Consider the following 57,671-nt stretch of genomic DNA (forward strand, 5'->3'; position numbering starts at 1 on the left):
ACTGGCAACACTGTATATAATTTATTGCTGGCTTCTCACCTACTTACGAAAGTCCTCGCGGACTTTCTTGGTCGGTAATTATTTACTAAATTAGGTGCTTAAAACACGCAACAAACCATATACAACAACGTTGGCAGTAATTAGAAAAAAAAGATGACAAGACAAAAATTATTATTTATAAGCTTATTAGTATCAAGTTTAGTTTTTGCTCAAAAGGAGTTATCATCTTTTGACGTTGAGAAATTTACAACTCATTTCAGAATTGAAAACGATACTCTTACCGGAAATGGAGCCAATATATTAAAGAAAAGGATTTCAGAAAGTCAGTTTGTTCTATTGGGAGAAGAACATTTTGCTTCTGAAATTTCCATTCTGACAAATAGTTTATTACCTATTCTTGCTGATAATGATTTCAAATATTTTGTAGTAGAAATTGGACCAAATAGTGCGAATACACTAGTAAATGAAATTCATAAAAAAGAACAATTATATGATTTTAATACAGAATACTTCAAATTAACAGGTGAAATTCCTATTCCATTTTTTCAAGGAAAAGAAGATGAAATATTTTTAAAAACTGCTCTAAATCGAAAGTTCCGAATTTGGGGAGTTGACCAAGAGTATTTAACTGCTCAATTCTTTTTATTTAAAAAAATAATGGAGCTTTCTATCAACAAAAAAGAGGTGAAAAAACATTATAAACCTGCTTATGAATATATGTTGACTGAATTTAAAAAGTATTGGGATGATGAAGACTACAAGATGTTTGATAACTATTTAAAATCAGATAAAATAGAAACGTTTTTTAAATCAACAAACCCAAATAATTTTGAAGTTCAAAAAATAATAATTGATTTAAAAAAGTCTTGGTCTATTTACCAATTTAATGAAGATGGATTATTTCGTAACAATTGGAAAAGTAGAATTAGATATTTAAAGACAAATTTTAGTAAGCATTACAAAGAAGCAAATAGAAATGACACTTTACCTAAAGTGTTTGTAAAAATGGGAGCCGTTCATTTGTCTAATGGGTTAAATAATTATGGATATTATGATGTTGGAAACTTGATTAAAGAACTATCTAACTTTAATCAAACTAAAACGACTTCGTTCAAATGTAATCCTCGTTTTTACAGAGGAGAAAACAATGAAATTATAGACGATTTAAAAAGTGACGATCCATTAAAACTAATTTTAGAAAAAGCTAAACAAAACGAATGGACTTTGTTTAGCAATAGTGAACTTCTCGATTATTGTTATAGAGAAAAAATAAAACTCAATTCAAAATTAAAAACGGAATTAAAAAGATTTGATTATATTTTAATTCCACCAATAGTTAACGAAATGAAAATGAATTTTAAAGAGAAATAACTACTGCCAACACCGTGTATAATTCATTGCTAGTACTCGCTTACTTACGAAAACCCTCGCGGATTTTCTAGTTGGTTTTGTATTTACTAAATTAGGTGCTTGAACACGCAAAAAATCTTATACAAACACGTTAGCAACAAGCCTGACTAGAATCACGAAAAAGAAAAACCTATTAAAAAATGACAAAAAATCATGTATGTAACGGAGCGAAAATAAACACAAAATATGGTTTGAGTAAGCCTATTTATATTCTTGTAAATTGGTGAATGATGAAAAAAAACGTATTAAAATACCTATTAGTATTATTTGCTAGTATTCTTACAGCACTCTCAATAAGCATATTAATAGGTGGTTTATTAATTGCTATTAAAAAACGAAGTTTTGATCAAACCAATGATATAATTATGCTGTGTTTAATTGCTGGTCTTTGCTTATTTTTTTCCTTTTTAGCTAATAGAAATGGTAACAAATATTCCATTTATATAATTATTGTTCACTTAATTTCTGCTTTAATTTCTTTAGGAATTGAAAGTTTTGATTCTTCTTTCACAAACGATTTAGCAATAACTAATGAATGGTTAAAATTATTTGGATGGGATGAATATGATTCTGGTTTAGAATCTATGGCACATAGAGTTTTAGGATTTACTGTAATTATTTACCCAACTATATTAATGATTTGTAGTTTGATTATTTATAAGTTATATTTTAAAAGAAATATTCTGAATTATTTTAAAAACTAACCAAAAATAATAGTATTTCAATACAATTATTTCACTGTAATAAACTTGAATAAAAAATAGTCTGTGTTTAAACGAAAAGTTGGTGCGATAAAATCCGCTCCTATAATTATACGAGCACGTTGGCAATAATATGAAAAGACGAAGACGAATAATAATTGGAATTGCAATAATTGGAATATCACTATTGAGTGTATTCTACTTTTTACCTAAAGAATCTTTATTGTATTTAAAAAGCGATATGACTGATTTTAAGAAATCAATTATGCCACTTTCAATTGTTTTATCGATAGCAATTACTTTATTAATAATATTCGACCGAACTGAATATAACGGAAAGAAATGGTCAAAAATAATGTACATACTATATCTCGGAATGACGTGCTATATTATTTATCCAATGATTTCTGATACAGTTTTAACGCTCGGACTTAAAATAAATAGATTGTCGAGTAGCAAATCGATTACTAAAAAATTTATCGTAACTTTTAAAGACAGTAATGGAGATTTAAGCAATACAGTTTGGGGTAGAATTCCGAACAAAATGTATGACGGAGAAATTGACAAGCTGAAATTAAACCAAAAAGAATATAATTCGGTAAGTGAAAAACAAGAAATCATATTAGAATTGGAAAAAGGACTATTTGGAATTCCATTTAATCCGATTATGAAGGAATAAATACTATGGCAAACACCGCATAAAATTTATTGCTAATTCTAGCCTACTTACGCAAAGTCCTCTCGGACTTTTCTTGGTTGGTGTGAACTTCCAAAGTTAAGTGCCAACTAATGAAATTTCTCATTGCAAAGACCTAAGATAAAATTTAAACTCAACCGTGAAAAAAGAGAAAGTACTACAAAAATTAGAAAAGCATTGTTCCGAAAAACGCTATACTCGTTTGACAAGAAAAAAAGGAACTTTTGAAGGAATAACTACTGGTTTTATTCTTGACAAGTCTTCCGATTTTATATTACTACAAGAAACAGATGAATTCAGGATTTTAGGTTATCAAATCATTCCTATTCGAACAATTAAGCACGTCAGATATAACAAAAATGACAAAACAATCGAGCGAATTTTAAAAGAAGAAGGATTATTAAGTGAGGTTAAAGCTAAATACAAAGTTGATTTAACTGATTGGAATTCTATCATGAAAGATATTAAAGCAACGGAACTTACAATTATATCGGAATGCGAACACCCGAAACTGAATTATTTTTGCATTGGACTATTAACTCGAATAAATAAAAAATCTATTTCTATACGATACTTTAATGCTCAAGGGATTTTAGACAAAAAAAATACTAAAAACAACTTTGAAGATATTACCAAGTTGAGTTTTGACGACAGATATGCAAATATATTTTCAAAATATATAACCGAAAAATAACTCTAGCTATAAAGGTTTCTAACCAACATTTGAAAAAAACAAGGACATTTTAATATTCATTTTTGCATTAATCGTGGTTTCTGCAATCGGATACGGGATCTTTTTATATTTCTTCTTACAGAAAAGATATGCGGAAAGTCCGGTGACTAAAACCGAGTTAGTTTCAAAGTCTCAACCTAGAAAGGGGTTAAACTCAAATTTAGTTGCGTTTCTTGATAATCCAATTGACTTATTGGATTTTGTGTTAACCATGTTCTAGTCATTTTAATACCTCAAGAATGTCCAAATCATATTTTTATCTTAAAAAAAATAGTGTACTAAAATTAATGTGTAATTTTGTTGACTAATCAACAGTTTTGAAAATGTCAAAAAAATATATATTTACAGATTCGGTTGGATATTTAACTACTACCATATCACGAATATTAAAACAAAAATTGCAAAGTCGTTTTAATACTTTAGATTTAAATACCACTCCAGAACAATGGCGATTATTGGTTTTAATTTCTAACGAAGGTGAAATGAACCAAAGCCAAATTGCCAAATTGCAACATAAAGATAGAGCTGCTACAAAACGCATGCTGGATAATTTAGAAAACAAACAATTGGTGATTAGAAAATCTGGTATCGATGCAAGATCTAATACCATTGCATTAACTAAAGCGGGTCAACATGTCGTAAATATTTTTAAAGATGCTTCCAAAAACACTGTTACGGAAGCATTAAGTTGTTTTACAGAAACGGAAGCCAAAACGCTAAACCAATTATTAAATAAATTATTAACTCACATAGAATAAAAAAAATTATAATAATTGTTGATTAATCAACACTTTGTAATATGTAAAATGACACAAATTAAACCCATAGAAAAAATTGCATTCTGCCATCTATTTTTAAATTATAAAACCAAAAAACATTGAAAAAATCAAACAAAAATTCAGCAAAATTACGCGTCATTCTTGACCTGTTATTTTTTATCCTTATGGTTTTAGTATTGATACCACAAAGTACAGGTATTCCAATACACGAATGGTTAAGTTTGGTTATTCTGTTACCATTTTTTTTACATTTATTAGTTAACTGGAATTGGATAGCAAACCAGTCTAAAAAACTAATTAAAAATAAAATTCAGAAAACTAAATTTGATTACGTTTTTAATTGGCTTTTATATCTTTTAATGCTAGTAGTAACGGTTTCCGGAATTGTAATTTCAGAAGCTGCTTTACCTGTTTTTGGTATTCATTTTAAAACCAATGCCTTTTGGACAGCAACACACAATCTATCAGCTACTTTATTTATTGCCTTTTTAGGTATTCATTTAGCATTACATTGGAAGTGGATTGTCCAATCCATAAAAAAACTAAAGTTACTAGCAGATTTACACTACTTAAAACAAACCGCAACTGTGGTTAAAAAACAGCGTAAAGCATTATTGCTTTTATTAGCATTAAGTATAATCCTGTCTTTAGGGATTTGGTTAATTGAATACTCTAATTGGGCACAGCAAATCACTTTAAATTCTGCAAAAAACACCAGTAAAAACACTCAAAAACCAACACAATCCTGGTTACTTTATGTATTACCATTGGTAAAAGTTACTGTATTCTTAACTATTCCTGCGCTATTAACAGGACTGGTAATTAAAATCAAAAAGAAATTAAAAAAATAAAATTATGGCACTATTAGAAAGCATCATGAAAAAAATAATGGATAAAGGCCAGATTACATCCAAAATAAGGCTAACAGATAGCGTTTATAAAATAAACATTACAAGTGACGCTGTAAAAGCTATGGATTTTATTCCTGGATATTTTATACGATTAGGTATTGGTATTGGCACAAACACCAATTCAAAAAAAGATATGGTAAGAAGTTATTCCATTTGGGATATTAATAAAGACACCAATACAATTAGTCTAGCTATAGCTACGGATAGCAATGGTATTGGAGCACAATGGGTAAAAGATTGTAATGTTGGTGATACGGTTTATTACAAAACAAAAAAAGGTGCTTTTACATTAGATACTTCTGCTGATAGTTATTTAATGATTGGAGATTTATCTGCTTTATCACATTTATATAGTATAAACAAAGGTTTAAAAAACAAGCAAGTAGAAAGTATTATTTATAATAATACACTAACTGATTTATTTGAAGATGTAGATGATAGTAAACCTTTTAATTTTTATGAATTAGAAGAAAATGCTATCGATAGTATTTTACTAAAAGTAAAGGAGCAACTTCCAAATCTCAAAGGAAAAAAAATGGTATATATTGCAGGAGATAGCAGAGTTTGTATTGCTTTAAATCATTATTTCAGAAAAGAATTACATTGGGACAGCAAACTTATAAAAACTAAACCGTTTTGGAATCCTGAGAAAAAAGGTTTAGAATAACAGACATAAAAAATAGCTTAGTAACTTTGTAATCTCAAATTAACAACAAAATGGCAATAGAAAACATTCCAGAAATCTACTTTGACAATCCTTCCAAAAGTAAGGACATTTTTGTGTACGATTTTAAAATGACCAGCGATGTTGTTAAAAGCAAAGTAAATTTAAGCATGAATATGTTTAGTTTTCTACAAGTTGGTAAAAAGCAAGTCCATTTTGCAAACACCTCTAAAGCAGTTAATAGCGAGCAATCATTATTGTTGAAAAAAGGAAACTGGCTTTGGACAGAGTTATTAGACACACAAGCGATTTATTATTGTAAACTCTTCTTTTTTTCAGAAAAAAAACTAACCGATTTTTTAAGTAAGTACACCAAAGACGTTAAGCCTTACCAAGAAAAGGTGCCATATTTTGTAATAGAAAATGATGATTATATAGCGTCTTTTATAAGTTCGTTATCTTCCATTACTTTTGAAGATTCTCCGTATTGTGATGCAATATTAGCGCTTAAATTTGACGAAATATTATTGTATTTACTAGACAAATATGGCAGCGAATTTGAGCATTATCTACACGCCTTAATCTCTAAAGAAGTGTCTCCTTTTAAAAACATTATAGAAGATCACGTGAACTCTAACTTAAAATTAGAAGAAATTGCCTTTTTATGCAATATGAGTTTATCGACTTTTAAAAGACATTTTACTGCTGAATATAAAGAAGCTCCAGGAAAATGGTTAAAAGATAAGCGTTTGCAAAAAGCAAAAGAATTACTACAAGGAGGCGATTTAAAAGCATCTGATATCTATCTAGAAGTCGGTTACAACAACTTATCTAACTTTAGTGTGGCGTTTAAAAACAAATTCGGAATTAGTCCAACCGAAATTTAAATATTTCAATTTTATTTTAAATTACTAATAATCAATGGCTTAATAGTTGATTAAGATTTAATTAACACCAAATTTCACTATTTGGACTGTTTTCATAAGTTATTGAACCGTATCAATAAACACAAAGCCTCTCCTCCATTCTATCTTTGTACCATAATTAAAATGCTTGATATTTCAGGCTAATCATAAAAATTAAATACATACATAATTATGGCAAATGTAACAAAACCCGAATTTAAAGAAAAGTATGGAAACTTTATCGGAGGAAAATTTGTAGACCCAGTAAAAGGGCAATATTTTGAAAACAGATCTCCTGTAGATGGAAAAGTATTTACACAAGCAGCACGATCAACACAAGAAGATATTGATCTTGCTTTAGATGCAGCACACGAAGCGTTTCCAGCTTGGAGCAACTCGTCTGCAACAGAACGTAGTAATATGTTACTAAAAATTGCTCAGGTTATGGAAGATAACTTAGAGTATTTAGCAACTTTAGAAACCATTGATAACGGGAAACCAATCCGTGAGTCTCTTGCAGCAGATATCCCTTATTGTATTGATCATTTTCGTTATTTTGCAGGAGTTATTCGTGCAGATGAAGGTAGTATTTCAGAACACGATAAAGATACAGTAAGTATCGTATTACACGAAGCTGTTGGTGTAGTTGGAGAGATTATCCCATGGAACTTCCCTATGTTAATGTTAGCCTGGAAAATTGCTCCAGCTTTAGCAGCAGGTTGTACAGCAGTTGTAAAACCAGCAGAACAAACACCTACAAGTGTAATAATGTTAATGGAACTTATTGGTGATATTTTACCAGCAGGTGTGTTAAACATTGTTACTGGTTTTGGTAAAGAAGCTGGTACAGCATTAGCAACCTCTAAACGTATTGCAAAATTATCATTTACAGGATCTACAGAAACTGGACGCACTGTATTACATAATGCAGCCGAAAATATTATTCCTGTAACTATGGAATTAGGGGGTAAATCGCCAAACATTTTCTTCCCATCTGTAGCAGCACAAGACGATGAGTTTTTTAGCAAAGCTATTGAAGGTGCATTAATGTTTGCTTTAAATCAAGGTGAAATTTGCACCTCTCCTTCTCGTATTTTAGTACACGAAGCTATTGCAGATCGTTTTGTTGAAAAAATGCAAGAACGTTTAAAATTAGTTAAACCAGGAAACCCATTAGATCCAGAAACAATGATTGGTTCTCAGGTATCTAAAGCGCAATACGAAAAAATATTAAACTATATTAAAATTGGTATTGAAGAAGGTGCAGCTGTTTTAGCTGGTGGTGAAGCTGGTAACTATGAAGGTGATTTATCTGAAGGTTACTACGTACAACCAACCGTTTTAAAAGGAGATAACAAAATGAGAGTCTTCCAAGAAGAAATTTTTGGGCCTGTTGTAGCCTTAACAACTTTTAAAACAACTGAAGAAGCAATCGCTATTGCAAACGACACGCCTTACGGTTTAGGCGCTGGTGTTTGGTCAAGAGATGCTCACGAATTATATCAAGTACCACGTGCTATACAAGCAGGTAGAGTTTGGGTAAACCAATACAATACCTATCCAGCACACGCACCATTTGGTGGAGTTAAAGAATCTGGCTTTGGTCGTGAAAACCATAAAATGGCTTTAGATCATTACCGTGTTGTAAAAAACATGTTAATCTCTTATGACAAAAAACCAATGGGCTTCTTTTAATTAAGAAACAACTATAGCTTTTTATTTAAAACCTCAGACTTGTCTGGGGTTTTATTGTTTTACAAACTAGACACAAGCCTCACAAACTCCTGTTACAATACAATTAACCGCTTCAACTTTATCCCCCTTTGGTGCTGTAAAATTTAATATTACCTTTATAACAACACACTAACATACCACAAGATATAAACTGCGAAATGATAGAACTTGACTATATTAAAGTGAACGAGATGCAAAAAAACGATAACACCAGGAATATATGCTTGTGCTGACAATACTAACAGATTTAGGTCTGTTGCCAATGCAGTATCCTACGGAAATATTGCTAGATCTGCTTTAAACATGGAATTATCTCATGAAGCATTTTAAAATAATGATATTTTTAAATAAAATAACCTCAGAATATTCTGAGGCTATTTGTTTAAAACTTTGTTATTAATTTCTGTACTATTGATTTCAAAAAAGCATTATAGTGTTCTAACTCTAATGGGACATCTGCATTTTTTTCCATGTCATGAAAATGATGGGTTGCTAAACAAGTCATTCCTGTAAAGGCATTCATTTTATGAAAACCAAACATAGCACCTTGGTCAACACTTTTCTGATCAAAAAATTCGTTTTCTAATGTAAAAGCAGCTTTTGGAGCGTTCCAACTTGTGGTTAAAACATACTGTTTACCATGCATTAATCCACCTGTCCCATAATTAATCTCTGGATTAGACCGACTTCTTCCATCACTACTGTAAATCCCGTTTTGATGACCTTCAGTAAATACTTCATCAATATATTTTTTAAAACCAAACGGAATTTGAAACCACCAAATTGGTGTGTGATAGATAATAATATCTGCCCATTTAAATTTTTCTACTTCTACTGCTACATCATAGTCATCTCCAACTTGTGTGTGCTTCACTTCAAAACCATCCAAAGCTTGAAAATGAGATATGGTATTTCTATATAAGGTTTCGTTAAATTTTCCTCCAGAATGTGCAAAAGGATGACCACCATTAATAATAAATATATGTTTCATGTGTTTTTATTTTCGACAAAATTAAAACACTATATGTCATTATAAAAATAATATAAATCATACATTTGTATTAATATTTTAATACTATGGTGAATTTAGAATGGTACAGAACCTTTAAGGAAATCTATGAAAATGGGACACTTACTAAAGCCTCTGTTGCTTTGTACGCATCGCAACCAGGTGTTAGTGTACATTTAAATGCGTTAGAAGCCTATGTTGGTAAAAAACTTTTTGAACGTACTTCTAGAAAAATGATTCCTACCGAAGAAGGTAAATTTTTGTATGAATATATTATTGAATCTATTAAAACCCTAGAAACTGCAGAACAGCATTTTAAAAAAACAACGCAAGACAAAAATCCATCCTTAAATATTGGAATGTGCTCAGAAATGTTTCAGCTTATTGTTGAACCTGAAATTGCTAAATTAGAATTTGATTTAGTAGCTAGGTTTGGCGATCACACTAATTTAATTAAAGATTTAAATAATGGTATTTTAGATTTGGTTATCACTCCTAAGGTGAAGAATGAAAAAAAATCGTTGGTAGAATATACAGCCTTTTCCAAAGAACGCATTGTGCTTATTGCTGGAAATAAAACAGACACTACAAATATTGAATTGCTTATAAACACTAAAGAATTTAAAGCATTAGAAGCAGAGTTACTAAAACACATGTGGTACAGCTCATCTAACGAAATGGAACATTTTAGACGCTTTTGGTTTGAGAATTTCAATAAAAAACCGGCCTTTAAACCCAATTACATATTACCTAACATTACTTCTATTATTAGATGTTTAGCCAATGAAAGTGGATTAGCTTTAGTTCCTGATTTCCTGTGTAACGAAGCTGTAAAAACGAAATCTATTAAACGTATTTGGGATGGAAAAGTAAACACCGAAAACACTTTATACTTTGCTTCTAGAACAGATTTAAAACATAAAAAAGAATTAAAAACACTTCAAGATATTTTTAAATCGAAAATGTAATAACAAGCTGTTTCTTTATTTTCGGTGCTTTTTATATTTTTCTAATTACTTAAAAGCGTAGCAATTTCAGTAAACTTCTTATCCACCGCATACTCCAAAGCAGTCTTACCCTCTTTATCTTTAATGGTTGCATCTGCGTTATGATCCAAAAGTAGCTTTACTATGTCTACCTTATTGTATTGTGTGGCAAAGGTCAAAGCAGTTGTTCCGTTGGCATTTATTGCATTTAAATCGGCACCATTTTCAATTAAATACTTCGCAAAAGCGACGTTTCCTTTAAAACTAACACCAATCAAAGCTGTATTTCCTGAGGCGTCTTTAGCGTTAATAGGCGCGTTATGTTCTACTAAAATTTTAGTAGCAGCTTCGTTATCAAAATAAGTGGCTAATATTAAGGGTGTAAACCCACGCTGATCTTTAGAGTCTGCTAATTTAGGATTAGCACTTAACAATGCTTTTAAAGTGGCATTATCGTTATTTTTTATACTTTCAAAAAGGGTATTTATAGTTTCCATTTTGGATATTTTTTATAAAAAAAAGGAATGCGTTGTTAGACCCATTCCTTTTATAATTACTGTATTGTTTATTATTTTAAATCAAAACGATCTAAGTTCATCACTTTAGTCCAAGCTGCTACAAAGTCTTTTACAAAACGTTCTTGACCATCGTTAGCACCATAGACTTCCGCAATAGCTCTTAACTCTGTGTTAGAACCAAAGATTAAATCGGCACGTGTCCCAGTAAATTTAACGTCGTTAGTTTTACGGTTACGTCCTTCAAAAACAGTTTGATCATCATCAGTAGCTTTCCAAGTATAAGTAAAGTCTAATATGTTTTTAAAGAAATCGTTAGTTAAATGCCCTCTGTTTTCTGTAAAAACACCATGATTTGAACCATCATAATTAGCCCCTAACACACGTAAACCACCAACAAGAACGGTCATTTCTGGTACTGATAAGGTTAATAAGTTAGCACGATCTATTAATAAATCTTCTGCTGCAATCTTAATGCCTGGTTTGATATAGTTTCTAAAGCCATCTGCTAAAGGTTCTAAATAACCAAACTGTTCGATATCTGTTTGTGCTTGTGTTGCATCTCCTCTACCTTGAGTAAATCCTGGCGTTAACGTATACCCTGCATTTTTAACTGCTTGCTCTACTCCAACATTACCGGCTAATACAATTAAATCTGCTAAAGAGACTTCGCCTTTAAAGTCAGCTTTAATGCCTTCTAATATTATTAAAACCGCATCCAATTCCGCTGGATTATTTACTGCCCAACTGCGTTGTGGTTCTAATCTAATTCTAGAACCATTAGCACCACCTCTTTTATCCGATCCTCTAAACGTTGACGCAGATGCCCAAGCGGTAGTTACCATTTGAGAAATAGTTAATCCTGAGTCTAAAATAGCGTCTTTTAAAGTCGTAATATCTGCATTACTTAATGTATATGTTACTGCTGGTACTGGATCTTGCCATAATAATTCTTCTTTAGGGACTTCTGGTCCTAAATAACGTGACACAGGACCTAAGTCACGGTGTGTTAATTTGTACCAAGCACGTGCAAATGCATCTTCAAATGCTTTATGATCTGCATGAAAACGTTTAGAAATCTCTAAATACGCAGGATCTACTTTTAAAGCAATATCTGCGGTAGTCATCATTAAATCTTGTCTACCATTAGCATCTCCTGCTTTTGGTGCACGTTTAGCGTTAGAAGCTGCTGTTGGCTTCCATTGGTGTGCACCTGCTGGACTTTTTGTAAGCTCCCAGTCATAGTTTAATAACACGTCAAAATAGTCCGCATCCCATTGTGTTGGGTTCGGTGTCCATGCCCCTTCAATCCCACTAGTAATAGTGTCATCCAAAACACCTGTACCAAAGCTATTTTTCCAACCGGTACTCATTTCTTCAATTGCTGCGCCATGCGGCTCTTTACCAACATATTTATTTGGATCTGCTGCACCGTGTGCTTTACCAAAGGTATGTCCACCTGCAACTAGTGCTACGGTTTCTTCATCATCCATTGCCATTCTACCAAAAGTTTCTCTAACATCATGTGCTGACCCTAATGGATCTGGCACTCCGTTTGGTCCTTCTGGGTTTACATAAATCCATCCCATCATTACTGCTGCTAACGGATCTTCTAAATCGCCATTTTCGTAACGGTCTTCATTTGCACCCCATTCTGTTTCGCTTCCCCAGTATACATCTTGTTCTGGTTCCCAAACATCTTCACGTCCCGCAGCAAAACCAAACGTTGGAAAGCCCATAGACTCTAACGCACAGTTACCAGCAAGAATCATTAAATCTGCCCAAGATATTTTGTTACCATATTTTTGTTTGATTGGCCATAATAATAAACGTGCCTTATCTAAGTTACCATTATCTGGCCAACTATTAATAGGTGCAAAACGTTGGTTTCCTGCTCCTGCACCACCACGTCCATCACCAACTCTATAGGTTCCGGCACTATGCCAAGCCATACGTATCATTAATCCACCGTAATGTCCATAATCTGCAGGCCACCAGTCTTGAGAGTCTGTCATTAAATCTGTAACATCTTTTTTAAGCGCCACAAAATCTAAACTGGCAAATGCCTCTGCATAATCAAAATCGTCTCCCATTGGATTTGATTTTGAAGCATTTTGACGTAAAATGTTTAGTTTTAATTCGTTTGGCCACCAATCTCTATTTTCAACACCTCCTCCCGAAGTATGTTTAACAGTTCCACTTAAAAAAGGGCACTTACTTGCGTCTCCACTATTACTATGATCCATATGATATGTTTTTTTACGGTTTAATTTTTGATAAAACTAATCTATTACTTAATCGATAATCGATAAATAAAATTGATTGTATTTATTTTAGCATAACTTTTACTTATACAGCTTATCACCTATCAGGTCTTTAAAGTTAATCAAACCTAACTAATCAAACAAAAAAAAGGCTACTTCTATTACAAAGTAGCCTTTAATTAAGCTTAATAAATCCCTAGTAAATTAAGACTTTGGTAATACCACTGTGTCAATAACATGAATCACACCGTTAGATTGATTAACATCTGCGATAGTTACTTTTGCTGAGTTTCCGTTTTGATCCGTGATGTACACGTCCTTATCTTTTAACCAAGCAGTAAGCGTCCCACCACTAACTGTTGTGATTGTCGCTTTTCCGTTTCCTTTTTTAATTAACTTTAAAAGGTCTTTTGCATTTATTTTTCCTGCTACCACGTGGTTTTTTAATACCGTTTGTAATGTTTCTAAATTTTCAGGTTTTAATAATGTCTCTACTGTACCTTTTGGTAATTTTGCAAAAGCAGCGTTAGTTGGTGCAAATACAGTAAATGGTCCTTCGCTAGATAAAGTCTCTACTAATCCTGCTGCTTTTACTGCTGCTACTAATGTGGTATGATCTTTAGAGTTTACCGCGTTTGCAACAATAGTTTTACTTGGATACATCTCTGCGCCACCAACCATAACTGTTTTTTCGGTTTTCATTTTGTCTTTTTTCATCATCTTATCTTGAGAAAAACCGCTGATTGATGTAAATAATGCGACTGTAAATACTGCTGATTTAATTAATGTTGTAGTGTTCATAATTTTAGTGTTTTATTAAAATGGTTATTTATTTGTTACAGCCATATAAACGAGAACACAAGCAAGGCGGTTTTTAAAAAATAGACGTTTAACACTTTATTAACTAAACCAGAGTAGCAATCCATTGATTTTCAGATTCAATTTTAAAAATGAATAAAAAAAGAAAACAAATAGTTTAAACATCTATTTATTGTTAATTTTATACTTTAACCAAAACAATTCAAAATGGCAAAAATAACATTAGGCGGTACTCCTGTCGAAACAATAGGAAATCTTCCAGAAGTTGGATCTCAAGCTCCAGACTTTACTTTAACTGCAAGTGATTTATCAATACAAAAATTATCAGATTTTAAAGGACACAAAGTGGTTTTAAATATCTTTCCAAGTGTTGACACTGGTACTTGTGCAACCTCTGTACGTTCTTTTAATAAAGAAGCTGCAGAAATGAAAAACACTAAAGTATTATGTATTTCTAGAGATTTACCATTTGCACAAGCTCGTTTTTGTGGTGCAGAAGGGCTTGATAATGTAGTGATGTTATCAGATTTTAAAACAGGACAGTTTGGTAAAGACTATGGTTTAGAGTTTGCTACTGGTCCTTTTGAAGGATTAGATTCTAGATGCGTTGTTGTTTTAGATGAAAATGGCGTTGTAAAATATACAGAACAAGTACAAGAAGTTGCTGACGAACCTAATTACAAAGCGTCACTTGAGGCGTTATTAAATGAGTAAAAAAGAACCTTTTGTAATCAATCGTTTAAAAAGTGTAGGGTATGCCTTTAAAGGCATGCTCTTACTTTTAAAGACAGAAGCTAGTATAAAAATTCAGTTTTGTATTGCTGTTATTATGACCATAGGTGGTTTTTATTACAACATATCTTCTACAGAATGGATCATGCAATGCTTTGCCATAGGATTAGTAATGAGTATAGAAGGTGTTAATACCGCTATTGAGGCTATTGCCGATTTTATCCATCCTGAACATCACGAAAAAATTGGTTTTATTAAAGATATTGCTGCTGGTGCTGTTTTTATAGCGTCTATAGCTGCATCGATCATTGGTTTGATTATTTATATTCCAAAGGTATTTTAAACAATTATCCATTAGGATAAACGTTAACTATTTGTATTTTTACCCAAACTAAAACCCAATAATGGCTAAAGCAAAAAAAACAGTTAAACCTAAAAAGAAAATCAGCATTAAAACCCCTGATTTTAAACTAAGTAGTCAACAAAAATTAGTTCTTGGGAGCTTCTTGATTATCTTAGGTGTTTTGTTTTTTATCGCATTTTTATCCTACTTATTCACCGGAAAAGTTGATCAAAGCGCGTTAAGTGAGTTTGCATCAAGAGATATTGAAACAAAAAACTGGCTAAGTAAGCTTGGTGCTTGGATCAGTGATCTGTTTATTCAACGTGGTTTTGGTATTGCTGCCTTTATTATTTCTGGACTTACCTTTTTATCTGGAGTATACGTACTAACGGACTTAAGTAAAGACAAATTACGTAAGCATTGGTTTTGGGGGATTTTAGTAATGATTTGGTTTTCTGTTCTTTTTGGATTTTTTACTTACAAAAATGATAGCCTTAGCGGAACAATAGGTTTTGAAATTAATAGCTTTTTTCAAGATTATATTGGTAAGATTGGAACCATCCTACTATTGGCATTCGCATTTATTAGCTACCTAGCTATTAGATTTAAATTTACGCCACAACGTATTGCTGCTATATTTAAGAAAGCAAAAAACAATATTAAAGACGATTTTAATGAAGACTTTGTGCCTGTTGATAATGCACATTCTGATGAAGCCGAAGACATAAAATCTGCTTTTGATGTCGATAAAAAAGTAGAACCTACAATTTCTAATCATTCAAAAATTGAAGCTAACAAACCTATCGAGCTAACGCAAGAACCTGTTAAACCTGTTGTCAAAGCAGCTGTAACATCGCCTCCAATTGAAATTGAAATCCCGAAAGTTGAAGAAGAGGAAGAATTACCAATGGAAATTGAAGTTGAAGCGGTAAAAGAAGAACTGTCTGAAACTGATAATTTAGCGAATAAGTTAGTGGAAGACTTTGGACAGTTTGATCCAACTTTAGAGTTAGGTAATTACCAATTCCCGCCTTTAGATTTACTTAAAAAATACGATAACGAAGGGGTTACTATTAACCAAGAGGAATTAGAAGAAAACAAAAACCGTATTGTAGATACATTAAATAACTACAAAATCGGAATTTCTAGTATTAAAGCAACCATTGGACCAACCGTAACGTTATACGAGATTGTACCGGAAGCTGGTGTTAGAATTTCAAAAATTAAAAACTTAGAAGACGATATTGCGCTATCCTTATCCGCTTTAGGAATTAGGATTATTGCCCCAATTCCTGGAAAAGGAACAATTGGTATTGAGGTGCCAAACAAAAATTCGACAATAGTATCGATGCGTTCTGTAATTGCCTCTCAAAAATTCCAAAAAACAGAAATGCATTTACCAATTGCAATTGGTAAAACTATTAGTAATGAAACTTTAGTTATTGACTTAGCAAAAATGCCTCACCTATTAATGGCAGGTGCTACAGGACAAGGTAAATCTGTTGGTTTAAATGCCGTATTAACGTCATTACTATACAAAAAGCACCCTGCGGAAGTTAAATTTGTATTAGTCGATCCTAAGAAAGTAGAATTGACGTTATTCAATAAAATTGAAAGACACTATTTAGCTAAACTTCCTGATGAAGCAGAAGCTATTATAACAGATAATACCAAGGTTATACATACATTAAACTCGTTATGTATAGAAATGGACAACCGTTACGAAATGCTTAAAAATGCATTGTGTCGTAACATTGTAGAATACAATACTAAATTTAAAGCACGTAAATTAAATCCAAACGATGGACATGCGTATTTACCATACATTGTTTTGGTGGTAGATGAGTTTGCAGATTTAATTATGACTGCAGGAAAAGAAGTAGAAACCCCTGTTGCACGTTTAGCACAATTAGCACGTGCCATTGGTATCCACTTAATTATAGCAACACAACGTCCTTCTGTAAATGTTATTACAGGTATTATAAAAGCCAATTTCCCGGCACGTATCGCCTTTAGAGTATCTAGTAAGATAGATTCTAGAACTATTTTAGATGCGGGTGGTGCAGATCAACTAATAGGACGTGGAGATATGTTATACACACAAGGTAATGATATGATCCGTGTACAATGTGCATTTGTCGACACGCCAGAGGTAGAAAAAATTGTCGATTTTATTGGGAATCAAAAAGCATATCCTGATGCGTATTTGTTACCAGAATATGTAGGTGAAGAAAGTGGCACAAGTCTTGATGTAGATATATCAGACAGAGATATTTTGTTTAAAGATGCTTGCCAAATTATTGTTACAGCACAACAAGGTTCTGCTTCCTTATTACAACGTAAATTAAAACTAGGTTACAACCGCGCAGGTCGTTTAATTGATCAATTAGAAGCTGCAGGTATTGTAGGAGGTTTTGAAGGTAGTAAAGCCAGACAAGTGTTAGTACCAGATTTAATAGCTCTTGATCAACTATTAGAAAACGAAAAGAAATAAATTACATTTAAAATGAAAAAATTATTAGTATTATTTTTATTAGCTAGCAGTACCATTTTTGCACAAGATAACGATGCAAAAAAGTTACTTAATGAAGTGTCTGCTAAAGCAAAAGGTTATGATAACATTGCTATAGATTTTAAATATGTTTTAGAAAATAGCGAAGAAAACATCAAACAAGAAACTAAAGGTGACGTAGTGATGCAAGGCGAAAACTATCGCTTAAACATCCTAGGTATTACACGTATTTTTGACGGTACAACTATTTACAGTATCAGTCCTGAAGATGAAGAAGTGACTGTATCTAAAGGTAGTGACCAAGATGAAAGTACAATTACACCAAGTAAAATGTTGTCTTTTTATAAAGAAGGGTTTACTTATAAAATGGACATCATACAAGATGTTAGTGGAAGAAAGATACAATATGTAAAGTTAATTCCTATTGATTCAAATTCTGAAATCAAATATGTACTGCTAGGTGTTGACACTAAAACAAAACATATTTACAGATTAATTGAAGTTGGAAAAAATGGTACAAAAACAACTTTAACTGTAAATTCTTTTAAAACTAATGAGCCTTTATCAAAATCCTTATTTACCTTTGACGAAACAAAGTACAAGGACTATTACATCAATAAACTGGATTAATCTTAAGTGAAAATATTAGATAGGTACATATTAAAATCATATCTTAAAACCTTTATCAGCGTGTTTGTTATACTCATGCTGATTTTTGTTTTACAAGCCATTTGGTTATATATTAAAGAATTAGCAGGTAAAGATTTAGACTTAGCAACAGTCTTAAAGTTTTTGATGTACATAACACCTACGCTAATTCCTTTAATTTTACCACTTACAATCTTATTAGCTTCTATTATGGTTTTCGGTAATTTTGCCGAGAATTATGAGTTTGCAGCCATGAAATCTACAGGTATATCCCTGCAACGGGCCATGTCAGGCTTAGGGATTTTTATTGTTGGCCTATCCATACTTACCTTCTTTTTTAGTAATAATGTTATTCCTTGGGCGGAATACAATAGTTATAACCTTCGTAAAAACATTGCTAAGGTAAAACCTGCAATGATTATTGCAGAAGGACAGTTTAATGATATCGGAGAAAGTTTCAATATAAAAGTTGAAGAAAAATCTGGGTTAAACGGTAAATTTTTAAAAGGCGTTACCATACATAAAAAAGGTGCAAAAGGCTTTTCTGGTAACTACACCACTATTGTTGCGAAAACAGGTGAATTAGCTAGTGCTGAAGAATCCAATATTTTAAAACTAATTTTATACGATGGGTATTATTATGATGATACTCCTCCTAAAAAAATAGCTGACCGTAACAAAAAACCATTTAGTAAAGCTGCATTTAAAAAGCACGTTATGAATATGGACTTATCTAAATTAAATAATATTGATTTAGACGAGAAAAATATTGATAGTAAATACACCATGCTAAATGTTGCGGAGTTAAATGAGGCTATTGACTCATTAAAAACAGACCGTAATAATGTTATTGAAGAATTTTCAACTGCTTTATTTGCCAGAACCAATTTAGCAACATTAAACTTAACCGTAAATGCTAAAAAAGACAGTGTTTATGATGGCGTAATACTTGACATTTTTAATGACAAACGTAAAATACAAATTTTAGACTACGCTATTAATAGCATCTCTAGTACACAACAAATTATAAAATCAAAAAAAGGTCAAATCAAAGTTAAAAATTCTTCGATTTATAAACACGGAATACAATTACATAAAAAGTTTGCTTTGGCTGTTGCTTGTATTATACTCTTTTTTGTTGGTGCACCATTGGGCGCATTAATAAGAAAAGGAGGATTAGGATTACCAATGGTAATAGCAATTGTATTATTTTTAAGCTACCACTTTATTGGTCTATTTGCAGAGAATAGCGCAAAAAATGGAAACCTCCATCCCGCCCTCTCCGCATGGTTTTCAACCTTAATCATGCTACCTTTAAGTATCTTTTTAACCAAGCGAGCAACGCAAGATCGCGGTATTTTTGAATTTGATCATATTACTGAGCCAATTAAGCAATGGTTCAACCAAAAATTTAATAAAGGAAAACTACAAGTTAATGCTTTAGACAATGATGCTGTTATTGTATATTTTGAAGACAAAGACATTCAAAATAATAAAATACTCTCAAAAATAAGCACTGTAAGTTTTGCTATTGCAATAGTGTTAGCATTGCTGTACTTTGTATTAAAAAATAATAAATTACCACAAGTTGCAACTGCAGGATTACAAATAAGTGCGATTGCATTAATAGTATTTGTGTTTAATTATATAAAATCTTGTACTTCTTTTAATAGCTTAATTTCTAAAACCGAGCATAAAAAAGAAACGATAGTACAACAAGTTATTGGGGCTATTATATACCCTTTAACTCACTTTTTACGTAAGCAAAAACTATCTATAGGGACTAATTACAATGGTTTAAAACCACAGTCGATAATTGATGTGACAGAAGAAGCTCCTATTGTTCTAAAGGATGCAGATACTAAAGACTATAGGATAATTTCAAGATTAAGTCTTTTATTCTTTACCATTACAGCAGTATTATTTGTCTCTTATTTTATATTAAAAAACAATAAGCAACCACAGTTAGCATTAGCAGGCATACAAATTAGTGCCATCAGTTTTATTGTATTTATTTATAATTACGTAAAATCATACTTTGCTTACAATACAATAATACAGACGTTAAAACAGAAAAAAGAAAGCCCATTTTTGACGCTATTAGGCTTTATAGGTTACCCACTAGTACACTTTAAAAGGCGCCAAAAAACAAACGCTTAGCTACACTAAGTAATAAATATGCAATATCTTTGCAGCACAACACATTTATTATGATTACTACAGATAAAGAAAACAAAACTTCTTTTCAATTAAATACAATTGAAGAAGCTATACAAGACATTAAAGCAGGAAAAGTTATTATAGTCGTTGATGACGAAGACAGAGAAAACGAAGGAGACTTTGTGGCTGCTGCCGAATTAGTAACACCGGAAATGATAAACTTTATGGCCACTCACGGTCGTGGTTTAATCTGTACACCTCTAACAGAGCAACGTTGTGAGGAGTTAGATTTACACATGATGGTTACCAATAATACAGATCATATGGAGACCGCATTTACGGTTTCTGTAGATTTAAAAGGTAAAGGTGTTACTACGGGTATATCTGCAGGAGATAGAGCTAAAACAGTTAAAGCATTGACTAATGGAGAGACTAAACCTTTTGATTTAGCAAGACCAGGTCATATTTTTCCTTTAGTTGCTAAAGAAGGTGGTGTTTTAAGACGAACAGGACATACAGAAGCAGCTATAGATTTTGCAAGACTAGCAGGTTTACAACCAGCGGGAGTTATTGTAGAAATTATGAACGAAGACGGAACAATGGCACGTTTACCTCAATTAATTGAAGTTGCTAAAAAGTTTGACTTAAAACTAGTATCTATCGAAGCTTTAATTGCTTATAGAATGGATCACGATTCTTTAATTGTAAAGAAAGATGATTTTGATATTGAAACTAGATTTGGTAGTTTTAGATTAAGAGCTTACCAACAAACTACAAATAACCAAGTACATATTGCCTTAACTAAAGGGGATTGGAAAAAAGAAGATACCGTTTTAACACGTGTTAATTCTACTTTAGTAAATAATGATATTTTAGGAACATTAACCAACAATGCTGACGAAAAATTAGATGACATGTTCCGTGTTATTAACGAGGAAGGAAAAGGAGCTATCCTATTTATCAATCAGGAAGCTGAATCGATGAATCTTTTACAACGTTTATCATTATTAAAAAGTGAGCAAAAACCAAATACTATTGTAAAAGCACCAGCAATTGCAATGGATAGTAGAGATTTTGGAATTGGAGCACAAATACTTCATGATTTAAACATTCATAAATTAAAACTAATTTCTAATTCTCAACAAACTAAACGTGTTGGAATGATAGGATATGGTTTAGAGATTGTAGAGTACGTCGCTTACTAAGCTAATTATAAGACATAAAAAAAAGCTCCAATTATAATAATTGGAGCTTTTTTTATGTGTGATCGTTTATTATTTATAACCTATAAATGCTTCTTGTGCATCTAAAACATTTTTAACATACGTTTTAAATTCTAGATAATCCGAAGCTTTAATCCTGCGCATTGAAGGTGTAGAATTTAATTCCACCTTTAATTGATTCGCTTTTAATTTACTATAACTAATACTATATGAATGGTCCTTAAAAGTTAGAGTAACATTTTCCGGAATTTCAGTAAACGACTGTCCTTCTTCGATATTTACAATGTAAACTACTTGGTATACATCTGTAGTTTCGTATAACGTGTAATCTATGTCATGCGCACGTTTTTCTAAACTTACAATACCTTTAGTATAAGGATTAGATACCATTGGTAATTGTAGTATACTAGTTGATCCTATCTTATTTATTTTTTTATTTAAAGTTATGTCTGCTGTATATTTAATTAACATATCATCATCCTTACGCTCTATGTTACTCACGTTATTTAAAGTAAAATCGTCAGACAACCTACTAGTGTAATCATCATATATTGCCTTTTTAATAACATCTCCATTTGGCTCTGAAAACACGCTAGAATAGTAAGAGTTAATATGCCCTCTAAACTCTGAGTCTACCATCATACCAATCTGATCTTTATTAATGTCTAATGTTACTACATTCTTAGAGACTGCTTGTTCTCTAGATAGATTTTCTAATTTAAATAAATCGTAAGATTTGGTATCATTTCTATTCAAAGGAATTTCTAAAGCTGTAGCACCTCTTAGTGACGTTGGTAAAGATTTGTAAGGTAAATACTTATCTGTTAACTCTAAAAACTGATCTTTTCCATCAATCTTTACTTTTGCTATACAATGATTAAAATCTGTACTAGGTAAAACCAAACTATTACGACCATAATCCGACGTTAATACAAGTATCAAATTAGCTTCCAATTCAGCTTTCTTTGCCAATGTTACATACAACGTAGAAAAGTCTTTACAATCTCCTAAATTAGTCTTAATTGTCTTTGATGGTTTTTGTGGTACAAATCCGCTTTGTCTAAAACTAACATAACTATACGTAAAATTGTTACGTATATAATTGTAAATAATTTTAGCACGTTGATCCTCTGATAAATGTTTATAACCGTCAGGAAATAATTTATCAAATGTATCCTGTACAGTTGCATTTACCTCCATAACGCTTCTTACTAAATCAGAATACCAAATAGAAATCTCGTTCCAGCTATCAATTGTACTTAAGTGAATATATTCTGCAACATCAGAGTCGCTAGGCATATAGTCTTCTCCTTGAGGTAATCCAGGATTATTTAAAATAGTCCATTCGTATAATTTAGAATCTCCTTTAGTTGTTATTTTAGGTTGCGTATTACCATTTACACTCTTATAATTTAAGTTATGCTCTTTTGGAGCAATTATTTTAACTGCAGAAGATGATGTAGGATGAAAAGAACCTAGCATAAACCGATCCGAATACGTTTTATAAAAACGACCAGATTTAGAAAATGAATACTCATAATCTAAATAAATAACGTCACCAATTGCTAACCCGTTAAACACTAAGCTAGACCCGCTTTTATCTGCTGGTATAATGCTTTTATCTTGCTTTACAATTTCAGACTTATTTACATTATAATTCCCGCTTAACCCTAAATCATACTCTTTAAAACGCTCTACTCCGCTATCCGATGTAATTTCATAAATAAAAACAGATCTATAATTACCACCACCTTCGCTATATAACTCTACAGTACTATTATCATTTAGGATATTAAACCCATAGTTATTTGTTACTATTTTACCTCTTCTTTCATTTATTAAGCTATAGGCATCTTCGATAACTAAATCTTTTAAAACATTGTTTTCGTTATTTAAATCCTTCAATTTTTTTCTTAAAGATTTATCATTACTATTATGAGACAAAGAGGATTCATAAGCAGTAATGGCTTTCTTTTTATCAATTTGAAGTAAAGCATCACCTTTTAACTCTTGAAAAACAAACGAATCTGGAAAATTAGATAAACCTTGGTCTATATATTTTAATGACTCTTCATATCTTTTATATTGGTGCAACTTATTAATAATAGACCTTAAGTAATAGTTATCAGTACCTAGATATTCAATCTCATTAGATAACATATCCAAAACTTTACTTTTTTGATTACGTTTATCATAATAAGACACTAGTTTTCTAACTATAGACAAATCAAATTTCTTTTTTTCTAAATCTTCTAAGATACTAACAGTCTTATTTTCTTCTTCGAACAACGACTCATACAACGGTGCATAGCGCAATATTAATTTAGTGTTGCCGTCAGTCATTATCATTAACTTATCAAGATTTTTTTTGAGTTTGGCTTGATCTTCTTGTCTAGCATTATAGATAAAATCTGCAGTTTCATGCATGATTTCTAAATCAATTGTTGATTTAAGTTTTTCAAGATAGTCTTCTAACTCTTTAATACTCATTCTTGTCAACTCGTCAAACACCATAACTTTTAACAAAACAGGTAGATAATAGGTTTCATCATCCAACTCCATGTTTTTATTAATTTCTTTGATTGTCGTATAATCTTTTTCTAAAGAATAGACCGTAATCATTAATTTTCTTAATAATGAACTTTTTGGGTACTGCTCTAAAAAAGGCTGTATTACTTTTTTAGCTTCTTCGTATTTAGAATTTCTTAAATATGTTCTAATTAAACAATAAGCATTAAAAAAATTGTTCGGATTTTGATAAAGTTTATCTACAAAAAAAGCTTCAAAACTATTAGTAACGGGAGTCGCTCCTATTTGACTAGCTTTACTTTTATTATATTCAGAATAGCTTGAAGACTCTTTTAAATTAGTATTATGAGATCCGTCTTGATTTAATGGACTCATAATAAAATAGCTGCCATAGTCACTTTCGGCAGTTTTTATTAACAATCTATTATTTCCTTTTGGAAAAGTAACCTTAACCTGATAAGCATCTAAGTCTGTAACAACGTCCTGCTTGTTTTCAAATATAACAACATCATTTAACCATAATTTAAAAGCAGATCCACTTCCAATACGTAAAATTACTGTTTCATCTTGAGGCGTTGAAACAAAAGTCTGTGCATAATTAACACCCGATCCATACTCTTCATGATTAGTAAAAAACTGATAAGCTTCTTCTGTATTTTTTGAAGTGTACCAATTAACATAGCCATTACTTTCTGCGTCAAAAGGAGTATTGTTGTTAGCGTTAGTCTCAGGTCCATAAACACGATCAAGACCGCTTTTATTCAAGTTTTCAAAGACACCACAATATTGCCAGTTTCTAAAAGAAGGTATATTACTAATTTTAGATTTGTAAGTCGCCCAATCTTTATTCTCTCTAGCCACTATAGATTCTAAATACGTTATAGCGTCTTGGATAGTATTATGTGTCGGATTACTTTCAGAAATACTATTAATTGCTCCAACAATTTTATTATTAAATCCTGTATCTAAATACGTATTAAAAAAATAGTTTTCGTTCCAAAGGGCATATAAATAATTTTGATAATTATCCTGATTTAAAAAAGTTGGCAAAAAGTCTTTATTGGCTCTAAATTGACCATTTTCAACCCTCATTATTTCATTAATAATAAGATTTTCAATACTATTAGCATCATCAATCTTTTTTAATGTTTGAGTTGCAGAAACACGGTTATTACTTAATAATTCTTGCCAAAATTGGTCATAATTATCTTGGGCTATAGCCGAATAAAAGCATAGCAATAGACATAGTACAGTGATTTTTTTCATTAAAAGGTTGGTTTATTTGGGGTTGGTTTAAAATTAAAAATTATAGTGATTCTTTTATGGCTTCTACCATAAGTTTAGCGCGTTGTTTTGTTTCTTCTTCCGTCCAAGATAACTTGATTAAACAAGAAATATTTCTACCAATAAAATGGTCTGATTTTTCAAATGTTTTGTCTTTTAGATATGCTAGACCGTCTTTAACTTCTTTAGAAACTGGATATAAGGTTTTTATATCTTTTAAATGATCCCATTTTCTAATATAATGCCAGTTGTTATCATAATAATGAAAACAAACATCTACTCCTTTTTCTTTAAATGCAGCCGATGTTTTTCTTGTCGTTTCTAAATTTGGTAAAAAGAAACTTAAAAAAGCATAACTCTCTTCTCCTCCTTCGGGTACAGTTCTAAATGTCACCTCAGGAATAGCTGATAACGCCTCTCTTAAAATGGTATAGTTTTTTTTCTGAATGGCAATAAAGTCTTTTAAACGTCTAACTTGTGCTAAACCTACAGCAGCATTCAATTCTGAAATTCGGAAATTATAACCTAAGTAAGAATGTGTCTCTGCCCCTCTATCACTCCCAATATGGTCATGACCGTGATCTGTAAACAAATCCGCATGTTTTGCATACTCTGGATTATTAGTAACTACTGCTCCACCTTCTCCACAAGTTATTGTTTTAACAAAGTCAAAACTAAAACATCCTAAGTCACCATAGGTACCTAAAGACTTTCCTTTATAGGTTCCTCCAATAGCTTGACAAGCATCTTCTACCAGTTTTAAGTTATGATCATCCGCTATTTGTTTAAGCGCATCTAAATTAGCCATACTACCACACATATGTACAGGCATGATTGCTTTTGTTTTAGATGTAATAGCAGCCTTAACCGCTTCTGGGTTTAAGGTTAATGTATCATCTATATCCACTAATACAGGAATAGCACCCAACATCATAATAGCTTCAAAACTAGCGACAAACGTAAAACAAGGCATAATTACCTCATCTCCTGCTCCAATACCCGCTAAAGCTAAAGCTACAGATACAGCTGCTGTCCCGTTAGTTACTAATTGTGCGTGATTAACCTGTAGTGTTTTTTGTATTTCTGTTTCTAAAGACTTTGCTTTATAATGTCCATTACGCATGCCATCAAAACCATAACGCATTAATACTCCATTATCTAGTACATCTTCTACTTCTTTTCGCTCTAAATCTCCAAAGCTTTCAAATCCTGGCATCTATATATTTTTTGTTATTAGTCAAATTTAAAAGAATTTAAGCTATAAAAAAAACGCCTCAAACTTAATTTGGGCGTTTTTTAAATGTCTTATATTCTTGTAGTCTAGTAATTTTCTAGAATCGCTTCTATAAAAGCAAAATGTCTGTCTGTTTCTCTTAAAAAAGTATAACCAGATAATTCTCCTATTATATGTAATTGATCATTTAAAGCTACTAAATTAGGGTAACCTCCTGATGTATTGTATTTACTAACAACGTTATTGTTTTTTTCTTGTTGCTCTTTAGAGATGATGTCCGTACGCCTTGGCATATCAATCATTAGAAGTACAAATTGATCTGCTTTTTCTTCAAAAGCTTCTGTGTAGAAAAAATCTTTTTTCAACATTTTACAAGGTGCACACCAATCGCTTCCTGTAAAATAAATTAAAATTGGCTTTTTAGAGCTTATTGATTCTTGTTTAGCTTCTGCTAAATCCGTCAGCCAATTTAAATTAGATGAATAATCTTCGTAATCATCATCCTGCGCAAGCATTGAAAATGATACACATAAAGTAAATACAAGCAGTAATTTTTTCATTTTTTAATAAATTTAATGCATTACAAAAGTATTGCTTTTTATGAAATAACAATAATCTTGCCACTTTATTGTGTTAACGCATAATTACGGTGTCTTTTATTGGACGCCTTACTTTTTGTAAGTCCGCCATAAAATCGTCTTTAGCTCTATATCCAATTGGCATTACTAAAACCGATTTAAGCTTAAGCGCTTCCAATCCTAAAACAGTATCGTAATCCGATGGGCTAAAACCTTCCATTGGACAAGCATCAATATTTAATAATGCACAAACCGTCATTATATTACCTAAAGCCAAATAGGCTTGTTTTACAGCCCAAGCTTCTTTTTCTGATTGTGATTTGTTTTTAAAATCTTCGATTAAAAATGTTTTAAAAGGATCTAAAATAGCATCTTCCGTATTTCTAATAGATTTAACCCTATCAAAATAACTAGTAATAAATGCTGTATCCATCTGCGATTCTATACAAAATACTAATAGATGAGAAGCCTCTCCTACTTGTTTTTGATTGTAAGAAACCGGAACCAATTGTGATTGTAAGTCTTTATCCTTAATAACCATCAATTTTAATGGTTGTAAACCATAAGACGTAGCAGTTAGGTTAAAAGCTTCTGTAAGCGCTTTTATATCTTTATCTGAAACTAACCGTTGTGTATCAAAACTTTTTGTGGCGTATCTCCAGTTAAGTTGCTTTATTATATCCATATTTCAATTTTCGTCAAAAATAACGGTTATGCTTTTAATTTAGGTTAGAAAGCAATCAATTTATCTTATTAATTGATTACTAACAAACTATGACCTTGATTGAAAAAAAAACAAAAAAATCTTCTTTTTTATTTGAATAAAACTAAAATCCTATCTATATTTGCACTCGCAATTAGGGAATACCTAATGAGACACTTTGGAGAGTTGGCAGAGTGGTCGAATGCGGCAGTCTTGAAAACTGTTGAGGGTCACACCTCCAGGGGTTCGAATCCCTTACTCTCCGCAAAAAGCCTTACATTTTATGTAAGGCTTTTTTATTTATAATACTTTAATTGTAATTACATCTTTTACAAGTGACTTGTATTTTACATCAGTCCTCCAAAAAATACGTGACAAGCTATAAAGCCCATAACTGACATAATAATTCCCACTAAAAACACATTAAAAGATTTACGTAAGAGCTTAAATTTTCTATCGATTGTTTTCCCTAGATAAAAGGTGTCTTTTGCAATAGTTTTGTATAATTCATCTCCTTGATTCATTAACTGAGTAATACTATCCACATATTCAGCTTCCTCCATATCTTGAAAATTACCATAAAACATAAGATTTCGGGCACCTTTATCACCATGCACTAGTTCTGGACGTGTTGCAAATATAGCGTACGTTATAGATATCAAATTTGTAACAAGTATCATTACCACAGGAAAAATAAGATGTGGATCAGCATCTAACTGACTCATTACAGTACCGATTATTAATGACAAAATTAATGCATTGATTGAAATAAGAATGTTAGATTTTCTATCTATCATCGTATTTAAGGTGTACTGATTTTTGGATAATAAACGAAACAACGTTTCGACACCACGCTCAGACCTTGGTTCAATTTTAGCTAATTTTTTCTTTAAAGATTTAAGTGTATCCTTATCAATCTTTAACTCATCCATAAGGTAGTTATCTGCTGCTTTTTCTGTTTTTTTACTACTCATATCAATACGTTGTAAATTAAGACTTATAATTCTTGTTAAGATTATAACAATTCAAGCTATTCTCTTCTCAGAACAGCAGTTAAAATGAGATTATTTACGGTGGATAAACCACACGACAACAATACCAAATAAAATATGTCCCATAACTAGTCCCATTAATACTAAAGCCATGTTACCAGAAGGCGCAGGCATTGTATCAAACATCTTACCCATTATTGTCATACTTACCTTTGCCATAACAGCTGCTATTACTCCAAAAACAACACCTTTTAGTACAACAGAATTAATCTTTTCAAACCAACCACTAATAACATAAGTATAAATTAGTGCAAACGAGACCCCAATCATAAAATGCATCATCCATCCAACCACTACGGGAGCTCCTAAAGTTGTCGCTAACATATGTGGCGGTTCCATTTTTGGCATTCCTAATTTTCCTGATATTACCATTAATACTGTCATGGCAATCGTTGCTATAATTCCGGCTACAATACTTTTTAAAAATTTATTATTCATCTTATTTATTTATTTTGTTTGTAATTGACTAATAGCTTCCTTAAAAAAGGAAACGCCATCAGCTTCTGTTGTATTTGATAATTCTAAAATTGCACCCGTAAACCCATCCGATTTCCACTCGCCAAGAGCTAAATTAGAAAAACCAGAAGTATCCATAGTTTTACCATTTTTATAACCAGAAATATAAAAATAGAATGTTTTTGAAACACTGTCGGGAATAGCTAAGCCCAATCCTATCGTGATATTACTATCTGGAAACGCCGTATAAATACCTGTATCAAAATGATGAGGCCAAACTCTACAAGGTGTCTCTAAATGGTATGCCTTTTTTAATTGTTGAATTACTTTTTCTATTAATACACGTTGTGCTGATAACGTTTTTAATCTATCAGTATCAGATAATTTAAAAGTATAAGTAGCATCTATAGTATATGATAAGTCATAATGAAACTTATAGGTATACAATTTATTAAGATTGCTTTTTGCGGTGTTTGAAAGCCATTGTAAAATTGTACTGTGCGTCGCACCATCTAGATTTAAACTTGTAGTCCCAGTTTTAGAGCTCCAAACCAGTGCAAAATTTTTGTAATCTAAACCTAATACGTCTTCGTTTTTAGAAAGTGTGTGCGTATATAAACACTGGTCTTTAATACTAAACCCTAAATTTGTATGACTATCATCGTCTTTTTTTTCAAGAAAACTAATTCCTGCTGCAGCTAAATATTGTGCTGCTAAATGCATTTGTTTTTCCATAATATGTTATTGTATTCCTGCGTAATTAATCCCTGTTAGTTTGTGCATCTCATAATCAAAAGTTGACAAATCCTCTTGATTAAATTTAGTCACATCATCATAACCACAAGCTCTTGCAATTACTTTAATTAAATCATTAGTCGCATCAAAATAGTTATATAATTGTTTAGCCGAAGACTCTATAATCAAGCGACTACGCAACGATTCTTTTTGAGTTGCGATACCTACTGGACAATTATTTGTACCACAAGCACGCATCCCTAAACAACCAATAGCTTGTAATGCCGAATTAGAAACCGCAATTGCATCGGCACCTAACATCATTGCTTTTGCAAAATCTTCTGCCACACGTAAGCCTCCTGTAGCCACCAACGTAACCTCTGTAGCGCCCACACGATCCAAATATTTTCTAGCTCTAGCTATAGCGGGTATGGTTGGTACATTTATATGATCTCTTAATATGGTTGGTGCAGAACCCGTACCGCCACCACGACCATCAAGAATGATATAATCCACACCAACATCTAAAGCAAACTGTATGTCTTTTTCAATATGACTTGCTGCTATTTTAAATCCAATAGGAATCCCTCCTGTACGTTGACGTACTTTATCTGCAAACGCTTTAAAATCCTGAACAGTATGAAAATTAGGATTTGCTGCAGGTGATATTGCAGTCTCTCCTTCTTTTACGCCTCTAACCTCAGCAATTTCTTTACTAACTTTACTGCCTGGCAAATGGCCTCCTGTTCCTGTTTTAGCCCCTTGACCGCCTTTAAAATGAAAGGCTTGTACATGATCTAATTTATCCCATGAAAATCCAAATTGTGCCGAAGCCAACTCGTAAAAATACTTACTATTATTAGCTTGTTCTTGCGGAAGCATACCACCTTCTCCTGAACAAATTCCTGTTCCTGCTAACTCTGCACCTTTTGATAGTGCTATTTTAGCTTCTCGAGATAATGCTCCAAAACTCATATCACTTACAAATAATGGAATATCAAGATGTAACGGTTTTTTTGCTTTTGAACCAATTGTAACCTTAGTTGCTACTGCCTCCTCATCTAACAATGGTCTTGTTGCTAATTGTGCTGGTAAAAACTGAATGTCATTCCATTTTGGTAACGTATTTCTATCTACTCCCATAGATGCTGAAAATCCATGATGCCCTATGTTTTTTAAGCCATTTTGTGCTAGTTCTTTAATATAACCTGTGTATGGCTCTGTATCTTCTGGATGTGTATCCGCATAAGCACCTAAATAAGCATCACGATTAAAGGGTTGCGGGCTATTAACCAAATAGGCATCTATTTCAAATGCGTCTACATATAAGTCATCACCTTCTATTTTAGTCGAAAATTTATGAAGTACTTCTTTATTATTATATTCCGAAACTCCAGAATCTACACGGTAATCCCATCCATGAACACCACAAATTAGATTATGACCATCAATATGACCGTCTGACATTAATGCGCCACGATGCAAACAACGTCCGTAAAGAACTGAGATAGCATCATCAAACTTAACAATAACTAAATCTAATCCATTAACTAATGCATGTTCCGGTTCTTTATTTTTTAATTCACTGACTTTAAATACTTGTATTGGTTTTTTCATATCGTTGGTTTTTAATTAGAATGCTAGACTTAGTAATATGTTTAATCTTCCACCTTCGTCAGAACTAAAATAGCCGAAGTTGGCAGTAGTAAATCCTGCAATGTTAAAAAACACACCTCCACCTGGTGACGTGTGCCACTCATTAGAATTGTCGTTTTCTACCCATACACGACCATAATCGAATCCACCATAAAAGCCGTAAGCAATCGGAATAAAAGCATTTCGTATTTTACCAAGAGACAGTCTTAAATCAGAGTTATGATAAAAGGCACTTTTTCCGCTAAAGCGTTCTTGTCTAAATCCTCTTAAACCATCTCCATCTCCTATGGATGCTGCTTGATAAAACTCAAACTCATTACTTAAATTAACATGTGCTTTAAGTTTTGTAGCATAGACTAAAATACCACGACTGTCAATTTTTTTTGTTAACCTAAGCTCAGGAATAACGTATGAGAAACTTTTATCGCTTTCAAAATTAGCTTTGTAACCTGCTGTCAATTTAAATCCAATTCCTGATTTAGGTAATGCTGCATTATCAAAGTTATTATACTCATAAACCCCTTCTACACCATAAAAACTTTGACTCTCAAAAACATCCGGATTAACACCAGCGACTTCTATAAATCGACCTGCTGTTTTTTCTGCTTCTATATTTTCATAACTCGCACCTAAGGTTATAGAACTACCATAGTACCCGCGATAAATAAGCGATGGCGCAAAAGACAGTGTTCTTAATCTTACTCTATTAAAATCTAGATCTAGGTCGTCTTCAAAATTTAGGGTTTCATTTCCGAAGCCAAAAAAATTGTTAGTATAACTAGAAGAAGAATATCCTGCTTCTATACCAAGGTTTATCTTTTCAAATACGTTGGCAAATTCTCCAGAATAGTCTATTTGCACTCCCGATGTTTCAGTAATATAAGCAAGACTTAAACTGTGTTTTGCTGTAAATGGGTTACGTTGTAAAGAGTTTTTTGTGTAGTTAAACGTTGCACCTACTTTAAGTCCATCGTCTGGATTTAAAGCAATAATAGGTAGTGTGTTTCTGACATCTCTACGGTTTTTCTTAAAATAATATGTATTTAAATCGTAATTATCAGACAATGTTTTTGGCACAGGAGTTTCAAACGTATTAGGCTTTGATTTCTGGTCAAATACACGCAGATTTCTTTTGTTATTAATACGGTACGTATCATTATTTTGTCCACCAATTATTTTAATTTTGATGTACTTATTACTCTTTCCATTCACTTCAAAGATATCTTCATCATCCAATCCGTAAATCCATATTTCGTTAGTAATGGACTTATCATAATCAACATCTAGATACTTATCTGTTTTCTCTCCTTTTTTAATTCGGTAGATACTAACGTTTGTAATTCCGTCAGGCTTACGTGTAATTACAAAATGATCATCTTTATCGGTTCCTGTTACAATAACACAAGTACGAAGGTATTCATAAATGCTTACTGCATTTTCTTCAACTTTAGCTAATCGTCCTAATAAGGCTTTTTTTGTTCTAGCTACTTTTGTCTGATCAATCTCTTTAGGAAAATTACTAAATGCTTTATCAATAACTTCAGTCGTTAAGTTTTCTTTTATAAAACGTGCTTCGCGCAGCCAATCTTCTTGTGTATGCTTGGTCAACACAGCAAAATCAACATCATCTCCAGCATCATTAAACCATCGTGTGGAATTATATGTACCGTCATAACGTTGCATAAAACGCATAGGGGGACTTAATACGGTTAAAGCACCAAGCATAAAACCATCAAAATCTGCGTATGCTTGATCACGATCTCTAGGTATTGCTTCATAAAGATCTGTACCATCCTCTTGTTTTTGGACTGCCCAACGCCATTGGTCTGCGTGTCTATCAAAATCTCCAATTATATTATCAAATAAACGGGTTCTAATATATAAACTCTCGTTTATCGCTATTTTGTCTTTTCTACGTAGTTTGTCTAGTAAATCCGTAGTACTTTCTATAGTATTTGTGCTTCCTAGACTTGCTACATCTCCATGACCATCTGTTATACGTTCTTCAATAAAATAAATTTTATCACCAAAAGCATCGTTATAAATATCTAATGCTTTTTGTTTTGGGATATAATACATTTCAGTATTAGCATGATAAATATCTAACGCATCAGATAAGTCTCCTATAGTTAAACTTCCATAAGGATTTGCTGTAGTCCAATAATCTTGTAATAACTGAATAAAATAAGTATCCTCAACATCTGGCTCTAAATACTGAGTTTTAAACAGGAAATATTGAATAAAACGCAACGCACTTTTTTTTGCCGAACGCATAGCAAATTCGCGTCCATCTTTTGTTTCTAAACGTAGTGAATTGGTTTGATGTCCTCCCCCTTTTCTAATAATAGATAATCCACCATATAATGTATCTAAAAGCGCTGTTTTTACATTTATGGCTGTAGCATAATCTTTTCTAAAATGTTCTCCCCAAAGCATTTTATAAAATCCAGAACGGTCTAACTCTTCTGGCTCATATATAGATGCTTTTACGTATTCTGGTGTTGCTGTTTCATTAAAATCTGGCAGTGTCACCTTATCAAATGCTTGTATTATTTCTGAAGCAAATAATGGTGTTGTAAAATTATTAGATTCGCCATAAAAGGCCATCCATAATGCGCCATTCTTATATTCGATAATCTTTGTATATCCTTTTTGATTAATGGCTGCTAAACTATTACTACCTTGTTTTGCTTTTTGAATTTTTCCTCCAGCGCCACTAATAATAGTTGGTATATTTTTTTCTACAATAAATTGCATATTTTGTTCATGTCCTGAAAGAAAAACAACATTTGTAGATTGTTGCGCAATAGTTAATAAGCGCTTGCTATACTCCTTATAATACGTATTATTTAGATTTTGAGACCCGATACCAAATGCATAAGAATTTCCATGTTTACCATAAGAAGCAATAGGGTGATACATTGCAATTAGCACCGTTTTTCCTTGACTTTTTATAATTTCATGCTCGACCTCGACATAAAACTCTGTTTTATTTTTTATCTCACAATGGTCATTAATATTAGGAATTTTATCCCAATCTGATAATGCCCACTGCGAATCTAAAATTAACAAATCTATGTTGTCATTAATTTCAATTTTTTCGATTGGACAACCTTTTTCTGGTTGAAAAACATTTTTATTATCAAACAGATCTTCTAAATAGTCTTCTTGTGCTTTTAAGCTTTTTAGTCCGTGTTTCCAGTCTGAATATCCAGGAATAAAATACATGCGCTCAGAAAACGGTTTAAAAACCGAGGCATAACTGTCTAAATTTGATTTGGCTGAACTCTTTTTTTCTGAAAAACCTGTGGTAGACGCATTATTACCAAGAAGTAATAAAGTCGAATTACTATCTTTTTCTAATGCTTTAGCAAGTGCTGTTACCACAGTATTACTACTGGCAGTATTAGATGTTGCTAAATTTCCTGTGGCGTAAAAGGTGTGAGAAATTGGTGTGTTAGGTAGGTTTTTTTCTTCTTGAGCGTAGGCAAAACCTACAATGATAAGGGACAATAACGAATTAAATAATCTTTTCTTCATGTGTTAGTTATTTTGGTTGTTATTAGAGAATCAATCTTAAGGGGATTGGTATTATTATAAAAACACCTCAGTTTTAGGATTGCATTTTGTTTATAACCATAGCTAGCGGTTAGACCAAAATGACTGTGTTTTTTTTGTAATACGTCTTTAATTTACAAATAATTTAAATAACATTTCAAAAAAAACAGTCGCTCTATATACTTTATACCATGTTAGTTAAATGGTACTGAGGATTTAGACGCAATAAATTAAGAACCTAACAGACGGGCTATTTCTTTTTAAAAACAATAGCTTAACTATTTCTTGGATCTTGTAGTATAGCTAGCTTTTTACTCCAAACAACACTCATACTATAAAAGCCAAACCGGTCAGAAATTTTACCATAACACGCATAAATCCCCAATCCATTAATGGGGAATTGATGGACCACATTTGTAAAGTGTACTGCATCAAAATAGTCTCCATTTTTATCGACAAACGTACTTAGGCGCATCAATTTGCCTTGTGACGTTTTATTAAAACGTGTGGTCACCAGGTTTCCGTAAATAAGTATTGTTTTATTAACAAACAGGTGCATTTGCGAGGCCAACACATCGTCTTGCATTGCTTCACTTACTAAATCAAAATAATTGCATAACGGGAATCCAATCAATTCCATTTCGTCATAAGCATTTTCAATCCAATTATTATCTAATTTTGGTAAGGTGAATTGTTTATGCTCCGTTTTAAACAGCTTAGATTGTATGGTGTCTTTTCCTTTGGCATTCAATTTAAAAATAGCTTTCCAAAGCAATTCTACTTTAGGGATATTGGTAAATCTAAACGCATTACTTCTAATTAAAATGGTTAGTTGTTCGATACTAATAACAATTCTATCAATAAAATCGTCTAAAGATTTAAACGGTCCGTGCAACTGTCGTTCCGTTAATAGGCGCTTAATGGTATAAGCTTCCAAATTTTTCAAATACCCCAATCCTAAATAAATGGAGGTATCAATCAACCTATTGGGATGATCACTAGTATTTACACAAGGCAAGCAAATGGTTGCGCCTTGTTGTCTAGCTTCATGAAAATAATGTTCTGCACTATAAAAACCGCCACCATTATTAAGTACAGCGGTCATAAACTCTAATGGGAAATAGCATTTTAAATACAAACTCTGATAACTTTCTACAGCATAAGACGCCGAATGCCCTTTCGCGAAAGCGTAACCAGCAAAGCTTTTAATTTGGTTCCAGACTTCAAAAATCAAGTCGTCAGCATAGCCTTTTTTTCTACAATTAGCAATAAATTTTTCTTCGACAGCTTCAAACTCTTTTAGGGACCTATACTTACCGCTCATACCACGTCTAAGCACATCTGCTTCGCCTAAAGTTAAATCTGCAAACTGATTAGCCACCTTCAACACATCCTCTTGATAAACCATCACACCATAGGTTTCTGGCATAATATTGTACAATATGGGATGTGCCTCTTTTCGTTTTTCGGGCATCCGATGACGTTTAATAAACTCGTCTTTCATCCCCGACCCCGACACGCCTGGTCTAATAATCGAGCTAGCTGCGACTAAACCTAAATAATCTTGCGTTTGTAATTGTTGCATTAATCCACGCATTGCAGGAGACTCTACATAATACGCCCCAATAGCACCTCCTGATTTTAATAGATTATTAATTTTTGGATCTTTTTTAAACGCAGCTACATTGGTAATATCTATTGGTGGTAATTCTGGTCTGTTTTCTGCAATAATTTCTAGCGCTTCTTTAATTTTTGCTAAACCACGTTGTCCTAAAATATCAAATTTAAAGACGCCGACATCTTCGGCAATATTCATATCAAACTGCACCGTAGGAAAGCCTTTTGGTGGTAAATCTGTTGCCGAATAACAATGTACGGGATGCTCCAAAATTAAGATTCCGGCGGAATGCACGCTTAAATGGTTTGGAAAGCCTTCAATTAACTTCCCATATTTTAAAACCAATTTTGAAATATCGTCTAAACTAGAAGCGGTGTAACTGTTTTTACTTAGCTTGTCTATGTCTTCTTTCGGTAAACCGAACACCTTACCTAACTCTCTAACAACCGCTCTATATTTAAACGTGTTATAGGTTGCTAATAATGCGGTATGCTTAAATCTTCTGAAAATATAGGCGGTCACATCGTCCCTATCCTTCCAAGAAAAGTCGATATCAAAATCTGGTGGAGACGCCCTAAAAGGATTGATAAAGCGTTCAAAATACAAATCTAGCTCAATGGGATCTACATCTGTAATCCCAATAATATACGCTACAATACTATTGGCACCACTACCTCTACCCACATGAAAATAGCCTTGGCTTTTAGCATAAGACACGATATCATGATTGATAAGAAAAAAGGATACAAATTGCATGGATTTGATGGTATCCAGTTCTGTTTTTAAACGCGCATGTACTTTTGGTGATGGATTAGCATACCGTTTTGGTAAACCGTCCCGACACAATTGTTCTAATAGGATACAATCATTTTCAAACGAGTCTGTGTATAATTTCTGGTTTTGGGAGTCTCTTTGATCGTCAAAACCAAACTCAATCTCACATTGGTCTAGCAACGCTTTTGTATTCTTTAGGATAAAAGGAAATTCAGCTACAGCTATATTCAATTCGTCTAAAGACCACATTGTATCCAAAGGATTACATTCCTCCGTTTTTTCCAGTTTACTTAATAGCGTGTTATTATCTATAGCTCTTAATAACCGGTGGGCATTAAAATCCTTTTTATCTCTTACCGTTACAGGCTGCAATAAGACAATTTTATGCTGCTGTTGTTTTAAGGTCGAAAATCTAAGCTTCCGCAAATCGGTAATAGACACCCCAATAAACTCGTGGTCAGCAAACGTTTTTTTATTTAATTGTAAGACGTTTTCAAAAGGATAAATAATAAACACATTAGCAAGTGGTGGTGCCACATCTGGTAATTGTAATTTTTGTTCAGAATGTTGCGACAAAAAGGCGTTTAAAGCTTTAAATCCTTGATTATTTTTGGCTAGACCTACAAAATGCTGTTGTGCACCAGTCCTAAAATCAATACCAATTACAGGCTTAATATTGCGTTTTTTAGCATGACGCACAAAATTTAAGCACGCAGAGGTGTTGTTAATATCCGTCAACGCCACAACCTCCATAGCATTAGCTTCTGCTAAATCTAATAGATCGGTTTCAGAAAATGTTCCAAAACGCAAAGAGTAATATGAGTGACAGTTTAAATACATTATTGATTACGGTGTGCTAATAAAACGGGAGGTTCGCCATTAAACGGGTTGTTAAATCTACCAATGGTTTTGGCGCCCATTGCAGAGGCTCTCATAATACTTAAATCGCCATATCGGTTTCTTATCGCGTCCATTGCATTGTATAGATTTAGCATCTCTTCGGTATCATCAAAAAGATTTATTTGATAATTTCCCGTCACTATATCGCTAATTTTGACGCCTACCAAACGGATTAATAATCGGCGTTGGTATAGTTTTTCAAACAGCTCTAATACTTTTGGGATAATAACATGGTCTGCACTAGAATAAGTGATTTTAACCTGTTTGGTGTACGTATTAAAATCCGAATACCTGATTTTGACACTTAATGTTCCGGCTAGTTTATTGCCTTTTCTTAATTGAAAGGCTAAATTTTCTGCCATAGCAAAAATGGTAGTTCTAAGCTTAACCATATCGATAGTGTCTTTTCCAAACGTGCGTTCTGTAGACAAGGATTTTCGCTCATAAAACGGGACCAATGGTGGATTATCAATACCATGAGCTCTTTTCCAAATGGTACGTCCATTCGCGCCAAGCGCACTTATCATCATTTCTAATGGCATTTGTTGGATGACACTAATTTTATCAACCCCTAAACCTCTTAACACCTGATATGTTTTCTCGCCAACCGATGGTATTTTACGAATGGATAATGGGGCTAAAAAATCTTTTTCAAATCCTGAATCTATCTGTAATTGGTTATTCGGTTTTGCTTCTCCTGTAGCGACTTTAGATACTATTTTGTTGGCTGATAATCCAAACGAAATTGGTAACCCCGTATTTTTAATGATGCTTTGACGTAGCTCTGAAGCGTATTTATAACACCCATAAAACTTATCCATACCTGATAAATCAACATAAAACTCGTCCACACTCGCTTTTTCAAAAACGGGTGATTTTTCTTTAATAATTTCTGTTACTAAATGCGAATATTTGGTATAAATGGACGCGTCTCCTCTAATTACTGTCGCTTCCGGACATAGACGTCTTGCCACTTTCATAGACATACCTGAATGCACACCAAAGCCTCTAGTCTCATAACTACACGCAGCTACCACACCTCTATCTCCTGTCCCTCCAACTAGTAATGGTCTGTTTTGCAAACGACTATCTATTAGTCGCTCGCAAGAGACAAAAAACGTGTCTAAATCTAGATGTAAAATATTATTCTGCATGCTACAAAATTAGCTACATATTTAAGTAATTATTGCTTACATTTGTAGTATTATGAATTATATATCTAAAAACATAAAACACTTAAGAAGTCTCAAAAAGCTATCTCAAGAAGGTATTGCTGAAGAGTTACAGGTAACTAGGTCACGTATTGGCTCTTACGAGGAGAACCGCTCTGCGCCTACTATCGAGTTTTTAATTGCGTTTTCCGATTACTTTAAAATACCGATAGATATTTTATTGCGTAACGACTTGACTAAAGCCAAAGACTTCTCGTTTATCGAGCTGAATAACCAACGGGTGCTGTTTCCGATAACGGTAGATAATGATAACGAAAATTTAATTGAAGTTGTTCCTGTAAAAGCCTCTGCTGGGTATTTAGCTGGGTATGACGATCCGGAATATATTGAGCAACTACAAAAAATAAAATTGCCTTTTTTACCCACCGGAAAACATCGTGCATTTCCTATTAAAGGAGACTCTATGCTACCCATGAAAGATGGGGCGTTTGTTATTGGACGTTTTGTAGAAGATAGAAGCGAAATTAAAAGTGGTCGCACCTACGTATTAGTCACTTTAAATGATGGTATGGTTTACAAGCGTGTTTATAATAATATCGATTTAAACAACTCTTTATTGCTAGTATCGGACAATAAAACCTATAACGGTTATAGTGTCCCTATTAATGAAGTTTTAGAGATTTGGGAATTTACCTGCAGTATTAACACACAAGAATACACAGAAGAAGAGCTAAAAATCAGCAGTATTTTAGGCATGTTTAATGAACTGGGTGTAGAATTAAAAGCTTTAGAAAAAACGTTAAGATGATGTATACAATTATTGATGTTGAAACTAGTGGTAGAAGTAACAAGATTACTGAAATCTCTGTTTTTAAATACGATGGTAAACAGATAATTGACGAGTTTACTTCTCTTGTTAATCCTGAGGTTTTAATCCCTGATTATATTACGTCTTTAACAGGAATAGATAACGGAACAGTTGCTAATGCACCCACGTTTGCCGAGGTTGCCAATGACGTTTTATCCATTACAGAGGACACCATTTTTGTAGCCCATAATGTTAACTTTGATTACAATGTTATAAGAAACGAATTTAAGGCGTTGGGCATTGATTTTAATCGAAAAAAGCTTTGTACGGTCCGCTTATCTCGCAAATTATTACCCGGTCATAAATCCTATAGTTTAGGTAAACTATGTACCGATTTACATATTAATATTGTAGACAGACACAGAGCACGTGGTGATGCTGAAGCAACCGTTGTTTTGTTTGATATATTATTAAATCAAGAGGATGCTGAAACTGTTTTTGGTGACTTTCTAAAAAAGACATCCAAAGAAGCTACTTTACCTTCTCATTTACCGACTGCTGTTTTTAATAATTTACCCAATACTGCCGGTATCTATTATTTTAAAAATAAAAAAGGACAGATTATATATGTTGGTAAAGCAAAAGATATTAAAAAACGTGTTTTAAGCCATTTTTACAGTAAAGCGCAAAAATCGTTGGACCTTTGTCGTGAGACCTCCGATATTGACTTTGAACTATCCGGAAGCGAGCTTATTGCCTTATTAATGGAAGATGCAGCAATTAAGCAACATTATCCTGAATACAATGTTATTTCTAAACGCGCACCAAAAGCCTATGCTATATTTAGTTACGAAGATAGACAAGGCATAAAGCATTTAGCGTACAACACTCTAAAAGCAACACCAAACAGCATTCAAACCTTTTCCAGTATTACCGATTGCCGACAGTATTTAGAAAAAATGTGTGCTCAATTTGAATTGTGCCCAAAATTTTGCCACTTACAAGATGGTGTTGTACAATGTTCGCATTATAAAATAACAACTTGCAAAGGTGTTTGTGCTAATAAAGAACATGTGACAGATTATAATTTGCGTGTCATCTCCGCAATTGATCACATTAATAACAACAAAGAAAACGTAGTATTAAAACAACAAGGGAGACATAGCCAAGAAGAAGCTTTTGTTTTAATTAAAAATAGTGTCTACTTAGGATATGGCTTTATTGACAAATCAGAACAAATTAACTCCCCTGAAGATCTAGAAACCTTTTTGATTCCACAAAAAGATAATTTAGATGTACAGAAGATATTACGTGGCGTTTTAAAGTAATATGTATTGAGACTTGAAAGTCTGTTGTAAATTTATTTAAAGACAACATTCTTATTTTAGATCTAATGGGTTAAACAATTGGATGCAATGCAATGCAATCGCATTATATTTAAACAAAAAATATCACCAAATACAGTGATAAAAAAAAGTTGAATTACTTTTATATTGCAGTCAATTATTGAACCTTTTAAAATAAAAGCAAATAATTACTATTGACCACAGATATAAAGGACAACAACATATGATTCCAATAGAAGACGCTAATAAACACATTAAAAAACACCAAAAACCAAAAGTTGATCGTTTTGACTTTAGACAATTTTCTACGCCATATAGAGTGTTAGGGAAAATTTTAGGTGGTGTAGAAAAAGATAAACGTGTTTGGTATAATGTAACAGATTTTATGGAGGCTTTTGACAGTCCAATCACTGTTAACCCTTGGGCAAATCAGGAAGGTATGCGTTTAGCCATGCAACTTTATGGTGTTGTACAAGCACCTTATTTGGCTGCCATGTGGGATTTTATGAACACGCTACCCTATCAAACAAACTATAACAGAAAAGCCTTTAGATCTAAACCTTCTAAAACTGTTCTAATTAATAAACTAAACTATTTTACTCGGTTTTTACAGTTTAGCCGTATGGGTTTTTGCGGACTATCACTACAAGAACATTTTCAATATAGTGTCTATCATCCTAATGCAAACAGTATTTTTTTAGCTACTGTATTGCATAATGCCGGAACTATGTTTGATCCGTTATTAGACGACATTATTCAAGCAGAAGATGAGATTGGTGGTATTAGCGCAGATATTATAAAAGCCTTGCTGTTGTCTGAAGACGAAAAACATTGGGAACTAGTCGCTAAATTACTTTTAGCAGCACAACGCCAAGAAGGCTTACGACAAACCATCCTAGAAGCCTTAGACCACTCTAGTCTTGGTGCACTTAAATATATAATTAATGTTGTATTAGAAAACGACCTTACCCGCTTTAGTAGTGTTACTAGAGCTGTAAGCACTTGGTTTGGTTTAAATTGGGAAACACCTAAAAAATCAGTAATTAATCGTGTATTGGATTTAGCACAATCTTTAATTCTGAATCTAAAATCAGTAGACACATTGCTTGAAAGCAAAGATAATTTAGAGGTTTTAGTAGCGTTATGGTCTATTGGAATTTTGGATGTAGATACTGCAAACAGAAAAGCATTAGACCTTGTTTTTGCTTCTGAAGATAGAAATAAGAAAATTTTAGCCTTGTATTTTATCTCGACAACAGAAAAAACAAACGACGCTTTAGTACCTTATTTTATTGAAAATTTAGGAAAAGATTACGCTTTAGACCATTGGATGGCAGTTAATTTACCATCAACGACTTTAGATAATACAACTTTTGACAAACTACTAAACGTAGCAAAAAACGTTACCGAAAAAGGAACATCCTTTGAAAGCAAAATTTTCTCTTGGTGGTCTTTTACTCCTGGTCCAACATACTTCTTTCAGTTTTTAATTAATAGCGCTACAGAGCAGCAATTAGAGTTAATGGCTACTGATTTTGAGGCATTCCCTACAGAATATAGAGAAGCTTACATTCGTAAAGTCTTTCCTAAACATTACAGTTATTCCTTTTACAATTACAAACAAAGTCAAGAAAGTAAAGTCCGTTTAAAGTTTGATCACAACTCATGGAAAAGAGCCTTAGCTAGAAAAGCCATTTATAACAGAAATGAGCTGGTTATGGCTACGGGACTAAATATCTTTAGTAAAATGCACCTTTATGATGCCGATTTAGAGATTGCGGAAGATTTACTAAGACGTAAAAACAAAGGCTTACGTACTGCCTTGATACATTTAATAGTTAAACTACCTGTTGACCGTTTAAGACATAGTACTACAAATTTAATCACTTCAAAAAATGTAGAACAACGTATTGCTGGTTTAGAAATATTAACGCTTTTACACGACGATAATAGGCAACCCGAATTTATTGAACAACACATAAAAGACTACAATCAACGACCTAAAATCACTAAAAACGAACAAGTTTACTTAGATAAGTTTTCTGACACTACAGAAGAGTATAACTTTAGTAATGGTTTTGGTGTCATTGATTATAACAACCTAACACCACTTTACCAACCACAAGCACATTTTAAAACAAAGAAGAGCAGTTTCTTTGATAAATTAGGAATCTCTACGTCAAAATCTTCTGAATTTAAATTCAAAGAATTTATAGATACTAGTAAAATTATTACTCAAGTTAATCATTTAATTAGGCTAGTTTCTGAAAATGGAAACTACGAATATCAAATGGAAAGCTATCAAGGCGAAACACGTACACTTTTTTTAGAAAAAGGATTGTATGACATGAAGCGTTTAGGCGAATCTCCAACACCTGAGGAGCATTTACACAATATTCCGTTGGCAAAATTATGGATAGAATGGTATGAAAAAAGTCAACTTAATGATTTTGAAATATATGCTGCAATACGCTACATAAACAACCCTAGTTATCCTTTTGGGACTTATAAAGCTTTAGAGCCTTTTGTAAGGCAATATTACCCAGATTTAAACGGTTTAAATCTAGGCGTTACTAAAAACTATTCTAACAGATTAAATACTTACAACACTATTTTAAAACGCTTGTTTAGGGTTTACGCAGACACCAAAACTATGGGATCTTTCAAGTTTTCAATTTTTGAGGACATGATTGCTAATTTCCCTAATAAATACAAGCTTAAAACTTTTCAGGACAGCGACAAATACTATACAACAACATACCATTGGACTAGTATTATCCTTCCCTTAACACCAAGTTTCAGTCTTAATTATTTAAATCAATTTTCTAATAAAGAGCTTTTAAAATATTGGTGTCTTAACATGTATTTAATTGCTCAAAACATGTCTCATCCGGATGTTGCTACAGATATAAAAGTCATTACTGAAAGTAATAAAAAGCCACGTAATTTAGAATTTCCTAATATAGAAATCACCTTAAATCTTTATAAAAAAGGCTTAATAAAAGACGACGACTTACTGTTTCAAGCCCTACATTCAAAATCATTAATGACGGTTATTGATGGTGGTTTTAATTACAGGATGAATTACAAAAATGGCTTTGAACGTGACATGGTACCTAAGCACGTTTTTCTTCCTTTAAAAACTAATTTATTAGAAACCGAATTAGAGCGTGGTGATTTAATTACGCCTGCTACAGAATATATAAATTCCATCCATAAAGTTGAAGGTGTAGACTATGTTTTTAGAGTTTTAGAACGTTTAGGAAAAGATAATTTTGAACGTGGTTACAGTTATTACGGAGACAGTAAAAAAACTATTTTTAGTAATATCTTAAAAAAGACAACCTTTAAAGACACGGAAAGCTATGCCGATTTTGAAAGATTGGCAGACCAAGCTAATTTACCTAAAAAACGATTAATAGAACTAGCGTGTTATGCCACGCAATGGGCGGAAGTTGTTGGCCAATATCTTAACATAGAAAGCCTAAACAATGCAGTTTGGTGGTTTCAAGCACATGCTTCAGATTATATGAACAGCGAAAAAGAAACCATTATTTCGCGTTATTCTAACATTCCAAAAAGCGATTTCGCTTTGGGCGCTATAGATATTGATTGGTTTAATAAAGTATATAAAACACTAGGAAAAGCCAATTGGAAACTACTTCATGATGCTGCTAAATATATCTCTGATGGTAATGGACACCGACAAGTAAAACTATATTCTAGCGTCATGTTAGGCGAAGTAAAAATCACAGAAACACTTAAAAAAATTAAAGACAAGCGCGATAAAGATTACGTACGTGCATTGGGATTAATTCCGTTAAGTAAAACCATTCCTGAAAAAGATTTACTAAAACGCTATAACCTACTCCAAGATTTTTTAAAAGAAAGCAAACAATTTGGTGCCCAACGTCAAGAAAGCGAAGCTGCTGCAGTCGCAATAGCATTAGACAATTTATCTCGTAATGCAGGTTACAAAGACCGCGTCCGATTTAGCTGGGCAATGGAAGCTAAAGCCACAAAAGCCATTATGGAACAAGCAATTGTTACTATTGATGACACGGTAATAGCACTTATAATTACAGATCTTGGTAAAACTACAATCAAAGTAACAAAAGCAGATAAAGTCTTAAAAAATATTCCTGTTAAACTGCGTAAAGACAAACAAGTAATTGCCTTAAAAGACAATAAAACGTACTTATCAAAACAGTACAGTCGTACGCGTTTATCATTAGAAAACGCGATGGTTAATCAAGACCAATTTACAGCACTCGAAATTCATAATATGATGCAACATCCTATTGTAAAAGCGATGTTAACTAAATTAGTGCTGATTGTACCAGAAAAAGAAATCACAGGATTTTACAACTCAGGTAACTTAACAGATGCAACCGGAACAACGCATCCTTTAAAAGAAGACGACGTGTTACTTATTGCACATGCTTCGCATTTATACCAAGCAGTACAATGGGATCTTTACCAAAAACAGTTGTTTGCAGCGCGTATTACGCAACCATTTAAACAAGTGTTTAGAGAATTGTATTTAATTACTGCGGATGAGCGTGAACATAGTAACCGATCAGAACGTTACCAAGGTCATCAAATACAACCTAAAAAAACCGTTGCACTTTTAAGAAGTCGTGGTTGGACAGTAAGCATGGAAGATGGTTTGCAAAAAGTATATCACAAACACGGGTTTATTGCCACAATGTACGCTATGGCAGACTGGTACTCGCCTTCTGATGCGGAAGCGCCAACATTGGAAGACATTTGTTTTCAATCTATAGACAACTACAATCGTATTCCGTTAACAGAAATTCCTGAAGTTATTTTCAGCGAAATCATGCGCGATATTGACCTAGTTGTAAGCGTCGCTCATGTTGGTGGTGTCGACCCTGAAGCCAGCCACAGTACTATGCAAATGCGAGCTGCTTTAGCTAAGGCTTCTGCAAAATTATTCAAACTAAAAAATATTACTGTAAAAGAGCGTCATCTGTTTATAAAAGGGACTTTAGGAGACTATAGTATTCATTTAGGAAGTGGTCAAGTCAGCAAAAACGGACTATCATTATCCATCCTTCCAGTACACAGTCAGCATAGAGGTCGATTATTTTTACCATTTGTTGACGACGATCCAAAATCTGCTGAGATTATTTCAAAAATGAAATTACTGTCAGAAGACAACAAAATCCAAGATCCAACTATTTTAGCACAGATAAATAGTTAACTTTAAATTATTAGGGCGTTACCTCGCTTAGGCGAGGTCGGGCTTTCTGTTGCAAGTCCTCGTGCTATCGCACTGTGGGCTTTCCACGACAATCCCTAACGCAAAAAAAATAAGTATAGCATGATATTTACGTTACAACTAAAAAGATTAGGTAAGAAAAAAGTAAAAGAAGTCCCTTTTACATTAGATCATACACCCAAAAATTTAGAAGAATTATTAATCGCATGTGTCAAAAATCAAGTCGATGCTTTTAACACAAAGCGCACAACTGTAAATGTCATTGGATTTTTAACGCCTAGACAAATTCAAGAACAAGCCCAAAGCGGTAAAGTCGATTTTGGAGAAATTACCAATACTAATTTGGCCAACCAACAACTAGCAATAGACAATGTATTACTAGCCTTTACAGACGGATTATTTGTTGTATTTGTGGATGATCAAGAGATTACCGACTTAAAAGCACCTTTACAATTAACCTCAGAAAGCGTCATTGCTTTTATAAGACTAACCTTTTTAGTTGGTACTTATTGGTAAAAACTATATTTGATGTAAACGTTTCACTTTCACACACAAAAACCTTTTAGGTAAAGGCTCTTTCAATTAATTGATACTAAAACCATTCACCTAAAAACATTAATTCTAGACAAATAATTTAGATTTCATATTACATAAACACCTAATTTTGCAAAATAAAATACACACTACAGTTTAGCATTTTTAAGGCAAATGATTAAAATTATAAAAGCAACTTCTGAAGATTCAGAAATAATTGCAACATTAGGACAACAGACCTTTAGAGAGTCTCATGGTAACAGTGCGCCAAAGGAAGATATTGACCGTTTTATTTTAAACACTTACAATAAAGACACTATTTTTAAAGAGTTTGAAAACAAAAAGGCGCTATACCATTTACTGTATTACGATAACCAATTGGCAGGATTTTCTAAAATTCAGTTAGAAACGCCTAACGATAATATTACCGACAAAAACATCACCAAATTAGACAGGATTTATCTTTTAGAGGCTTTTCAAGGCAAACAATTAGGTGTTACATTGTTGGATTTTAATATTGCACTATCTAAACAACATAATCAAAAGGGGTTGTGGTTAGTCGTTTGGGTAGAAAATAAAAAGGCCATTCAGTTTTATAATAAAATGGGCTTTAAAATAGCTGGAGCTTATAATTTTAATATTTCAAAAACACATAGTAATCCTAATCACGTCATGTTTTTAGAGTATTAATATTATTATTTTTTAAAACTATAACCATAAGGTGTTTACAAGCGTATAACACCTTTTTTTATGCTCAAAAAGCAAACCATTAAATCTGTAAATGGCTGAATACCGTGATAATAAAAACAGCGTTGAATTATAAATTTGTAGTAAATAATTAAACAAATAGTATTATGAGCAAAGTCATTCACGGAAAAGAAAAATCTCAAGAAGAATTGGAAAAAATCATTGAGCAAACAAAGCAAAGTGATCAAAAAATCTATCCAATTTTAAAACCAGGACATTGGGTTGGTCTTAAAGCAGGCGCTTTAAATTCTAATTTAATAAATTCTGATAACGGACCTAAAGTTGTTATTGGTTACGGTATAGATACTCCAGATAATTTTGTGTTTTTAACAAAAAAACACTTAGAAACTATGGATGGTCAACAAATCACGCAACAAGCATTTCAAAACTTAGAAAATTACGAAACCGTATTTGAATATTCTGAAACATTTGATAACAAAGTAGTCACCTCTAGCGGTAATGATTTTTCTAGCGAAAGAATCTTATCCGTTTCACACATGCTAAAAGCGCACGAGATGTTACAAGCAGATGAGTTACTTGTATCATTAGCACGACGTACGTGTATGATGGCTATTTCTAGAGATGCAGATCAGGAGTTACTAAATAAGTTTGTATACCTACATGAGTACACTTGGAATGACGACAGTTTTGGAAATGCAGAGATCTCTGATATTTTATTTATTGTAAAAGAAGGACGTATTACAGGACATATTCCATTATCAGAATAAAGAAGCGTAAAAAAAGAAAAACAAGAAGTATTTACCGCTATTTAAAACCAACTAACGGTAAATACTTTTTAATAATTTAAAATTAAAAGATTTGAAATATTTAGACTTTAGTATTAATGGCAGAATCCAAAACTTAATGGTTGATGTGTTTGATGCCATAAGTGGATCCAAAGAACCACAACTTAAAATTAACGAGCTTTTAGAAACCAGGAGTATCTTTGAGTTGATGTTTGAAATAGTTAATGCAACAGGGTTTTATAATCAAGATGAAAATTTTAACCTGATTAAAGCCTTAAATATTGACACAGATAATGTTGATTTTGAAGATGCTTTATACGCAACTTGGGTCACTATGGGTAATAATTTAAACACTTCAAAAACACAGGAGGAGTTTAATGCTAAGTTTGCTTTATTTGTACCTATCATACTTAAAAAGATGGACGCTATTAACCGTATTGCGGTCTAAGCAACACCTTTTAATTTTACCTTTTTAAATTCTAAAAAACACAGTTATAGCAGTATTGTTTTTTTAACTATAACTCAAAAAAAAGATCAATTACAGCTTTGTAGTTGGTCTTTTTTATATGCTTAAACTTGAGATTTATTAGTTTAAAATTTATTCAGAATAGGCTTTAATTAATTTGCTCAAGGTCCATTTGGTTTTAAACAAGCTGCCATCATCATGACGAAAAATATACAATGTTTTACCATCATGTCTATCTATAAATAATAAATCTCCTGATGCATTATTACCAATAGTGATGCTGCTGGACAACATTAACATGGACCATTTTTTTTCTTTTTGATCATAAACAGTAGGACCTAAAATAGTTTTTAAAGTCTTAACGTAGCCTTTTAAAGCGCGCGCTTCGCTAACTTCTAAACCGTCTATGTTAGTTAATGCAATCATTTTTTCAAAACTATACAGTGTAAATGTATCATCTTCAATAGTGACTGTTCGTGGTTGCTCTGTAATAAATGCATTATACTTTTTATTAAACAAGTTTCCGGCGTCTTCAACTGATTCTATAATTAAATTTGTTTCCATTTGTATTATTTAAAATGCTTGTTAGTTTTAATTCATTATTCGTTTTTACTGTACAGACTAATCACTAATCAAATCATATACATTGTCTGCATTAACCACTGATATAGGTTGTAATACTGTATTTAAATACGTCGTTTTTATATAGTCAATTGTTTCGTTTCGGACACCAAACACAAAATTGGTACTGACGTTGCCAGCACCAATATGCATGGCGTTTCCGTAGTTATTATAGTCTGATCCAATTAGCATATAGTCATCATAGTCTGCTTCATATTTAAACTTTAACTCGTAATCATGTCTCATGGATTGATGCCTTAAAATAATTACGGTGTTATTTATAACTTTTAACCGTTGTTCCACAGCAGTGTAAATAAAAGCGTAGGTCAAATTACCTGTTTGGTTTTTAAGCTTAAACGTACCATCCGTTTGTCCTTCAAATATGGCAAGCGTCACACGTGTTGCATCAGCATAATCTTTACTTTCCATCCCATTGGACAATAACACGACGTAGTCATAAATTCCGTCCGTATTTAGATCGGCTTTGACTTTATTAAACTTACCTCCTGACCTGATAATGGCATAGCCTTCTGGAATAAAACCTTGTAAATCTTGCACTACACTATTTTGTTTCTCTTGAAATCCTAAAGTCTTTTTTGAAGTTTTAGAATCAACCATTTGATTATTACAAGACGTCAAAACAATTAAAATAAGTAGTACTGTTAGTTTGTGTATTGACATTGGTTTAGGGTATAAATACTTTTAAAATTTACTTAAGGTTAACTACAAGTCACTTTTACGTGTTTCTATTGTTTTTATAAGAGCATCGATGTCATTCAATTTTGCTTTGTATTCGCTTTTAATAGCTATTTGAGACGCTTCAATTGCTTTACTAGAATCGTACTCCAATTGCTCCATTTTTTCTTCGGTTTTAAATGTTTTTTCTTGTTTTGTAGATTTAAATAACAAGACCGAAGCTTCGTTAGATCTTTCTAAATCTTTTACAGACATGGTTTTAAGCGTACCCAATTGTGTTAATGATAATGAATCTGATGCCACACGAGTATCATTCAGCGAAAGCGTAAAATTTACAGCAGGTAAACTACGATACACCACGCCTTCTAATGGTTTTTGAGTACTTACTGATGGTAAACTATCCGTTTTAGGCATTGGAAACTCTAGCGTCACCACATCGTTTAACGTCACTTGTTCTCCAAAAAGATAATCGGGTGCGATGGTGTGATAGATTTTATCGTTTTTTATTTCAGACCAGTGACCTTGATTGGCGTATCGTTGTGATGGATCAATAATAACCGTATATTTTAGCTTTGTTTTTTTTATGTAACGCTTTACGTCATGACCTGTTCTTATCGATTGTTTTTTGTATAAATGCAATAGCTCTAATGTAAACTCGGCTTCATCTTTAGTCGTGATTTTTGAAATATTATTCTTTATTTCTAAAACCGAATTATATGCGCCTACTTCAATATTAGAATCCGTTAAAAAGGATAAGGTGTTACCCTTTTTTATGTGATTAGCATCAATTATTACCGTGTCTTTTGCAATACTATTTTGTGCAGTTTCTCCCGTATTTACAAAAAAGGCATCTGATAGTTTTTGACCCGTTATAAAAAAAGTTTGTGATGTATCTGCTACCAATAATTTTGTGATTTTGATAGGATCCTCAATAGTCACTTTAGCGTTATTACTTATAAGCGGATGATTAGCGCTAGTTTTATACAATTTTGGTTCGTTTAAAGTATAAATAATCTCTAATTTTAATAGGTCTTTTGATAAGTGGTAAGCCACCTCATCTCCTGTTAAAACAGAAGTGTCAGCATGCATAACCGTGTAACTTTTTTGGTTGCAAGACATTAATAAAACTAATAATAAGGCGAAAAAAAATATTGGTTTTTTCATAGTAAAAGCGTGTTTTGAAATGGTATATAAATAGCGGGTTAATCTTGTGGTTTATAATTAAAAAGAATAGCTGTATTACTTGTAATTTGTAATCGCATGATCTTGTTGTTTTAATTGTACATGACAAAATTAGATTTTAGGATGCTGCGCTTTATCACTGAAATTAATGATATCCATAAATACTTAATTGTAGACTCTGGGTATTCAGCAGATTTTAAAACACAAAAAAACACGCTATATTAGCGTGCTTTAGATTGTATTTCTTTTATTTTTATGGTGTTACAACCACTCGGTTTTAATTCCCATTTCTATAAACTCATTATAAGCTTTCTCTTTTGCATAGCATAATGTTACCGTTTTTAAATTAGGAAACTGTTTTACGTCTTCAGTACTTTCAATATCCCAAAACGTTACTGCTCCACCAGAAAAAGGTGCTAGATTCATATAAATATCATTCCCACCATCTTGATAGATTTCAGTTAGTTCTGAAGCCAAACGCAACGGTATTGGCAAGTCTTTAAAATACTGTTCTGCTTCTGGAATAGGATCATAACCTTCCGCGTCAATATCTATCTTTCGTGGTTGGTACCAATTCGCAAATTCGTAAAGATCAAACTTAGGTAACAACACTTCTTTTTCGTACATCAGCGTTTCAATAACAGATAATTTAAATCCAAAATCGGTAAAATGGAGCATTGCTTCATCCAACGGTTTTATAGTGTATTTATCTTTAGGAATTCCTTCTCCTCTGGTATAGGATTGGTATGGACTAATTTCGATAGCACTTATAGCATCGTCATTAACATCAAACCAAGCACTAATATTATTTAAGACCAAAGCGCCGCCATCATCGCCATCAAACAACTCGACACGCTCATTTTTGTGACTGTTGTAATATTTAGAAATGTCTTCATCTTTAAAATAAAACGTCCCAGAAAATATACTTTTTGGACTAAAATCGTAAGCTTCAGGTTCTAACTCTAAAGTCAAAGAATCTACCAACTCACCATTTTCAGAATAAGCTATAATCCCTAAATCGTCCCAAGTAAACAAGGTGTTGTTTTTGGTGTTAGTCTGTCTAAAATTAGCCTTAAGACAATCTTTTAAACTGTTTATAGCGACCGGGAATGTTATAGAAACCGCATTAATTTCAAAACTAGTTGGTGTTAATCGTAATGTTATCATACCTGTATTTTAAGTACGACAAAGATACTTACTACGGTATAAAATCTAGTCGTTGTTTTCCGTGATATTATAATTATTTAAGGGTATTTATTATCTGAAAAACAAAAAATCACCCTTTTCAGGGATAAAAAAACCTAATGTTAATTGGAACTTTGTTGTAAACTAATTATTCAACTCGTTTTTGATACCGAAACCATGGTATTGCTAATAAAGAACAACAAATAATGTCAGTGATTTTTAAAACAAAAATAGACGCCACAATAAACACAAATGCTTTAAATCCGAGTGAAGCAAAAGCATTAGCGACCACTTTAGAATTATTAAACTATCAAGATACGGAAACCTATACACGCACAAAAAACAGCTTAACCAACCAATCAACAACCCCTGTTTTTACAAATGCATTGGCTCAAAAACTATACTACCATCCTGAGATTTATGCAGATCAAACTCAGGGATTAGAATTTGTAGCCTCTTGGTTTCCTTTGGTAGACAATGCTTATTATCCTGATAAAAAAAGTAGCGAACTGTTGGTTACTTTTTTAAAATTCAGCTTAAGCTTATTTACTTCTAATACTATTACAGAACAGCTAAAAACTCGTGTTTTTGATGTTATAAAACTTTTAGTACACAGTCCGTCTGCTGCTTCTGTTCCGCTCACGCAATTTTTAATAGATACTGTGTTTGATACTAGAGACAGTAACAGCTCCGCGTTTATAGTAAAACAGTGTTTAAAACATGATATTTTAAACGGACTTTACTACGTTTGTGATAAAAATCAAACGTATACAGCACATTATTTTACTATACAGCAGTCCTTTGTTAACCATTTTCAAGAGGGTAATTGGGAAGCATTAATAACCAAAATCCACAATATTATTCCAGTTGGAAAACCACAAAAACCGGGTGCTTACAATTTAGTTGCAGCTTGGTTTAGCTTTGATTTAGCACAATTTTACGTGACTAATTTAGAGTTTACCACAGCTGCATTGCGTGCCATTAAAGAACGCTTTTTATTTATTGAAGACCACTGCACTGCCTTATTACACATTAAAACCACTGAAGGTTTGTATCCATTAATTAAGACTTTAGGTAGTAAAACATGGGATTCTGGTGATGTTTTAGTGTTTAGTACGCTTGATACACACATCCCACAATCTCAAGTAGATGCATGTTATTTAAGATTCTTAGATTGGTTAACAGTAGATGGTAGTAGTAATTTTTATACCGAAGCGTTTAAAGACCACGGAAACACTATTTTAAGTAACAGTAACACTGCAACGCTTCCTGCGGAATGTATTCCGTTTTGGTTTGAAAAGTGTCATCCAAAAACGGGTGTTGTCAGTCAAACTGAAGCTTATAATACTCTATTCTATAAATTACTAATTGAAAACACAAAACATACGCTACCAACTTTACGATTGGATCATAGTGACTTTCAAATTACTGGCGAATTTCTAATTACAACCGTATTTCAGATTCAACATAATTTAAAAGCGTGGCTGGAACCTTTTAAAACATCAGGAATAGAAAATCCTTTAAATCAGTTTTTAGTCCTTGCCTTTTATGATGCTAGAGAAGCTTTATTAACGCTATATAACGAAGCCGATTGTGAGGTCTTACAAACCTATGCTCTAGCATTAGCGCACACTGCAACAGAAGCTTCAGACACTATAAAAACCAATAATCTACCATTATTAGTTAGTATTTTAAGCACATTGTGTGTCCAATCAGGAAACTATACGCGCGTAAACGAGATTTGGGCGCTTAAAAATATTGATCCTGTTATAATAGACCAATGTAATACGTTTGCGCAATCGCATTATATAAATATAGAAACGCCATTACACCTTAATGTCATACAAGCGTGGTATAACTTTTTGGGTGATTATTATTACAGTCTAACCACAGAAGCTGTTTGGGTGTCTGACATGTTAAAAACGCAAGGTTTACGCACAGGACTTTATTTTAATAGTCTTGAAGATGATACAACGTTCTTTTTAAACAAAGCCATTAATCGTATTGTGCATTTTCATAAAAAAAGCAAGCAAAAACAAGTTCAAAATAGCGTTTTTACTATGATTGCCTCGCAAATTGAAACCTACCTAGCTGATGTTCTTGAAATATTAAAAAAAGATAAACTAGACCAAAATACAGTGCAGTTTTTACAGAATTATAGCTGTGATGAAACCTTTGGATTTAAAAATAACACGACTTTAAGTACTATAATTCAAAGTTGTTATAGCTTTCACTTTAAGGAAGCTCCAACACCAGAAATTAATATACTTCGGGAACATGGCCAGTTATCGAAAATAGACACAAAAGACATCCCAATAGACCAAACAACCATTACAACAGTATTACACAATTTAGAACATTATAAAACGGAAGGCGTTTGCGAAACTACCCTTTTGCAAGTTTTACACACCAAAATAGATGCTTTAAAATCGTGGTTATCGCAAAATGATTCAGGTATAGAAACCCAATATATACAAGCATTATACATGACATTACTAGATCCAGATTTAGCACCAGAAACACCATTAGAAACCTATGGTAACTTATGTAGACAGTTATTTGTACAATTAGCCAAAGGTTCCGATATGGCTATGTCCTACGCTTTGGGGTTAAAAGCTATGGCACATTCTGGAGCCTATGCTGATCCTTTAAAAACGACTCTATTACAAGTTGTAACCGATTTAAATACGTAGATAATGACAGCAGATATAACACCACAAATACAAGAGCAATTAAATTTATCGGCTTTGCTACTTAAAAAAAATTATAATACTGCAGACCTCAGCACTTGGTCTGGTTTTAATAGTGAAGACCAAATGCAAGTCAAACAAGCCAAAAGGCTTTTAAAACTGAATGGCATTACCTCGGGTTTGCATTTACGCAATAGCTTACAACGTTACCAAAGTGGACAAATGGTGTCTCATACTTTTTCTAAATTGGCAGCCGAATTTAGAATGGATACCACCACATCGTTTGATGCCAAATATAATGCGCAAGAACACCCAAGACTTAAACACAACTATAAAATGGTATGGAAATACCGTTTCACTTTAAAAGAGCACCTATTAATTGGGTATGAGTTATCCTACTACATTTATCTGATGCGCTTAGCAACAGTCGTTGGCTTTATAGGTACAGATGAGTTACTACTGCGCATGGAAGATGCTAATGAGACTATTAAATCGACTTTTTCTAGTTGGGGAGCATTCCATCGTAATGTGTGTTTGGGAGACGAATTTGTTTTGGGTGCCACAGAGCAAGACAATAGCAAATTTCCAGGCTCTAAAACCCTTTGGGAGCACTACCAACGTCTTTATGTAAAACATGCCGATTGGTTTAAAACATGGAACAAATGATGATAACAAGAAAAGACCTGATACAACATATTACGCGAGCAGAGCAACTGTATGCAGCCAATCTATATTCCCAATTAGCGTCTCATATTACTGCAGTTCAAGAACATTTTGAACTACTTGAAGAAACAGATTACGCAAGGTTTTACCGCATTGTCATGTTGTACATCTGCGCTTTTGAAGACGTAAATATGCCAGTTATGGAATCGTATTTAGAAGCTTTAGAAAGTATTGGTGAAGTCGAAGCTTCAGATTACGAATTGATTTGTAGTTACTACACCCAATGCGATGCGTCTGTATACAAAAAAGCAGTAGTCGCTTTTCCGTATAACGATACCTTACATCTGCATTATGCTTTAAAATTGCAACACGACAAACGTTATGCTGATGCTATTTTAATTTTAGAATACATTTTAGAATGTTATCCTGCCTTAACCGAAGTTCGGTTTTTACTACATGACATACAAACTGCACAATTACTAAAGTTATGCACTTCTGAGGAAGCTGCCCATTATAACGACGTATTAGCACTAGCTTCAGCAACACACAATCTAGACGCCTTAACAGGATTAGAAATGGATCCACGTTTAGATCCAAAAAGTAAAACCTTAATCCACATTCAACTGTCTATTTGGAATAGCAAATCTGTAGAGATTGCGCAACGTTGGCAAACGGAATGGAAGCTATTGGATTTAACACCAACCACACGCTACTTGTTAGCAGATTATGCCCAATCGTTTATGCGTTA

General features: G+C 32.8%; 45 protein-coding genes and 1 tRNA gene (1 of these 46 only partly in view). 27 read left to right on the forward strand and 19 right to left on the reverse strand.

The features are described from left to right. Nucleotides 1-153 precede the first annotated feature (153 nt). The 9 genes from BMZ09_RS10380 (at nucleotide 154) to BMZ09_RS10420 (ending at nucleotide 8,495) form a co-directional block, all read left to right on the forward strand. Nucleotides 154-1,371 (forward strand): hypothetical protein, encoded by a 1,218-nt coding sequence (locus BMZ09_RS10380; RefSeq protein ID WP_090840247.1) that lies wholly within the window; start codon nucleotides 154-156, stop codon nucleotides 1,369-1,371. A gap of 266 nt (nucleotides 1,372-1,637) precedes the next feature. Further along, nucleotides 1,638-2,114, forward strand: a complete 477-nt coding sequence (locus BMZ09_RS10385; RefSeq protein WP_143067811.1) for a hypothetical protein — start codon at nucleotides 1,638-1,640, stop codon at nucleotides 2,112-2,114. Between the two features lie 130 nt (nucleotides 2,115-2,244). Beyond that, nucleotides 2,245-2,790, forward strand: a complete 546-nt coding sequence (locus BMZ09_RS10390) for a hypothetical protein (protein WP_090840252.1) — start codon at nucleotides 2,245-2,247, stop codon at nucleotides 2,788-2,790. Between the two features lie 157 nt (nucleotides 2,791-2,947). Then, nucleotides 2,948-3,502: a hypothetical protein gene (locus BMZ09_RS10395; RefSeq protein ID WP_090840255.1), complete on the forward strand. Its 555-nt coding sequence runs from the start codon at nucleotides 2,948-2,950 to the stop codon at nucleotides 3,500-3,502. Nucleotides 3,503-3,864: 362 nt separating this feature from the next. Further along, nucleotides 3,865-4,299, forward strand: coding sequence for a MarR family winged helix-turn-helix transcriptional regulator (locus BMZ09_RS10400; RefSeq protein ID WP_090840258.1), 435 nt, complete (start codon nucleotides 3,865-3,867; stop codon nucleotides 4,297-4,299). Nucleotides 4,300-4,418: 119 nt separating this feature from the next. Next, nucleotides 4,419-5,171 (forward strand): DUF4405 domain-containing protein, encoded by a 753-nt coding sequence (locus tag BMZ09_RS10405; protein WP_143067812.1) that lies wholly within the window; start codon nucleotides 4,419-4,421, stop codon nucleotides 5,169-5,171. A 4-nt stretch (nucleotides 5,172-5,175) separates the two neighbouring features. Beyond that, complete coding sequence (locus BMZ09_RS10410) at nucleotides 5,176-5,898, forward strand: SIP domain-containing protein (RefSeq protein ID WP_090840262.1); 723 nt, start codon at nucleotides 5,176-5,178, stop codon at nucleotides 5,896-5,898. 50 nt (nucleotides 5,899-5,948) lie between these two features. After that, the gene (locus BMZ09_RS10415; RefSeq protein WP_090840264.1) at nucleotides 5,949-6,782 is read left to right on the forward strand and encodes a helix-turn-helix domain-containing protein; all 834 of its coding nucleotides are present in this window, start codon (nucleotides 5,949-5,951) and stop codon (nucleotides 6,780-6,782) included. A gap of 210 nt (nucleotides 6,783-6,992) precedes the next feature. Then, the gene (locus tag BMZ09_RS10420) at nucleotides 6,993-8,495 is read left to right on the forward strand and encodes an aldehyde dehydrogenase family protein (RefSeq protein WP_090840266.1); all 1,503 of its coding nucleotides are present in this window, start codon (nucleotides 6,993-6,995) and stop codon (nucleotides 8,493-8,495) included. A 421-nt stretch (nucleotides 8,496-8,916) separates the two neighbouring features. On the opposite strand, the gene BMZ09_RS10425 is transcribed toward BMZ09_RS10420, so the two are convergent. Further along, a complete protein-coding gene (locus BMZ09_RS10425; protein WP_090840270.1) occupies nucleotides 8,917-9,525 on the reverse strand; it encodes an NAD(P)H-dependent oxidoreductase in 609 nt (202 codons plus the stop codon). A gap of 86 nt (nucleotides 9,526-9,611) precedes the next feature. Between BMZ09_RS10425 and BMZ09_RS10430 the strand changes: the two genes are divergently transcribed. After that, nucleotides 9,612-10,511: a LysR family transcriptional regulator gene (locus BMZ09_RS10430; protein ID WP_090840272.1), complete on the forward strand. Its 900-nt coding sequence runs from the start codon at nucleotides 9,612-9,614 to the stop codon at nucleotides 10,509-10,511. Nucleotides 10,512-10,552: 41 nt separating this feature from the next. Here BMZ09_RS10430 and BMZ09_RS10435 read toward each other — a convergent pair whose 3' ends face one another. The 3 genes from BMZ09_RS10435 to BMZ09_RS10445 form a co-directional block, all read right to left on the reverse strand. After that, nucleotides 10,553-11,026 (reverse strand): ankyrin repeat domain-containing protein, encoded by a 474-nt coding sequence (locus BMZ09_RS10435; RefSeq protein ID WP_090840274.1) that lies wholly within the window; start codon nucleotides 11,024-11,026, stop codon nucleotides 10,553-10,555. A gap of 71 nt (nucleotides 11,027-11,097) precedes the next feature. Beyond that, on the reverse strand, nucleotides 11,098-13,290 hold the full coding sequence (katG, locus tag BMZ09_RS10440) for a catalase/peroxidase HPI (protein WP_090840276.1): 2,193 nt from the start codon (nucleotides 13,288-13,290) through the stop codon (nucleotides 11,098-11,100). Nucleotides 13,291-13,512: 222 nt separating this feature from the next. Next, the gene (locus tag BMZ09_RS10445; RefSeq protein ID WP_090840278.1) at nucleotides 13,513-14,109 is read right to left on the reverse strand and encodes a fasciclin domain-containing protein; all 597 of its coding nucleotides are present in this window, start codon (nucleotides 14,107-14,109) and stop codon (nucleotides 13,513-13,515) included. Between the two features lie 225 nt (nucleotides 14,110-14,334). Here BMZ09_RS10445 and tpx point away from each other — a divergent pair, with 225 nt between their 5' ends. From tpx to ribB, 6 genes are all read left to right on the forward strand, one after another. Further along, entirely contained in the window at nucleotides 14,335-14,841 is a 507-nt protein-coding gene (tpx, locus tag BMZ09_RS10450) for a thiol peroxidase (protein WP_090840280.1), read from the forward strand. Then, the gene (locus BMZ09_RS10455) at nucleotides 14,834-15,202 is read left to right on the forward strand and encodes a diacylglycerol kinase (RefSeq protein ID WP_090840282.1); all 369 of its coding nucleotides are present in this window, start codon (nucleotides 14,834-14,836) and stop codon (nucleotides 15,200-15,202) included. The genes tpx and BMZ09_RS10455 overlap by 8 nt, the downstream gene beginning before the upstream one ends. Nucleotides 15,203-15,263: 61 nt before the next feature. Beyond that, the gene (locus BMZ09_RS10460) at nucleotides 15,264-17,696 is read left to right on the forward strand and encodes a DNA translocase FtsK (protein ID WP_090840284.1); all 2,433 of its coding nucleotides are present in this window, start codon (nucleotides 15,264-15,266) and stop codon (nucleotides 17,694-17,696) included. A 12-nt stretch (nucleotides 17,697-17,708) separates the two neighbouring features. Further along, complete coding sequence (locus BMZ09_RS10465; protein WP_090840286.1) at nucleotides 17,709-18,344, forward strand: outer membrane lipoprotein periplasmic chaperone LolA1; 636 nt, start codon at nucleotides 17,709-17,711, stop codon at nucleotides 18,342-18,344. A 6-nt stretch (nucleotides 18,345-18,350) separates the two neighbouring features. Further along, nucleotides 18,351-20,522 carry an LptF/LptG family permease gene (locus BMZ09_RS10470; protein WP_090840288.1) on the forward strand — a complete coding sequence of 724 codons (2,172 nt, stop codon included), beginning with the start codon at nucleotides 18,351-18,353 and terminating at the stop codon, nucleotides 20,520-20,522. A 50-nt stretch (nucleotides 20,523-20,572) separates the two neighbouring features. Further along, complete coding sequence (gene ribB / locus BMZ09_RS10475; RefSeq protein WP_090840290.1) at nucleotides 20,573-21,727, forward strand: 3,4-dihydroxy-2-butanone-4-phosphate synthase; 1,155 nt, start codon at nucleotides 20,573-20,575, stop codon at nucleotides 21,725-21,727. Nucleotides 21,728-21,796: 69 nt separating this feature from the next. Here the strand turns inward: ribB and BMZ09_RS10480 are convergent, their stop codons facing one another. The 4 genes from BMZ09_RS10480 to BMZ09_RS10495 all read right to left on the reverse strand — a co-directional run bounded on the left by BMZ09_RS10480 (nucleotide 21,797) and on the right by BMZ09_RS10495 (nucleotide 28,055). Beyond that, nucleotides 21,797-25,540 (reverse strand): DUF3857 domain-containing protein, encoded by a 3,744-nt coding sequence (locus BMZ09_RS10480; RefSeq protein WP_090840292.1) that lies wholly within the window; start codon nucleotides 25,538-25,540, stop codon nucleotides 21,797-21,799. A 40-nt stretch (nucleotides 25,541-25,580) separates the two neighbouring features. Continuing rightward, the gene (locus BMZ09_RS10485) at nucleotides 25,581-26,774 is read right to left on the reverse strand and encodes a DegT/DnrJ/EryC1/StrS family aminotransferase (protein ID WP_090840294.1); all 1,194 of its coding nucleotides are present in this window, start codon (nucleotides 26,772-26,774) and stop codon (nucleotides 25,581-25,583) included. Between the two features lie 104 nt (nucleotides 26,775-26,878). Beyond that, complete coding sequence (locus BMZ09_RS10490) at nucleotides 26,879-27,352, reverse strand: thioredoxin family protein (RefSeq protein ID WP_090840296.1); 474 nt, start codon at nucleotides 27,350-27,352, stop codon at nucleotides 26,879-26,881. A 73-nt stretch (nucleotides 27,353-27,425) separates the two neighbouring features. Then, the gene (locus BMZ09_RS10495) at nucleotides 27,426-28,055 is read right to left on the reverse strand and encodes an NAD(P)H-dependent oxidoreductase (protein WP_090840298.1); all 630 of its coding nucleotides are present in this window, start codon (nucleotides 28,053-28,055) and stop codon (nucleotides 27,426-27,428) included. Between the two features lie 198 nt (nucleotides 28,056-28,253). On the opposite strand from BMZ09_RS10495, the gene BMZ09_RS10500 reads away from it, so the two are divergent. After that, nucleotides 28,254-28,338 (forward strand) — tRNA-Ser (locus BMZ09_RS10500). An 82-nt stretch (nucleotides 28,339-28,420) separates the two neighbouring features. On the opposite strand, the gene BMZ09_RS10505 is transcribed toward BMZ09_RS10500, so the two are convergent. The 7 genes from BMZ09_RS10505 to BMZ09_RS10535 all read right to left on the reverse strand — a co-directional run bounded on the left by BMZ09_RS10505 (nucleotide 28,421) and on the right by BMZ09_RS10535 (nucleotide 39,976). Continuing rightward, a complete protein-coding gene (locus BMZ09_RS10505) occupies nucleotides 28,421-29,047 on the reverse strand; it encodes a Pycsar system effector family protein (RefSeq protein WP_090840300.1) in 627 nt (208 codons plus the stop codon). 90 nt (nucleotides 29,048-29,137) lie between these two features. Continuing rightward, entirely contained in the window at nucleotides 29,138-29,563 is a 426-nt protein-coding gene (locus BMZ09_RS10510; protein WP_090840302.1) for a DUF6789 family protein, read from the reverse strand. A gap of 9 nt (nucleotides 29,564-29,572) precedes the next feature. After that, on the reverse strand, nucleotides 29,573-30,316 hold the full coding sequence (locus tag BMZ09_RS10515) for a hypothetical protein (RefSeq protein WP_090840304.1): 744 nt from the start codon (nucleotides 30,314-30,316) through the stop codon (nucleotides 29,573-29,575). A gap of 6 nt (nucleotides 30,317-30,322) precedes the next feature. Next, the gene (locus BMZ09_RS10520; RefSeq protein WP_090840306.1) at nucleotides 30,323-31,933 is read right to left on the reverse strand and encodes a glutamate synthase-related protein; all 1,611 of its coding nucleotides are present in this window, start codon (nucleotides 31,931-31,933) and stop codon (nucleotides 30,323-30,325) included. Nucleotides 31,934-31,948: 15 nt separating this feature from the next. Beyond that, the gene (locus BMZ09_RS10525) at nucleotides 31,949-35,512 is read right to left on the reverse strand and encodes a ShlB/FhaC/HecB family hemolysin secretion/activation protein (protein WP_090840308.1); all 3,564 of its coding nucleotides are present in this window, start codon (nucleotides 35,510-35,512) and stop codon (nucleotides 31,949-31,951) included. Nucleotides 35,513-35,804: 292 nt separating this feature from the next. After that, on the reverse strand, nucleotides 35,805-38,762 hold the full coding sequence (locus BMZ09_RS10530) for a DNA polymerase III subunit alpha (RefSeq protein ID WP_090840310.1): 2,958 nt from the start codon (nucleotides 38,760-38,762) through the stop codon (nucleotides 35,805-35,807). Continuing rightward, nucleotides 38,762-39,976: a DNA polymerase Y family protein gene (locus tag BMZ09_RS10535; RefSeq protein WP_090840312.1), complete on the reverse strand. Its 1,215-nt coding sequence runs from the start codon at nucleotides 39,974-39,976 to the stop codon at nucleotides 38,762-38,764. Before BMZ09_RS10535 ends, BMZ09_RS10530 begins: the two co-directional genes overlap by 1 nt. Nucleotides 39,977-40,028: 52 nt before the next feature. Here BMZ09_RS10535 and BMZ09_RS10540 point away from each other — a divergent pair, with 52 nt between their 5' ends. The 7 genes from BMZ09_RS10540 to BMZ09_RS10570 all read left to right on the forward strand — a co-directional run bounded on the left by BMZ09_RS10540 (nucleotide 40,029) and on the right by BMZ09_RS10570 (nucleotide 49,868). Beyond that, nucleotides 40,029-40,802 carry an XRE family transcriptional regulator gene (locus BMZ09_RS10540; protein ID WP_090840314.1) on the forward strand — a complete coding sequence of 258 codons (774 nt, stop codon included), beginning with the start codon at nucleotides 40,029-40,031 and terminating at the stop codon, nucleotides 40,800-40,802. After that, the gene (locus BMZ09_RS10545) at nucleotides 40,799-42,130 is read left to right on the forward strand and encodes an exonuclease domain-containing protein (protein WP_090840317.1); all 1,332 of its coding nucleotides are present in this window, start codon (nucleotides 40,799-40,801) and stop codon (nucleotides 42,128-42,130) included. The genes BMZ09_RS10540 and BMZ09_RS10545 overlap by 4 nt, the downstream gene beginning before the upstream one ends. A gap of 241 nt (nucleotides 42,131-42,371) precedes the next feature. Further along, nucleotides 42,372-47,375, forward strand: a complete 5,004-nt coding sequence (locus BMZ09_RS10550) for a DUF4132 domain-containing protein (RefSeq protein ID WP_090840319.1) — start codon at nucleotides 42,372-42,374, stop codon at nucleotides 47,373-47,375. A gap of 120 nt (nucleotides 47,376-47,495) precedes the next feature. Then, nucleotides 47,496-47,909: a hypothetical protein gene (locus BMZ09_RS10555; RefSeq protein WP_090840321.1), complete on the forward strand. Its 414-nt coding sequence runs from the start codon at nucleotides 47,496-47,498 to the stop codon at nucleotides 47,907-47,909. Nucleotides 47,910-48,101: 192 nt separating this feature from the next. After that, nucleotides 48,102-48,617, forward strand: a complete 516-nt coding sequence (locus BMZ09_RS10560; RefSeq protein ID WP_090840323.1) for a GNAT family N-acetyltransferase — start codon at nucleotides 48,102-48,104, stop codon at nucleotides 48,615-48,617. Nucleotides 48,618-48,781: 164 nt separating this feature from the next. Continuing rightward, complete coding sequence (locus BMZ09_RS10565) at nucleotides 48,782-49,402, forward strand: DUF1444 domain-containing protein (protein ID WP_090840325.1); 621 nt, start codon at nucleotides 48,782-48,784, stop codon at nucleotides 49,400-49,402. A gap of 91 nt (nucleotides 49,403-49,493) precedes the next feature. Beyond that, nucleotides 49,494-49,868: a hypothetical protein gene (locus BMZ09_RS10570; RefSeq protein ID WP_245741131.1), complete on the forward strand. Its 375-nt coding sequence runs from the start codon at nucleotides 49,494-49,496 to the stop codon at nucleotides 49,866-49,868. A 150-nt stretch (nucleotides 49,869-50,018) separates the two neighbouring features. Here the strand turns inward: BMZ09_RS10570 and BMZ09_RS10575 are convergent, their stop codons facing one another. The 4 genes from BMZ09_RS10575 to BMZ09_RS10590 form a co-directional block, all read right to left on the reverse strand. Continuing rightward, nucleotides 50,019-50,450, reverse strand: a complete 432-nt coding sequence (locus BMZ09_RS10575) for a hypothetical protein (protein WP_090840329.1) — start codon at nucleotides 50,448-50,450, stop codon at nucleotides 50,019-50,021. Nucleotides 50,451-50,507: 57 nt separating this feature from the next. Beyond that, nucleotides 50,508-51,188, reverse strand: a complete 681-nt coding sequence (locus BMZ09_RS10580; RefSeq protein ID WP_143067813.1) for a hypothetical protein — start codon at nucleotides 51,186-51,188, stop codon at nucleotides 50,508-50,510. 42 nt (nucleotides 51,189-51,230) lie between these two features. Continuing rightward, nucleotides 51,231-52,367 (reverse strand): hypothetical protein, encoded by a 1,137-nt coding sequence (locus BMZ09_RS10585; RefSeq protein WP_090840333.1) that lies wholly within the window; start codon nucleotides 52,365-52,367, stop codon nucleotides 51,231-51,233. A 279-nt stretch (nucleotides 52,368-52,646) separates the two neighbouring features. Next, nucleotides 52,647-53,552: a DUF6892 domain-containing protein gene (locus tag BMZ09_RS10590; RefSeq protein ID WP_090840335.1), complete on the reverse strand. Its 906-nt coding sequence runs from the start codon at nucleotides 53,550-53,552 to the stop codon at nucleotides 52,647-52,649. 224 nt (nucleotides 53,553-53,776) lie between these two features. On the opposite strand from BMZ09_RS10590, the gene BMZ09_RS10595 reads away from it, so the two are divergent. The 3 genes in view from BMZ09_RS10595 to BMZ09_RS10605 are tightly spaced (at most 3 nt apart) and all read left to right on the forward strand, a layout consistent with a single transcriptional unit that may run on beyond the window. Beyond that, entirely contained in the window at nucleotides 53,777-56,263 is a 2,487-nt protein-coding gene (locus tag BMZ09_RS10595; protein ID WP_090840337.1) for a hypothetical protein, read from the forward strand. Nucleotides 56,264-56,266: 3 nt separating this feature from the next. After that, complete coding sequence (locus BMZ09_RS10600; protein ID WP_090840339.1) at nucleotides 56,267-56,926, forward strand: DUF1266 domain-containing protein; 660 nt, start codon at nucleotides 56,267-56,269, stop codon at nucleotides 56,924-56,926. After that, a protein-coding gene (locus BMZ09_RS10605; RefSeq protein ID WP_143067814.1) for a tetratricopeptide repeat protein crosses the window boundary here: on the forward strand, nucleotides 56,923-57,671 show its beginning. Its footprint extends 1,495 nt past the window's final position; 749 of the gene's 2,244 nt are visible here — the first part of the coding sequence; it begins with the start codon at nucleotides 56,923-56,925; the stop codon falls past the right edge of the window. The genes BMZ09_RS10600 and BMZ09_RS10605 overlap by 4 nt, the downstream gene beginning before the upstream one ends.

Source organism: Olleya namhaensis, from assembly GCF_900114005.1.
Lineage (GTDB): Bacteria > Bacteroidota > Bacteroidia > Flavobacteriales > Flavobacteriaceae > Olleya > Olleya namhaensis.

Excerpts from the sequence above, each read along its gene's own strand:
- BMZ09_RS10445 (WP_090840278.1), bottom strand. The coding sequence starts at position 14,109 with ATGAACACTACAACATTAATTAAATCAGCAGTATTTACAGTCGCATTA.
- BMZ09_RS10420 (WP_090840266.1), top strand. The coding sequence starts at position 6,993 with ATGGCAAATGTAACAAAACCCGAATTTAAAGAAAAGTATGGAAACTTT.
- BMZ09_RS10490 (WP_090840296.1), bottom strand. The coding sequence starts at position 27,352 with ATGAAAAAATTACTGCTTGTATTTACTTTATGTGTATCATTTTCAATG.
- BMZ09_RS10545 (WP_090840317.1), top strand. The coding sequence starts at position 40,799 with ATGATGTATACAATTATTGATGTTGAAACTAGTGGTAGAAGTAACAAG.
- BMZ09_RS10435 (WP_090840274.1), bottom strand. The coding sequence starts at position 11,026 with ATGGAAACTATAAATACCCTTTTTGAAAGTATAAAAAATAACGATAAT.
- BMZ09_RS10555 (WP_090840321.1), top strand. The coding sequence starts at position 47,496 with ATGATATTTACGTTACAACTAAAAAGATTAGGTAAGAAAAAAGTAAAA.
- BMZ09_RS10580 (WP_143067813.1), bottom strand. The coding sequence starts at position 51,188 with ATGTCAATACACAAACTAACAGTACTACTTATTTTAATTGTTTTGACG.
- BMZ09_RS10540 (WP_090840314.1), top strand. The coding sequence starts at position 40,029 with ATGAATTATATATCTAAAAACATAAAACACTTAAGAAGTCTCAAAAAG.
- BMZ09_RS10415 (WP_090840264.1), top strand. The coding sequence starts at position 5,949 with ATGGCAATAGAAAACATTCCAGAAATCTACTTTGACAATCCTTCCAAA.
- BMZ09_RS10560 (WP_090840323.1), top strand. The coding sequence starts at position 48,102 with ATGATTAAAATTATAAAAGCAACTTCTGAAGATTCAGAAATAATTGCA.
- BMZ09_RS10390 (WP_090840252.1), top strand. The coding sequence starts at position 2,245 with ATGAAAAGACGAAGACGAATAATAATTGGAATTGCAATAATTGGAATA.
- BMZ09_RS10530 (WP_090840310.1), bottom strand. The coding sequence starts at position 38,762 with ATGTATTTAAACTGTCACTCATATTACTCTTTGCGTTTTGGAACATTT.
- BMZ09_RS10495 (WP_090840298.1), bottom strand. The coding sequence starts at position 28,055 with ATGGATATAATAAAGCAACTTAACTGGAGATACGCCACAAAAAGTTTT.
- BMZ09_RS10575 (WP_090840329.1), bottom strand. The coding sequence starts at position 50,450 with ATGGAAACAAATTTAATTATAGAATCAGTTGAAGACGCCGGAAACTTG.
- BMZ09_RS10595 (WP_090840337.1), top strand. The coding sequence starts at position 53,777 with ATGTCAGTGATTTTTAAAACAAAAATAGACGCCACAATAAACACAAAT.
- BMZ09_RS10585 (WP_090840333.1), bottom strand. The coding sequence starts at position 52,367 with ATGAAAAAACCAATATTTTTTTTCGCCTTATTATTAGTTTTATTAATG.
- BMZ09_RS10465 (WP_090840286.1), top strand. The coding sequence starts at position 17,709 with ATGAAAAAATTATTAGTATTATTTTTATTAGCTAGCAGTACCATTTTT.
- BMZ09_RS10520 (WP_090840306.1), bottom strand. The coding sequence starts at position 31,933 with ATGAAAAAACCAATACAAGTATTTAAAGTCAGTGAATTAAAAAATAAA.
- BMZ09_RS10525 (WP_090840308.1), bottom strand. The coding sequence starts at position 35,512 with ATGAAGAAAAGATTATTTAATTCGTTATTGTCCCTTATCATTGTAGGT.
- BMZ09_RS10380 (WP_090840247.1), top strand. The coding sequence starts at position 154 with ATGACAAGACAAAAATTATTATTTATAAGCTTATTAGTATCAAGTTTA.
- katG (WP_090840276.1), bottom strand. The coding sequence starts at position 13,290 with ATGGATCATAGTAATAGTGGAGACGCAAGTAAGTGCCCTTTTTTAAGT.
- BMZ09_RS10480 (WP_090840292.1), bottom strand. The coding sequence starts at position 25,540 with ATGAAAAAAATCACTGTACTATGTCTATTGCTATGCTTTTATTCGGCT.
- ribB (WP_090840290.1), top strand. The coding sequence starts at position 20,573 with ATGATTACTACAGATAAAGAAAACAAAACTTCTTTTCAATTAAATACA.
- BMZ09_RS10515 (WP_090840304.1), bottom strand. The coding sequence starts at position 30,316 with ATGGAAAAACAAATGCATTTAGCAGCACAATATTTAGCTGCAGCAGGA.
- BMZ09_RS10410 (WP_090840262.1), top strand. The coding sequence starts at position 5,176 with ATGGCACTATTAGAAAGCATCATGAAAAAAATAATGGATAAAGGCCAG.
- BMZ09_RS10460 (WP_090840284.1), top strand. The coding sequence starts at position 15,264 with ATGGCTAAAGCAAAAAAAACAGTTAAACCTAAAAAGAAAATCAGCATT.
- BMZ09_RS10455 (WP_090840282.1), top strand. The coding sequence starts at position 14,834 with ATGAGTAAAAAAGAACCTTTTGTAATCAATCGTTTAAAAAGTGTAGGG.
- BMZ09_RS10400 (WP_090840258.1), top strand. The coding sequence starts at position 3,865 with ATGTCAAAAAAATATATATTTACAGATTCGGTTGGATATTTAACTACT.
- BMZ09_RS10385 (WP_143067811.1), top strand. The coding sequence starts at position 1,638 with ATGATGAAAAAAAACGTATTAAAATACCTATTAGTATTATTTGCTAGT.
- tpx (WP_090840280.1), top strand. The coding sequence starts at position 14,335 with ATGGCAAAAATAACATTAGGCGGTACTCCTGTCGAAACAATAGGAAAT.
- BMZ09_RS10550 (WP_090840319.1), top strand. The coding sequence starts at position 42,372 with ATGATTCCAATAGAAGACGCTAATAAACACATTAAAAAACACCAAAAA.
- BMZ09_RS10510 (WP_090840302.1), bottom strand. The coding sequence starts at position 29,563 with ATGAATAATAAATTTTTAAAAAGTATTGTAGCCGGAATTATAGCAACG.
- BMZ09_RS10565 (WP_090840325.1), top strand. The coding sequence starts at position 48,782 with ATGAGCAAAGTCATTCACGGAAAAGAAAAATCTCAAGAAGAATTGGAA.
- BMZ09_RS10425 (WP_090840270.1), bottom strand. The coding sequence starts at position 9,525 with ATGAAACATATATTTATTATTAATGGTGGTCATCCTTTTGCACATTCT.
- BMZ09_RS10505 (WP_090840300.1), bottom strand. The coding sequence starts at position 29,047 with ATGAGTAGTAAAAAAACAGAAAAAGCAGCAGATAACTACCTTATGGAT.
- BMZ09_RS10590 (WP_090840335.1), bottom strand. The coding sequence starts at position 53,552 with ATGATAACATTACGATTAACACCAACTAGTTTTGAAATTAATGCGGTT.
- BMZ09_RS10430 (WP_090840272.1), top strand. The coding sequence starts at position 9,612 with ATGGTGAATTTAGAATGGTACAGAACCTTTAAGGAAATCTATGAAAAT.
- BMZ09_RS10485 (WP_090840294.1), bottom strand. The coding sequence starts at position 26,774 with ATGCCAGGATTTGAAAGCTTTGGAGATTTAGAGCGAAAAGAAGTAGAA.
- BMZ09_RS10600 (WP_090840339.1), top strand. The coding sequence starts at position 56,267 with ATGACAGCAGATATAACACCACAAATACAAGAGCAATTAAATTTATCG.
- BMZ09_RS10535 (WP_090840312.1), bottom strand. The coding sequence starts at position 39,976 with ATGCAGAATAATATTTTACATCTAGATTTAGACACGTTTTTTGTCTCT.